Below are 57,671 nucleotides of genomic sequence, written 5' to 3' on the forward strand. Positions count from 1 at the left end.
CACCGTTGACCGTTCTCGCGGGCGCGGCGCTCATGCAGGGGCTCGCGCTGCTCGCGGTGTGCAGCTACTACTGGCTTCCGCGCGGCGTCGCCCTCACCCCCGCCCAGGTGCCGGACATCGTCTCCGCGGCCGCCCGCTGGGCTCCCCTGCCCTTCGGTGTCACCGTGGCTGTGTTCGTCCTGGCCGCGCTGGGCTGGATCGCCGCCCTCACGCTCGCCGCCCGCGCAGCCGCGGGCGGCGACCGGGCCACCACAGCCGCGGGTGGCGGCCGGGCCACCACAGCCGCGGGTGGCGACCGGGCCGCCGAAGCCGCGGGTGGCGACCGGGCCGCCGAAGCCGAGGCAGGCCCGGCTGCCGGGGATCCGGCCGCGCACCTCGCCGGGCAGGAGACGCCGACGCGTTCCTGAGCGCCTCGCCCGGAACCGCCTCACCCCGCGCGCCTCGCGCCGAACGCCTCGCTCTGCCTGGCTCGTTCTGCGGCGATCGGCCCCGCCGTGCCGGCCGCGCGCCGCAAAGACGCCGACCCCGAATCGCATGTGGCGTGACCCTGCGGGTACTTTCTGTAATCGAAGGCTGGGTGTTCACCGCCCGGAACGCGGAACCGCGACGACGCGCCGCGTGCCGGGCCCCGCCCCAGCCGGGCATCAACGGGCACGCCGAATACCCGGCATTCACCACCGAGGGGGACGCGGTGACCGGCGCTGGACCGCGCGCCTCGACCGGGCCCAGGCCTGGCCCCGAGTCGTCTCGCCTCGGCCTTGCCGCCGCGGCGGGCGGCCGGCGCCGACCGCGCTCCCGGTCGCGGGCACGTTCGCACGAACCGGCCTCGCCGGACCCGACCCGCACAGAGGACGTCAGCCAGGCCGCTGCCAGCGGAAGCCAGGCTGCCGCTTCCGCTGGCAGGGAGCAGGACCTTCGCGGTCGCCGGGCCGGCGACAGGGCGAGGGCGGCGACGGGTCGCGGCAGGCTCCGCGACGGCGCAGGGAACGCCACCGGCACGGAGGCCGCCTCCGGTGGGAGCGGAGACGGCGGCTCCGGGGGTGCCGCTCGTGCCGCGAGCACCCGTGCCGGCCGCCGGACCAGGCCCGGCCGCGACGCACCCGCGGGTACTGGGGCCGGCCTGGCGCCGCGGTGCCGTCGGCTGCCAGGCCCGCCGCGCCGCCGCCGCGGGTTCGCCGCCCGGCTCGTCGCCACGATCTGCGCCGTCATGTCCTGCCTGATCTTCGCCTTCGCCGTCGGCGGGTTCGCGCTCTACGAGCACTTCGACCGCCAGATCAACCGGCTGCGACTGACCCTGGACGGTGAGCGCCCCGCAAACCCGATCGAGGGAACGACGAACTTCCTGCTGGTCGGCTCGGACAGCCGGGCCGGCACCGGCGGCGAGTTCCAGCGCGGCGGGGAGGTCGCCGGTCAGCGGTCGGACACCACCATCCTCGCCCACCTGGACGCGAACGGGACGACGACCCTGGTCTCGTTCCCCCGCGACACCCTCGTCCACATCCCGGGCCACGGCCGGGACAAACTGACCCAGGCGATCTCCATCGGCGGGCCGTCCCTGCTCATCCGGACGATCGAGAACCTGACCGACATCCGCGTCGACCACTACGTCTCCGTCGACCTCGCCGGATTCCGCGACATGACCGATGCCATCGGCGGGGTGACCGTCTGCGTCAAGGCACTGCCGAACGGCTCGCGGACCAACCTGCGCGACGAGTGGTCGCAGTGGCGGGGCCGGGTCGGCGAGAACCATCTCAGCGGCGACCAGGCCCTCGCCTTCGTCCGCCAGCGGCACGGGCTGCCCGACAACGACTTCGACCGCATCCGCCGCCAGCAGCAGTTCATCGGGGCGGTGTTCCGCAAGGCCACCAGCGACGGGGTGCTGACGAACCCGGCCCGGCTGGAGAACCTCATCAGCGCGACGACGAAGTCGCTGACCATCGACGACGGCACGGACATCGACGACATCCGGCTGCTCGCGAAGCGGATGAGCGCGATGAGCACCGACCAGATCCGGTTCGTCACGATTCCGGTGCACGCGCCCACGCCCGCCGAGGGCGGGAACTCCCTCGGCGAGCTGCCGCGGTTCGGCTCGGTGCAGCTGTACGACCCGGCGCAGCTGGACGCCTTCCTCGCCCCGCTGCGCGGAGGCGCACCGGCCCGGCCCGCACCGGCGGACCCGGCAGCGGTGCCGCCGCGGGACGTCGCGATCGATGTCTTCAACGCCGCGCAGGTCGGCGGTCTGGCCAGCACGGCCAGCGACGATCTGGCCCGCCTGGGCTTCCGCGTCGGCGCGCCGCGCGACTGGCCGGACGGCACCAGCCCGGCCACCGAGGTCCGCTACGGCCCCGGGAGGGAGGCCGCGGCCCGCACGGTCGCCGCCGTGGTGCCGAACTCCCGCCTGGTACGCGACGGCCGTCTGACCGATCGCGTGTCGCTGGTGCTCGGGACGTCCTTCAGGCAGGTGAAGGCCGCCACGGGCGCCCAGGGCCAGGGTGGCGCGGCGGGCACCGTGCAGCCCCAGGGCGGCGGGGCGGGAGGTGACCGCCCGGGCTCCGCGCCGAGTGTCACCCCCCGGTCGACAGCGCCCGTCACCGCGACACAGCTGACCACCGGCTGCACGTACTGAACCGGCCGCCACGCCGGCCCTGGTCCGGGCGGGCCAGGAAGACCGGCCCGGACCAGGGCAACGCCCGTTGGTGCCAGCGGTGGGGTCGGATCGGACTGGTCCGGACAACCACAGGGTGGTCCTCGGCGTCGAACTGTCCTGATGGCGTGGAACGCTCTGGATCAGTCGCACCTGCCAGAACCGGCCGCGCCGGTGCGCCGGCACGCTTCGTGCACACCCGGTACGGGACGGGTGCTGCCGCCGAATCTGGACCCGCGGATCACCCACCGGCGGCGATCGGCACTGCGCCGGCTGTCCGTCACCCTCGTGGCGCTGGTCTCGCTGGCGGTCCTGGCCGTCACGTCCGTCGGCTGGGCCGCCTACCGGCATTTCGACGGAGCGATCGACCGCAACGACTGGGAGCCCACGGCCGGCGCCCGGCCGGCGGAGGTCCCCGGCGACCTGAACATCCTGCTGCTCGGCAATGACAGCCGGGAGGGGACGCACGGCGAGTTCGGCGACCCCGGCGGCATGCGGGCGGACACGACGATCATCGCCCACTTCGACGCGGACGGCAGCGCCACCCTGGTCTCCTTCCCGCGGGACACCCTGGTGCCGATCGTGCCGACGTCCGCCGCCCTCGCCCGCGACGGACTGTCGAAGATCGCGGACGTCGTCCCGCTCGTCGGCGTGCCCGGGCTGATCTCGACCCTGGAGGGGTTCACCGGCCTCAAGATCGACCACACCGTGTCGATCAACCTGGCCGGCTTCCGCGCGATGACGGACGCGGTCGGCGGTGTCACCGTGTGCGTCCAACCGCTGCCCGACGGCAGCACCCGCAACCTGCGGGACGCCGAGTCCGGATGGCGGGGTCAGCTTGGCGAGAACCGGTTGGACGGCGGGCAGGCGCTCGCGTTCGTCCGCACCCGCAAGGCTCTCGGTGAGGAACGCCTGCGCATCCTGCGCCAGCAGCAGTTCCTGTCCCGTCTCCTGGACGCGGCGACCAGCACCGGTGTGCTCACCAGCCCGTCGCGGATCGCCGGTCTGCTGGGCGCGGTCGGCGGCGCGCTGGAGATCAGCCGGAGCCTCTCTCAGCCCGAGATGCTGCGCCTGGCGAGACGGGTCTCCGAGCTCGGACCGGGCGGCCTGCGGTTCGTGACGATCCCGACCCACGTCCCGCTGCCAGGCGAGGGGGCGGTCGACGGCATGGGCACGATCCCCCCGCACGGGATGGTGCTGCTGCACGAACCGGCCGGGACGGAGGCCCTCCTCAGCCCGATGCGAGCCCCCGGCGCCGGAGCCTCCATCCCCGCCCCACCCCCCGACCGGCTCATGCTGGCCCGCCCGCTGCCCGGTGGCGCCGCGCCCACCACCGCACGGGCCGGCACGGCCGGCACGGCCGGCACAGGCGGCACGGCCGGCACAGCGCAACCAGCCACGGGCACAGCAGGCACAGGCACCGGGGGGACGGAGACGCCAGTCGTGCCCCCGCCGGCCGCCGACACGTCCTGCACGCCCTGAGCACTGCCGATCCGGCAGACCCGAACGGAGCGCGCGATCGTGTCGCCGCCCCGGACGGGGCGGGCCGGGCACCCGAGTCGGTAGCGTTACCCCCGCGGTGGGTCACCGGCGCCCGGAACACCCGGCAACCCGGTCGCCGCCGGGTCCGCCCGCTGCCGAACAACGGATTGGAGACCGGAACCGTTGGACGTCCGGTTCGTCCCCGCATCCTCGCTCCTGCGCCCCGCGGCGCCCGCCGGCACCGCGCCCGCTGACGCCGCGCCCACCACTCCCGCCGCCCCGTTTCCCGGCGTCGCGGCGGCACTGGCCGTTCGCCTCACCCGCGACCCGGGCCGCCCGATGATCACCTTCTACGACGACGCGACCGGCGAACGGGTGGAGTTCTCCACGACGACGCTGGACAACTGGGTCGCCAAGACGGCGAACCTGCTGGTCGACACGCTCGGGCTCGCCCCCGGGGATGTCGTCGGGGTCGACCTTCCGGCGCACTGGACCAGCTGCGTCATCCTGCTGGCGGCCTGGTCTGCCGGCCTGGATGTCGAGGTCGTCATCGGTCCTGAGGACGGCGCCGACGACCCGGCCGGAACTCGGCCGGGCCCGGGGGCCGCCCCAGGTAGTCCCGGTGTGGTCTTCGCCAGCGAGGACCGGATCGACATCGCGACCGCGCTCGGCATCGACGAGATCGTCGGGCTCTCCCTGCGCCCACTCGGCGGCAGGATGCGCGATGCCGTGCCCGGCGTCCTCGACTACGCCGTCGAGGTTCCACCGCACGGTGACCGTTTCCTGCCCCCACCACCGCCTGCGGGGCAGGCCGAACTGCTCCGCCTCGCCGCCACCGTCGCCCGCCGCGACGCGCTGGGCCCCGACGACCGGATCCTCACCGCGGGCGGCCCCGCCACCGTGGCCGGGCTGCTGATCGCGACGCTGGTACCGCTGGTGAGCGGAGCGTCGGTGGTGCTGTGCCGCAACCTGCACGGCACCGACGCCGCGACGCTGGCGCGCCGGGTCGAGACGGAGCGGGTCACCGCCGTCGACTGGTCCGTCCCGCGGCCGCTTGCCGAGGTGCTGCCCGCCCGGGTCCGCCGGCTCGACGTCCTGGACGCGGGCGCGCCCCCCGGTTGACACCTGCGTCGCTCACGCCGCCCGGCGACATGGCCGGGCGGCGGCGCGTGGCCCGGGAGCCCAGGCTCCCGAGAGCCGCCCAGGTTCTGGGCGGCTCTCGGGAAAGGAACAGGCACGACGGTTCAGGAGGAGCTGGTGACCTGCTTGTGGGCCACCAGCGACTCCTCGGTGACCTCGGTGAGCTCGCCGGAGTCGACGTCGTAGACGAAGCCGCGGACGGAGGTCGACGCCCGCAGGAACGGCGACGAGCGCAGCGTCCGCATGCAGGCCCAGACGTCCTCGGCGACGTTGGTGAACGAGCGCAGACGCCAGGACGGTCGCACCCCGGTCTGCTCTGCCAGCGAGGCGCTGAACCCCTCGTCGGTGAGCTGCTCCATGCCGCATCTCGTGTGGTGGATCAGAATGATCTCGGTGGTGCCGAGCGCGTGCTGGCTCACGGCCAGCGAGCGCTCGATGTCCTCCGTGACGACCCCGCCGGCGTTGCGCATGATGTGCGCGTCGCCCTCCGCGAGGCCGAAGAGGGCCTCGATGTTGATGCGGGCATCCATGCAGGCCACCACTGCCACACCGGTCGCGGGCCGGGTCGGTACCGCCTGGCCCGGGCCGGTGGCGCGCCGCAGCGCGGCGAAGTCCGCTGCCCGGGCCAGTAGGGCGCCGGTCGCATCCTGGGCGGGTCCGACATTGTCGGGCGCGCTCGTCACCGCAGGTCACCTCCGTCGGGTACGCGTTCACGCGGCGGACGGGCCGCAGGAAAGCCAGTGGCACAAGCATGCAGCGCGCGAACCGTCGCCGCCACCCACATTGCCGAGTTCAGCCAGCGTCACAGGTCAACACGGGGACCACGTCCCACCACGGACACGAGTCGGATCACGGACAGGGGGGCGGGGTGCATCGATCGGCGGCACGCCGGGAACACTGAGGCGGTGAGCCACCACCCAGCGCGATCCCGCCGGCGCCCGGCACGCCCGGCCCGCGCGGCACGCGGCGCTTTCCACAAGCAACGGACGCCGGTACGTAAACAGACGATTCGGGACGGCGACGCGACCAGCACTCATTGGCCACGTGCGCGGGGGTGGCGGCCAGGCGCGGATCAGCCGTCGGTAGTCTCTCCTGGTGGTCAAAATCGATGCTCGCAAAGTCGATCGGCGCCGCCTGTGGTGAGCCACCGGATGGCGCGTTCACCACTTCAGGTACTCATCCATGAGGTGGGCAAGTTCGGCATCGTCGGCGCGATCTGCTACGTGATCGACTTCGCCGTCTCGAACCTGTGTCACACCCTTCTGGGGATGGGGCCGCTCAGCGCCAAGACCGTATCGACGGTGATCGCGGCGACCTGCGCCTACGTCGGCAACCGGCAATGGTCGTTCAACCATCGGGCACGTACCGGCATTCGCCGCGAGTACACCCTCTTCGTGATCCTCAACGCGATCGGCCTGATGATCGCCCTTGCCTGCCTGGGCTTCGCGAAGTACGTGCTCCATCTCGAAGGGGTCCTCGCGTTCAACCTCTTCGGCAACGTTCTCGGCACGGGCCTCGGCACGATCTTCCGGTTCTGGACCTATAAGAAGTACGTGTTCCTGCACCCGGACCATCCGAAGGTGGCGGTCCTGCCGGTCAAGGACCAACGGATTCCCGAGCCGGCCGCTCAGGCCTGATCCGCCGCGGTGGATCGATCGGCTCACCAGGTGCGTCTGCTCACCAGGCGCTCTGGTTCGAGCGGAAGGTCTGCGTCGGCCTGTCAGGTGCCGGCGGGGCCGGGCGGCATTCCGCTCGGCCCTGGTCCCAGCGGGACACAGGGGTCACCCCGAGAGACATGACGGTTCCGGTACCGATCAGTTCTCCCGGAGACCGGCTGCGCTAGGCTCTCGTGACCAGCCCATGCACAGCGTGCCGAGTTCTCCACCTGAGGTGACGCCGTCACCTGGGTCCGCGGCGCGACCGGCTCGAGGTCCAGGAGGGTGCGCCGTGGCACGGCCGACACTCGCATCGCCCAGACCAGGCGGTCGCCCCCGAGACGAGAGCCGCGACCACACGATTCGCCAGGCGGCCCTCGAACTCCTCGCCGAGCACGGCTACGACGGCGTGACAATGGATCGGGTGGCAACCCGGGCCAAGGCCGGGAAGGCCACCATCTACCGGCGATGGCCATCCAAGATCGCCCTGGTGATGGACGCGCTGACCCAGTTCACCGAACAGACCATGCAGGTTCCGGATGCCGGGTCCCTGCGCAACGAAATGGTCACCTTCCTGCTGTCGTTCGTGGAGCTGGCCGGGAGCGAACAGGGCCGGATCATGGCCGAGATGGTCTCCGAGATGCCGCGCAATCCGGAGCTGCGGTCCGCGGTACGCGAACGCATGTGGAGTCAGCGCAGGTCCTCGTCCGAGTCCATCGTCAACCGCGGGATCGCGCGCGGCGAGGTCAGCCCGGAGGCGGATCCCACCATCCTGATCGAGCTCGGCACCGCGCTGATCCTGCAGCGCCTGCTCATCACCGGGGACCCGGTCGACCGACCCTTTGTCGAGCACATCGTCGACGACCTGATCATGCCCTACGCGGCGCGCAACTGATCCGCACCCGCACAGTCCGTTCCGGCCGGCACCGCGCCGGGACGTAGCGGGACGCCCACCCTTCCACGGAGAGCGGTTACTGCCGCGACTCCGCGCGGTGACGATTCCGGAGTCGGATCCGGACAGCCATGTCCGGAATGCGACCCGCGCCCGCCCGGACCGGGGCGAACTCCTACTCTTGGGCGGGCACCTGTCATCGAACCCCCAGCGAATCCTCCGTAGGCACACCTGTCAGCTCGCGGATCCGGGGTCGACCGGGCGCTCACGCACGCCCAGCAGCTCGACGCCCGGCACCTGGACATCCCGTCACGCGGCGCCGTCACGCGGGGCTGACCAGGGTCAACCGCTCCACCGCCGACACGGTCACTCCGATCGTGGACGCGGGCGGCACAGGAACACCAGGAGGGACGTCATGCAGCCACCGAACCCGGGTCCGCACGACCCGGACGCCGAGACTCGGCGGGTCGACAGCGGTGGTCATGGATTCGGCGACGATGCCGAGACCCAGCTCGTGAACGACGGTGGCGGCTACCAGCCGCCAGCCGGTGGTGGGTACGGCCAGCCCGGCCAGGGCGCGGGCGCCGGCCAGGGCCAGCCCACGGGCCAGCCGGGCTACCAGCAGACCGCGCCCTACGCGCAGCCCGGCGGCTACCAGCAGACCGGCTACGACCAGGGCGGCTACCAGCAGACCGGCTACAACCAGCAGGGCGGCTACCAGCAGACCGGCGGCTACCCGCAGGGCGGCGGCTACCCGCAGACCGGCGGCTACCAGCAGGGCTACCCCACCGAGGGCTACCAGCAGCCCGGCTACGACCAGCAGGGCTACGACCAGGGCGGCTACCCGCAGACCGGCTACAACCAGCAGGGCGGCTACCAGCAGACCGGCGGCTACCCGCAGGGCGGTGGCTACCAGCAGGGCGGTGGCTACCAGGGCGAGGGTTACCAGCAGCCCGGGTATGGCGGCGGTTACCCGCCCCAGGGCTATCCCGGTGGCCCGGGCGGTCCGGGCGGGACGAACCCGAACCGGCGCCGCAACATCATCATCGTGGCGGTGGCCGCGGCGGCCGCGCTGGCCATCGCCATCCCGGTGGCCCTGGTCGCGACCAGCGGCTCCGACGACGATCCGGACGGGCCGGTGGTCGCCACGACGCTGGCCCCGTCCGCCCCGGCGACCAGCACCAGCGCCACCGCCAGCGCCACGCCGAGCGCACCCCCGACCAGCGCGACGCCGAGCCCGAGCGCGTCCCCGACTTCCGGCGCCTTCACGCCCACGCAGTCGGCGCTGCTCGCAAAGCTGGACGCGACGACGATGACCGACTGCGAGGCCAACCCCGAGGGTGAGGACGAGGACATCGACGCGTCGTTGTTCTGCACCGCGGACAACGGCCAGCTCGTCGCCGCCTACCACTACCGGGACTCGGCCTCGCTCACCAACGACGTGGACGCCCGGGAAGGGCTCGTCACCGACCAGGGTGACTGCAAGAACGGTGACCCGGACGTCTTCACCTGGAACTTCGACGAGGGCCAGACCGAGGGAACGGCCCTTTGCTACTACTACCAGAACGACTTCTTCATCTTCTGGACGTACGACGACGAGCTGGTCTCCTTCATGGCGCTGGATGACGACGCCGGCGCGCTCTACGAATGGTGGACCCGGTTCGACCCGGTGCCGCGGAGCTGACCGCGGGCTCGACTTCGGACGTGACACCCGGGGGGCGGCCGGGCAGTTGTCCGGCACGCCCGCCGGACGCCCTCCGCACACCCGCGCCCACGCCGCGAACCGCCCGCCGCCGCATCAACAGGTGACGTTGCGGGGTGGTACCGGCAGATCCGGCGTGACATGTGCGCCTACCCTGTGACGCACGCCATCGTCACCCAGGCGTCTCCATTCATCCCGGTTTCCGTAAGTCCGGCCGGATCCCCTCCCAGGAGGAATCGTGCCCAGCCAGAGTCCCGGCGACGGCGCGTCGCCCGTCCCCGAGCCGCCTGGCCCTTTCCCGCCGGTCAGCCACACCCCTGACCCGGAGGACGCCGAGGGCTCGGCGGACAGCACGCAGGTTCTGCGGCCGAACGCCTTCCCGCCGGCGGCCACAGCGGGCGGCTTCCCCGGTCTCCACGCCGCCCCACCACCAGAACCGGCCCACCCCCACCTGCCGCCGGTGCCCCCGGGCCCGCCCGGCCCCGCCGGGCGCCCAGGCCTCTACCTCCCGGCGCCGCATCCGCACATCCCGGCGCCGCATCCGCCCGCCGCCAACCAGGGCTGGCCGCCGCCGGCTCCGGGCCAGGGCTTTCCCCCCGGTCCGCCCGGTCACTTCGGTCCGCCCGGTCCGCCCGGTCACTTCGGACCGCCGCCTGACGGTTTCGGGCCAAGCGGTCCCCCGCCCGGAGGTTTCGGCCCTCCCGGTGTACCCGGCCCGTCCGGGCCGCCGCACCTGCCGCACCCGGCGGGAGCGGCAGGCGGTCCGGCCTGGCCCGGCGTGTCCCCACCACCCGGGCAGCCGTCCTTCGGCGGCCCGGAGTCGCCCGCCGAGGAGCTGACCTACCGCCTGGCACCCCCGGGGCCGGCGTCCGCCGCCCGCGGGCCCGCCGGCCCGCCCCCGCCCGGCTCACTGCCCGGTGTCGGCGAACACGGAATCGGCACCCCGGAAACCGGCCCGCGCGCGGCCGGCGGGCACGACGGCGGCAGCGGTCCCGGCGGGCAGCGTGCCGGCGAGGCACCCGAGCTGCTGCCGCTGACCGGACCGCATCCGCTGCCCCCTCCTCCGCAGGAGTCGTTCACCGTGCGGCGGACACCCCTCCCGCCTCCCGGCCGCATCGCGGACGGACCGTCCTGGCCCTCTCCGCCGCCGAGCTACCTGGACTCACCCTCCGGCGGTGGCCTTCTCCCCGCCATCCCACCGCGGATCACCTCGCCAGGCGGCCCGCTGGGCGGAGAGCCTCCTGCCCGCGCCGGGCAGGCTGGTCCCGGCCACGCCCCTGGCGCCCCTGGCGCCTCGGGCGCCTCGGGCGCCTCGGGGCCACCCGGCAGGCCCGGTGGGTTCGGAGGCCCCGGCGCACCGGACGGATCCGGGTCGTCGCCGCGCAGGCCGCAGGCGCTGACCGTGGTCGCCGCCGCGGCAGCGGTCGTCGTCGTGGTCGCGGTGGTCGGCATCATTCTGGGTACCCGGACCGACAGCGGTGGGGACACGACATCCGCCGCGCCCGCCCCCACCGGTGCGGCGGCCGGCCCCGCGGACCCGGCCGGCGCCGCGCCCGCCCCGGGTGCCCCGGCACCGCGGCTCAGCCCCGAGGACACCCTGCGCGGGCTGCTCAACCCGGCCACGATGACTGGTTGCTCCACACCAGCACAGAGCGACAGCCTCTACGCGGACGCCACCCTGAGCTGCATCGGCGCCGGCGGCGTCGAGGTGCTGGCATTCCACTTCCCCGACCGTTCCGCCCTGGAGCGCCAGATCGGCGCCCGCGCGACCTACTACGCCGACACCGGCAACTGTGACGACGGCCGGGAGAGCGCCGAGGAGTGGACGTCCCCGCAGGAGCCGAACGGCGGGGCACGTCTGTGTTACAAGTACGCCGACCGGTTCGTGACCCTCTGGAGCATCAGCGACTCTCTGGTCGCCTTCACCGCCTCTGACCAGAACCCGGCCCGTCTGATCGCCTGGTGGCACGGGTTCGACCCGATCCGCCGGTGAGACTGCGCCCGCCGCGCCTGCTGGTCACCGCCACGCTGGCCACGGCCGCGCTGATCGTCGCGGTGCTGCTGATCGTCCTCGCGGCGGCCCGGGGCTCGTCCCCGGAGCGGCCGGCGGCGATCGGGTCCCCGCCGGCCGCGGGCACCACTCCCGCGGTGCCCGGCCCGGCGGTCACCGCGTCGTCCGCCGCGCCCGCGGCACTGGACGACGCCGAGCAGGAGCTGCGGGACCGGCTGTCGTCCTTCGAGCTGACCGACTGCCGGTCCGCCACGGGAGAGGCGGGGGGGACGGGCGTGGCCGGCGGCGCGACCGACGTCCGCGCACGCGGTGTCACAGCCGCGCTGCGCTGTGCTCCCGGTGTCGCCGGGGCGGGCCGGCCACCGGCCGAGGTGGTCGTCCTCGGCTACGCCGACAGTGCGGCGATGGCCGCCGACGCGGCACGGCGGTCGTCCGCCGTGGTCGACGTCGGTTCCTGCGAGAACGGCCAGACCAGCAGTGAGGCGTATCTCCTGCCGTCCCGCCGTACCGGGACGTTCGTCTGCGACGCGCGCCCCGGCGATTTCACCGCCTACTGGACCATTGACCGCGAGCAGGCGGGGTTCATCGCCGGCTCCGACGATCCGACCGGCCTGCTCACCTGGTGGCGCGCCTTCGACCCGCTCTGACCCGCTCTGACCCGCGCGGACTCGCTTGTCCGGGCCCGGTCAGCCGGGGCGCCCTCCCCCGGAGCGCCGGCGGATGTCGGCCTCCTCGGCCAGCTCGTACAGGGTCGCGTGCACGGCCTCGACCCGCGGCATGCGGGTGAGCGCCGTCCGCCCGCGCTCACCGGCGCTCTCGATGGAGAGAGTGCCGGAGCCGACCACCCGGTCGAACAGCGACTGGGCGAAGGACACGTCGCTGAGCCAGACCAGCGGGATGTCCCGCCCGGACCGGTTCACGACACCCTCGCGGATCATGATCCGCTCTGTGGTGACCACGTAGTGGGTGGTGATCCAGCGCAGCCACGGGGCCACGCCGTAGTACCCGATGGCGGCCAGGCCGAGCGCCAGGACGAGGTACTGGACCGCCTCCCGCAGGAAGCCGTCAGGCACGAAGAACACGCCGAGGGTCATGAGTGCGAGCGCGGCGACGACGGAGAGTGCGGGCACCACCAGGCTGCCCCAGTGCGGATGCAGGTGGAGGGCAACCTCTTCGCCGTCGGTCAGCTCGTCGTCCGGGAACGCCACCGCCCGATCGTCGCATCCCGGACGAGCGGGCCACGACGGGCCCGGTCCGGCAGGCGGCGGACGAGCGGGCGAGCTGGACGGGCGAGCTGGACGGGCGAGCTGGGCGGACGGGCTGGACGGGCGGGCTGGACGGGCTGGGCGTGGGCGGGCTGGGCGTGGGCGGGCTGCCGGACCAGCCGGTCAGCGCAGGTGGATCACGTCGGCGGCGCTGAACGCGCGGCCGTCGACCAGCAGCCGGCCGAACTCGTCGATGTCGGTGGCGGTGCCCACGACCGACGTCCCGTCGGGAAGCTCGACCCGGACCGGCCGCCCGAGCGTCGCGCACACGCCGCGGTAGTCGTCCCGGGCCTGCCCGGGTGCGGACACCCACCGGGAGACCGCGTCCGCGAGGTCGGTGAGGACGGCGCCGAGCAGCTCCGTGCGGTCCAGCCGGGACGGGTCGGCGTCCAGCAGCAGCAGGCTGGTCGAGTTCGGCGGGAGCTCCCCGGCCCGGGCGGTGACGTTCAGGCCGAAGCCGATGACGGCGGCCGGCGGCGCGGTCGGGCTGGGCGCGAGCTCCACCAGAATGCCGGCGATCTTCGCCCCGCCCACCTGGACGTCGTTGGGCCACTTGAGCACTGCCGGCACCTGGGCGTGAGCGCGCAGGGTGCGCACCAGCGACGTGCCGACGACGAGCGGCAGCCAGCCGAGCTGCCGGGCCTCGACCGCAGGGCGGACGAGCACGGACACCATCAGCCCGGCGCCGGCCGCGGACTGCCACGACCGGTCGAGACGTCCGCGGCCGGCCGTCTGCCGCTCGGCGACGAGGACGGCCTGACCCGTCCGCGCCGTCACGGACAGTGCCGGCACTCGGCCGGGCAGGCCCCGCGCGAGCCGCCCGAGTTCGGCGTTGGTCGAGTCGATCTCGCCCACGACCGCGAGGGCCAGTCCGAGCCCGCCGACGAGAGGGCTCAGCGCCGCGGCGTCAAGGGGGCGGCGCGACCTTTCGACGGCAGTCTCCACGCGGGCCGTGAGCACGTCGGCCAAGGGCCCGACGAGCACCGCGTCGGACCCCCCAGCCGACCCCCTAGCAGGCCTTTCACCTGCAGAGGAAGCCTGCTGGACGGCTACGGAAGGAGGCGTTGGTCGTCCGTCGGACGCGGTCGGCTCTACAGGCACGGGACCACCCTCCCAGAGCACTGGTCTGGCCGAGGTGAGACGGTCTCCACATCAATCGAGCATGTGGACCGCCGACCGCCGTACGCTTCGCACTATGGCTCTCCCGGCTTCCGTTCCCGAACCGACGCCCGAACCGCACAGCACGGCTGGTCGCCTCGCCCGACTGCAGGCCGTGACCGAGGAAGCTGTGCACGCCGGTTCCCAGCGCGCGGTGGACGCGCGGCACGCCAAGGGCATCATGACCGCGCGCGAGCGGATCGAGGCCTTCCTCGACCCCGGCTCGTTCGTCGAGACGGACGCGTTCGCCCGGCACCGCTCGCACGACTTCGGGCTGGAGCGGAACCGCCCCTACGGCGACGGCGTGATCACCGGGTACGGAACGGTCGACGGCCGCCAGATCTGCGTCTTCAGTCAGGACTTCACCGTGATCGGCGGGAGCCTCGGTGAGGTCTTCGGTGAGAAGATCATCAAGATCATGGACCTGGCGCTGAAAACCGGGGTTCCGGTCGTCGGCATCAACGACTCCGGCGGTGCCCGCATCCAGGAGGGCGTCGTCGCACTCGGGCTGTACGGCGAGATCTTCTACCGCAACGTGATGGCGTCCGGCGTGGTGCCGCAGCTGTCGCTCATCATGGGCCCGTGTGCGGGCGGCGCGGTGTACTCCCCCGCGATCACCGACTTCACGCTCATGGTCGACCAGACCAGCCACATGTTCATCACCGGTCCCGACGTGATCAAAGAGGTCACCGGCGAGGACGTCGGCATGGAGGAGCTCGGCGGGGCGCACACGCACAACTCACGCAGCGGGGTCGCGCACTTCCAGGCCGCGGACGAGAACGACTGCCTGGAGCTCGCCCGGGCCCTGCTCTCCTACCTGCCCTCGAACAACATGGACGAGGTGCCGGCGTACGCCGAGGTGGCCGACGTCGAGGCCGAGGTGGACCCCGAGCTCGACACCTTCATCCCGGACTCCGCGAACACCCCGTACGACATGCACCACGTGATCGAGCGGGTGCTGGACGAGGAGGACTTCCTCGAGGTCCACGCCCAGTTCGCCCAGAACATGATCGTCGGATTCGGCCGCATCGACGGGCGTTCGGTCGGTGTCGTCGCCAACCAGCCGATGCAGTTCGCCGGCACGCTGGACATCGATGCCAGCGAGAAGGCCGCGCGCTTCGTGCGGACCTGTGACGCCTTCAACATTCCGGTGCTGACCTTCGTCGACGTCCCCGGTTTCCTTCCAGGGACGTCGCAGGAATGGAACGGGATCATCCGGCGCGGCGCGAAGCTCATCTACGCGTACGCCGAGGCGACCGTTCCGAAGGTGACCGTCATCACCCGGAAGGCGTACGGCGGCGCCTACGACGTCATGGGCTCCAAGCACCTGCGCGCCGACATCAACCTGGCGTGGCCGACCGCCGAGATCGCCGTCATGGGTGCCCGCGGCGCCGTCAACATCATCTACCGCCGTGAGCTGGCCGGCTCGGACGCGCCCGACGAGCGCCGCGCGGAGCTGATCCAGGACTACACCGACCACTTCGCGACCCCCTACATCGCGGCGGAGCGCGGCTACCTGGACGCCGTGATCCAGCCATCGGTCACCAGGCGTGAGGTGATCCGCGCACTGCGTCTGCTGCGGACCAAGCGCGAGACGCTGCCCCCGAAGAAGCACGGCAACATCCCGCTGTAGCGGGCGCGCGGCCGGCCACCAGGCCGGCGCCGCGCCGTCAGGCGATCAGAGACGACGGACGGATGACGGACGGAGGAGGGCGGCCGGTGGCCGACAGACCCGAAGGGCCCCCGGCCCGACCGCACCTGCGGCTGGTCCGGGGTGACGCGACACCGGAGGAGATCGCCGCGCTCGTGGCCGTCCTCACCGCGCGGGCGGCGCCGGCGGCGCCGGCGCCCCGGACCCGGTCGACGTGGGCCGACCCGGCGCACTCGGCGCGTGGCAGGCTGCCCTCCGGCCCGGGTGCGTGGGCCCGCTCGGCCCGCACCGGCGGCATACGCTTCCCAGCAGGCGGATGACGCCGGCCGGCGGAAGACGCCAGCCGGCGAAAGACGGCAGGTAACGACGGGCCCGGCTGCCGGTGGCTGGCCAGTCGTTGTTTCACCTTCTCCGGCAATGAAGGAACATGGTGCGGCCCGACTCGCCTAGACTCAGGCCGGACGAGACGGGAGGAACGTGCGTAAGATCCTCATCGCCAACCGGGGTGAAATTGCAGTCCGGGTGGCGCGGGCCTGCCGCGACGCGGGGTATTCAAGTGTCGCCGTGTACGCAGAGCCCGACATCGACGCAATGCATGTCCGGGTCGCCGACGAGGCGTATGCCCTGGGCGGCACAACCCCCGGCGACTCTTATCTGCGAATCGACAAGATTCTGCAGGCGTGTGAACTCTCCGGCGCCGACGCGGTGCATCCGGGCTACGGGTTCCTCTCCGAGAACGCGGATTTCGCCGAAGCCGTGATCTCGGCGGGGCTGACCTGGATCGGCCCGCCGCCGGAGGCCATCCGCCGCCTCGGTGACAAGACCGCCGCCCGGCATATCGCCCTTGCCGTCGGCGCCCCGCTCGCGCCGGGCACCGCCGATCCGGTGGGTGGCGTGGACGAGGTCGTCACCTTCGCGAACGAGTACGGCCTGCCGGTCGCGATCAAGGCCGCCTTCGGCGGCGGTGGCCGCGGTCTCAAGGTCGCCTGGACCGCCGAGGAGCTGCCCGAGCTGTTCGACAGCGCCGTCCGCGAGGCCGTCGCCGCCTTCGGCCGCGGCGAGTGCTTCGTCGAGCGGTACCTCGACCAGCCACGGCACGTGGAGACGCAGGTCCTCGCCGACACTCACGGCAACGTGGTCGTCGTCGGCACCCGCGACTGCTCCCTGCAGCGCCGCTACCAGAAGCTCGTCGAGGAGGCCCCCGCGCCGTTCCTCACCGACGAGCAGAACACCGCGCTCTACGAGGCGTCCAAGAAGATCGTGCGCGAGGCCGGCTATGTCGGCGCGGGCACGGTGGAGTTCCTCGTCGCCAAGGACGGGCTGATCAGCTTCCTGGAGGTCAACACCCGACTCCAGGTCGAGCACCCGGTCACCGAGGAGACGTCCGGCGTCGACCTCGTCCGGGCCCAGTTCCGCATCGCCGAGGGCGAGGCGCTCGACCCGGTCGACCCGGCCCCGCGCGGCCACTCGATCGAGTTCCGCATCAACGGCGAGGACCCGGGCCGCAACTTCCTGCCCGCCCCGGGCACCGTGACGACGTTCACCGCCCCGGCGGGCCCCGGCGTCCGGCTCGACACGGGCATCGAGAGCGGCAGCGTCATCGGCGGCGCCTTCGACTCGCTGCTCGCCAAGCTCATCGTCACCGGCGCCACCCGCCAGGAGGCCCTGGAGCGGGCCCGCCGCGCCCTCGACGAGATGGTCGTCGACGGCATGGCCACCGCGCTCCCGTTCCACCGCGCGGTGGTGCGCGACCCGGCGTTCGCGCCGGAGGCCGCGGACGAGCCGTTCCGCGTGCACAACCGCTGGATCGAGACCGAGTTCGACAACACGATCCCGCCGTTCGGCGCCGGCGCCGGCGTCGACACCGACACCGAGCCCCGGGAGACCGTGGTCGTCGAGGTCGGTGGGAAGCGCCTGGAGGTCGTCCTGCCGGCCGGGTTCGGCGCGGGCGGCGGTGCGGCCCCGGCCGCGGCCGGGGCACCGAAGCGCCGTTCGGCCGGCGGCAGGGCCGCGGCGAAGGTCACCGGTGACGCGCTGACCAGCCCGATGCAGGGCACCATCGTCAAGGTCGCGGTCAGCGACGGTGACACCGTCGAGGCGGGTGATCTGATCGTCGTCCTCGAGGCGATGAAGATGGAGCAGCCCCTCAACGCACACCGCGCGGGAACCGTCAGCGGGCTCACGGCAGAGGTCGGGGCTGTCGTGACCAGCGGAGCAGTGCTCTGCGAGATCAAGGACTGACCACAGCGACATCCGTCCACCGGTGGCGCCCCGATCGGGGCGCCACCGGTGGCGTTTCGGACCCCGGCGGCGCCGGTGACCACCCCGTGGCCCGTCATCTGGTCGCCGCGCTGCCGTTGTCCCGCAGCACGCCACACCGCATGGTGCGCCACCGCCGGCACGCCGTCCGTAGGCTCTAGCCCATGGACGGCCAGGGACAGCACCCCGACGCAGCCAAGGCGGAGCGTGCTGCCGCCCCCGCCTCACCGCCGCCAGCGGACGATCTGTCCGGAGCGGGCGTGCCCGTGGCGGAGCGGGCCCCGGCGGCCGCCGGGGAAGCGTCCACCGCACCGGCTGCCGACCCGGCCGGAGGCAGGGCCGGGCTGGAGGTCAGCGGGCCGGAGGCGGGCGTGCGGGAGGCGCCGCCGCTCGGGGGCCGGATCCACTACCTGCTCGGCGGCACTCTGCCACCGCGGTACAGCGCCTGGGTCTCACGCGACCTGACCGGTCCGGGCTGGCGGTACCGGCAGGCGCTGCGGCCCTTCTTCCTCATGCTGCCGTTCGCCGTGGTGTTCGCGCTGCTGCCCGGCCAGGTCAGCGTGCGGGTCACCATCGTCGTGTTCCTGCTGTTGTCCGGTGTCGGGCTGGGTTTCGCGACCAGCGGCTACTTCCGCAACCGCCGGCTGGAGCAGCACAACTTCCCGCCGGTCTTCCCGCCCTCCGACTAGCCGCCGGCCACCCGCTGCCGCCGGCCACCCGCTGCGCCGGGCGGGCGCGGTCACCGGGAGCGCGGCCGGCCCGGTTTCGCGCCGGCCGCGGGGAAGCTCAGACCGCTCCGTAGATGCGGTCCCCGGCGTCGCCGAGGCCCGGCACGATGTAGGCGACGTCGTTGAGGCGCTCGTCCACCGCCGCGGCGACGACCCTGGCGTCCAGCCCGCTGCGTTCGAGGGCGGCAAGCCCTTCGGGCACGGCCACCACGGAGACCACGACGATGCCGGTGGCGCCCCGGCTGGTGAGCAGCGACAGGGCGTGCAGCGCCGAGCCGCCGGTCGCCAGCATCGGGTCGAGCAGGAACACCGGCCGTCCCGCCAGGTCCGCGGGCACCGACTCCAGGTAGACCGTGGGCGCGAACGTGGTCTCGTCCCGGGAGAGCCCGATGAAGGCGGTACTGGCGTCCGGAATGAGGGCCAGTGCCGCCGGCAGCATGCCGAGACCGGCCCGCAGCACCGGCGCCACGACTGGTTCGGCGGCGAGCACCGTGCCGGTGGTGGTGGCCAGCGGGGTGGTGACCGAGACCGGCATCGTGGGCAGCCCGCGGGACGCCTCGTAGACCAGGATCGACGCCAGATCGTGCAGGGCGGCGCGGAACTGCGGCCGCGCCGTCCGCTCGTCGCGCAGCACGGTGAGTGCCACGGCTGCCAATGGATGATCGACGACCTGTACCTGCACGGTGGGGCTCCTAGCCGAAAGGCGGACGGGTCCCGCCGGCTGTCCGGGCCGGCGACGGCGATAGGCGATGATGCAACCATGACAACGGACCCCGCCCTTCCCGGCCGTCCCGCGCCGGACACGGGCGTGGTGCCGGGCCCGGGCGCGGCGGCGCGTCCGGGCCCGCCGCGCCGCGCCGAGCTCGCGCGGATCATCGATCACACGCTGCTGCAACCCGCGGCAACCGGCGAGGAGATCGTCAACCTGTGCGCGGACGCCGCGAAGCTCGGTGTCGGCACGGTGTGCGTCGCGCCCACCCATGTGTACCTGGCCGCGGCGAGCGCCCGGCAGGACGGCAGGGACGTCGACCCGTCCTTCGCGGTGGCCTCCGTCATCGGCTTCCCACACGGGACGCACCTGACGGTGATCAAGGCGGAGGAGGCGCGCCGGGCGGTCGCCGACGGCGCCACCGAAATCGACATGGTCATCGACATCGCCAACGCCATGGACGAGAACTGGCGCGCCATCGAGACCGAGATCACCGAGGTCCGGCTGTCGGTGCCGCCGCACGTGCTCCTCAAGGTGATCCTGGAGACCGCGCTCCTGCCCGACGAGAGCATCGTCGCCGCGTGCCGGGCCGCGGAGAGCGGCGGGGCGGAGTTCGTGAAGACCTCGACCGGGTTCCACCCGGCAGGTGGCGCGTCGCTGCGGGCGGTGCGGGCCATGGTCGCCGCGGTCGGCGGCCGGCTCGGGGTGAAGGCCTCCGGGGGCATCCGCACGGCGCAGCAGGCCCTGGCGTTCGTCGAGGCCGGCGCCACCCGGCTCGGGCTCTCCGCGACCAAGGACATCCTGGCCGAGCTTCCCGCCTGACCGGTTCCGCCGACCCGGGGCCGCCGGGCCGGGGCCGCCGCTGTTCCGACACCGCATCTGGCCCGCGTCAGGCGGGCGGCAGGTCCAGGAGGTCGACGACGGCGGTGCGCAGGGCGGCCAGATCCTCCTGGGCCCGGTCGCGCGCCGCCGCCGGGCCGGTCGCCGCCACGTCGGCGGGGCCGACCACCGCCTGCAGGTAGACCTTGAGCTTCGGCTCCGTCCCGCTCGGGCGGGCGACGACGCGGGCGTCCCCGTCCAGGTGCAGGATCAGGACGTCGGCGGGCGGCAGACCGTCCACCCCGCCGAGCAGGTCGCGGACGGCGGTGACGGTCCGGCCGCCCAGCCGTCGCGGTGGGGCGGCACGCAGGCCGCGCATCGCCGTGCCGATCGCCGCCAGGTCGGCACACCGGGCCGAGACCTGGCCGGTGGCGTGGACACCGACGCGGCGACACAGGTCGTCGAGGACGTCCAGCAGGGTCCGGCCGGAGCGTTTCGCGTGCTGGGCCGCGCGGGCGAGGGCCAGCGCGGCGGTGATGCCGTCCTTGTCCCGCACCAGGTCCGGCGCGACGGCGTAGCCGAGAGCCTCCTCGTAGCCGAAGACGAGGCGCGGATGCGCCCGCATGATCCACTTGAAGCCGGTCAGGGTCTGGGCGCAGGGGACCCCGTGCAGCCGGGCGAGTGCCGCGAGCGCGGAGGAGCTGACCACCGTCGTGGCGACCGGCCCGGGCCGCCTGCGCAGCACGTGGTCGGCGAGCAGCAGGCCGACCTCGTCGCCGGTCAGCACCCGCCCGTCGACCGCCACGGCACAGCGGTCGGCATCCGGGTCGTTCGCCAGGACCAGGTCGGCGCCGATGCGCTGGCCGAGGCGGAGGACGGCGTCGAGCGCCCCCGGCTCCTCCGGGTTCGGGAAGGGGACGGTGGGAAAGGCCGGGTCCGGTTCCCGCTGCTCCGGCACGGTCACAGGCGCGGCCAGCCCGGCTCGGGCGAACACCGCGTCGAGGACCACCGCTCCCACCCCGTGCAGGGGCGTGTAGGCGACAAGCAGCGACGCGGCAGGCTGCGCGGCGGCAGGCTGCGCGGCAGGCGGGCCGTCGACCGCCCGCACGGCGGCGTCGACGTAGGCGTCGAGGAGGCTGCGGTCCAGGCGTTCCCATCCGTCGGCGAGCGGGATGTCCGCCGCCGGCCCGACGGCGGCGATCGCACGCTCGATCTCCGCGTCGGCCGGCGCCACCAGCTGGGCTCCGCGGCCGGCGTCCTTCCCCGGTTCGCCGCCGGCGCCGCCAGCGCCGTCGGGACCGTCGGGACCGTCGGGAAGCAGGCCGTCCGAGGGGCCGCCCAGGTACACCTTGTAGCCGTTGTCGGACGCCGGGTTGTGACTGGCAGTGATCACGATGCCGGCATCCGCGCCGAGGTGACGGACGGCGAAGGCCACCACGGGCGTGGGCATCGGGGCGGGCACCAGGAGGGCCCGCGCTCCCGCGCCCGCGAGGACCCGCGCGGCGTCGAGAGCGAACCGGTCGCTGCGCCGGCGGGCGTCGTGGCCGACCACGACCAGGGGGCACGGGGTGGACCGGCGCAGCCAGTCCGCGAGGCCGGCGGTGGTCCGCCGCACGACGGCGGTGTTCATGCCGGCGGGCCCGGCCCGTAACGGCCCGCGCAGGCCGGCGGTGCCGAAGGCCAGCGGGCCGGCGAACCGTTCCGCGACGGCCTGGACGTCCCCGGCGGCGACGAGGCGGGCCAGCTCCGTCCGGTCATCCGGGTCGGGGTCGCCTGCCAGCCAGGCCGCGACCCGCGCCGCCAGCTCGTCCGGCAGCACGGAATCCCTCACAGCGCCGCCACGAGCTTCGCCAGGATCCCGCCGACCCGGTCGGCTGCCGCGGCGCCCGCGGCAAGCACCTCGGCGTGGTCCAGCGGCACGTCGGTCATCCCGGCGGCCAGGTTGGACACCAGCGACACGGCGAGCACCTCGACTCCGAGCGCGCGGGCGGCGATCGTCTCGTGCACGGTGGACATGCCGACGAGATCGGCGCCGAGTCCGCGCAGCATGCGGATCTCGGCCGGTGTCTCGTAGTTCGGCCCGGGCAGGGCCGCGTAGACCCCTTCGGCCAGGCCCGGTTCGATGCTGCGGGCCAGCGAACGCAGCCGGGGCGAGTAGGCGTCGGTGAGATCGACGAACTGCGGGCCGACCAGCGGCGAGCGCCCGGTGAGATTGAGGTGGTCGGCGATCAGGACGGGCTGCCCGACGTACATGTCCGACCGCAGGCCGCCGGCCGCGTTGGTGAGGATCACCGTGTGCACCCCGGCCGCGCGGGCGGTGCGGACGCCGTGCACGACCCGGGACAGGTCGTGCCCCTCGTAGGCGTGCACCCGGCTGAGGAAGAGCAGCACCCGCCGCCCGGCCAGTGGGACGGAGCGGGCCGCCGGTATGTGCCCGGGCACGTTCGTCGGCGGGAAGCCGCCCAGATCCGCGAACGGGATGTCGACCGCGCCTCCGCCGGCCCGGCTGATCACCTCCGCCGCGGGCCGCCAGCCGGACCCGAGCACGATCGCCACGTCGTGCCGGGCGACGCCGGCGATCTCGGCCAGGCGCGCCGCCGCGGCCACCGCCTCGGGCCCCGGCCCTCGCCCCGCTGCCGGGGCGCCGCCCTGTTCGCCGCCGGGGTGACCCTGCCCGCCGGCACTGCCCTGCCCGCCGGGAAGGCCGCCGGCGCGGCCGCGTTCTGCCACCAGGCGACTGTACGGGCACGGTCCGACCACGCCCGACCACGCCCGACCGCGCCACGGCACGCCTCGGGGCGGCGTTCACGGAGCACACTGGAGGTGTGTCCCTCGTGCCCTCCGTGCGCAAGCCGCCGCGGGTCCCTCTCGAAGAGGGCGAGTTCATCGAGGTCGTGCTCCGTGGCCGGATGACCGACCCTGCCGGTGCCGGGCGCACGGTGGCGAAGGCCGAGCGCTTCGTCGGCCACCGGCTGGGGCTGTCGCGCTGGATCCTGCTGACCACCCGGCGGCTGCTCGTCGTCGCACCGTTTCCCCGCGAGGGCGACTGGTTCGACGTGTCGTTCGACCGGCGGGAGGTTTCGGCATCCCGGGGTCTGCGCCACGGTGAGGTGATCGTGGTGGAGCTCACCACGCCCAGCGGCCGGCAGATCCTGCGGATTCCGAACCGTCTGCGCTCGGAGGCCGCACGTTTCATCCGCGCCCTGCGCCGCTGACCGCGGGAGGCACGGCCGTCTCCACCCCGGTACACGGCCTCTCCGCCCCGGTAACCGTCACAACCCTCGCAGCCACGCCGCGCCACCACCTCCGGCGGGCCGGGCTCGGCGACGGCGATCACCGCCTGCCTCGTCCGATAGGGTCGGCGGTGAGCGCGGCCCCGGTGACCTCCAGCTCGGTGACGTCGCCGGTGCGCGCGGCTCGGTCGCCTGCCACAGCGGCGGCTTCTGACAGCGGTGACACAGGTTCTGACAGCGGTGACACAGGACGGATGAACACGGATGGCAATGTCGGCGGCCGCCAGCACGCCCGGAACGCACAGCACCGCGATGCGTACCCACCTGTGCGGTGATCTGCGGGCCGACAACGCCGGCCAGCAGGTGACGGTCTGCGGCTGGGTCGCCCACCGCCGCCAGCACGGCCAGTCGTTGATGTTCGTCGACCTGCGCGACCACTCGGGTCTGCTGCAGTGCGTCGTCGACGGCTCGGTCGACGTCCGCTCCGAGTACGTCCTGCGGATCACCGGCACCGTCTCCGCCCGCCCGGAAGGCACCTCGAACGCGGCGTTGGCCACCGGTGGCGTCGAGCTGACGGACTGCTCGGTCGAGGTGCTCTCCACGGCCACGCCGCCACCCTTCCCGCTGGACGACCGCGCCGACTCCGTCGAGGAGAGCACCCGGCTCGCCTACCGCTATCTGGACCTTCGCCGCGAGCGGATGCAGCGCAACCTGCGCACCCGCTCGTCGGTCCTCGGTGCGCTGCGGGCCGCGTTCGCCGAGGGCGGGTTCGTCGAGGTGGAGACTCCGCTGCTCATGCCGTCGACACCGGAGGGCGCGCGGGAGTTCGTGGTGCCGTCCCGGCAGTTCCCGGGCAGCTTCTACGCTCTGCCGCAGTCGCCGCAGCTGTTCAAGCAGCTGCTGATGGTCGGCGGGGTCGACCGGTACTTCCAGCTCGCCCGCTGTCTGCGGGACGAGGACCTGCGGGCCGACCGCCAGTACGAGTTCACCCAGCTCGACCTGGAGATGAGCTTCGTGGATGTCGACGACGTCCTCGGTGTGGTCTCAGCGGCGGTGCTCGCCGCGGCGCAGGCGGCCGTCGCGGGCTCCGGCCGGGCAGTGCCCGAGATCGAGCGGCTGACCTGGCACGAGGCGATGAACCGGTTCGGCGTCGACAAGCCGGACCTGCGGTTCGGCATGGAGCTGGTCGAGCTCACCGCGATCTTCGGCAGCAGCGGTTTCAAGGCGTTCTCCGGTGCGCCGGCGGTCAAGGGCATCCGGGTGCCGGGCGGTTCCGCCAGCCACAACCGCAAGGCGCTGGACACCCTCACCGACCGTGCCAAGAAGCTCGGTGCGAAGGGCCTGGTGTGGATGCGGGTCGCCGCCGCCGGGGCGCTGGAGTCGCCGGTGGCGAAGTTCCTCTCCCCCGAGGAGCTCACCGCGATCGTCACGGCCACCGAGGCGAGCGAAGGCGACCTGCTGCTTCTCGTCGCGGACGAGTGGGAGACCGCCTGCGAGGTGCTGGGCCAGCTCCGCAACGACCTGGGGCGCCCCCCGGCGGGCGAGGGTGATCTGCGTTTCGCCTGGGTCGTCGACTTCCCCCTGTTCGTCGGGGTCGACGCGGCCACCGGCCGGCCGAAGCCGGGGCACCACCCGTTCACGCGGCCGCATCCCAGCGACGTCGAGAAGATGGAGTCCGACCCGCTGGCCGTGCGCAGCCTGGCGTACGACCTGGTGCTGAACGGGTGGGAGCTGGGTTCGGGGTCGATCCGGATCCATGAGGGCGACCTGCAGCAGCGGATCTTCGGGCTGCTGGGCATCTCGCCGGAGGAGGCGAAGGCCCGCTTCGGGTTCTTCCTGACCCCGTTCGGGTACGGCGCGCCGCCACACGGCGGTTTCGCGTTCGGTATCGACCGGCTGGTGGCGATCCTCGCCGGCGAGGACAACATCCGGGAGGTCATCGCCTTCCCGAAGACCCAGTCCGGGCTCGACCCGATGACGGGTGCGCCGACCACTGTCGACGACCGGCAGCTGCGTGAGCTGGGTATCCGGGTGGTCGCCCCGGCCCTTCCGGCCGCCGCGCCGACCGCTCCCGCCGCTCCCGCCGCTCCCGCGAAGCCGACTTCGTAGGTCGCCCCGCCAGGAAAAAAGTCCGCCGTTCCGGCGTTCCCGACTACCAGCACGAAATGTGACCTTAATATCGCTCCCAGCGGGGCAGTTCCGGGAACGGCGTCCGCCCGATGCCGTGAGCGTGGTCACGAAGTGGCCAGTTGTCGGCATCCGTCGGGGGGTACGACCGCGCGATCTGGGTAACCAGCCCGGAGAGCTCGCTGCCCGAGTTCCGGGTCCGCCCTGGGGCGTGCCCGCTCACCCGGAGGAGCCGCGGTGCACATTCCCTTCTCGTCGTCGCCGAGTTCTAGCCTGGGAATCGAGTGGGAGCTCGAACTCGTCGATCTCCGCAGTCGCGACCTGCGCTGCGGCGCGTCCGAGATCCTTGACGACCTGCGTGCGAAGGTCGGCGACGAAGGCGCGGCGAAGGCCAAGCACGAACTGTTCGAGTCGACGATCGAGGTGATCACCGGAGTCTGCTCGACGGTGCCGGAGGCGCTCGACGACCTGCGCGGCACCGTCGACCTGCTGCGCGACCTGGCTGACCGGCGCGGTCTCGGGCTGATGTGCTCCGGCACCCACCCGACCAGCGATTACGCGACGCAGCGCATCACCGCGGACGAGCGCTACGAACGCCTGGTGGGGCAGATGCAGTGGCTGGCCCGCCGTCTGCTCATCTTCGGGGTGCACGTGCATGTCGGAGTGCGCTCACCGGACAAGGCAATGCCGATCATGAACGCGCTGATGGCGTACATTCCGCATTTCCTGGCGCTCTCCGCGTCGTCGCCCTACTGGAAGGGCACGCACACCGGGCTGGCCTCCTCGCGTTCGCAGATCTTCGAATGCCTGCCGACCGCCGGCCTCCCTTACACGCTCGACGACTGGGCCGCGTTCGAGGGGTTCATGGAGACCCTGATCGCCGCCGGCACCATCGAGACCATTCGGGAAGTGTGGTGGGATATCCGCCCGCACCCGAACTTCGGCACGGTGGAACTGCGGATGTGCGACGGGCTGCCGACGCTGATGGAGATCGGCGCGGTCGCGGCGCTCGCGCAGTGTCTCGTCGACCGGATGAACACCCAGCTCGACCGGGGGTACACCCTGCCCGCGCAGCCCCGGTGGGTGGTGCAGGAGAACAAGTGGCGCGCCGCCCGCCACGGGCTGGACGCCGAGATCGTGGTGGACGGCCACGGCGGGCTGCGCCCGGTCCGCGCCGACATCGAGGATCTGGTCGAGGACCTGCTTCCGGTGGCCCGCCGGCTCGGTTGTGCCAGGGAGCTGGGTGACGTCCACCGCATACTGCACGCAGGCGCCAGCCACACACGTCAGGAGCAGGCCGCGCGGCGGGCCGGCGGTGATCTCACCGCCGTGGTCGATACGCTGCTGAGTGAGATGAACGTGGGCCGGCCGGTTACCCCCGGGTAGCCGGCCGGAGCATTTCGGCGGAGGGCCCGGCCCGGTAGATGACAGCGGACACAGCGGACATGGCACACAGGACCGCCGCGGCGATGGCGCCGACCGCGACGGCCTGGCTGGCGGAGCACGAGGGCGAGCTGATCGCGCTACGGCGTGACCTGCACGCCCATCCCGAGCTCGGCCGCCAGGAGCACCGCACCACAGCTGCCGTCGAGGCGCGGCTGCTCGCCGCCGGGCTGAGCCCGCAGCGGTTCCCCGACGTGCCGGGCCTGTGGTGTGACATCGGGGCGGGCGTCGACGCCGGGCCGGGCATCGACGCCGAGGCCCCGGTGGTGATGCTCCGTGCCGACCTGGACGCGCTGCCGCTCACCGACCTCAAGGGCGTCCCGTACCGCTCGACGGTGCCCGGGGTGACGCACGCCTGCGGGCATGACGTGCACACCACGGTGGCGCTCGGCGCCGGCCTCGCCCTCGCCGCGCACGCCCGGGTGCATCCGCTGCCCGGCACCGTCCGGCTGCTCTTCCAGCCGGCGGAGGAGACCATGCCCGGCGGCGCCCTGGACGTGATCGACGCCGGGGTGCTCAAGCCGGTGACGGCCGCGATCACCGTGCACTGCGACCCGGCACTCGACGTCGGCACCATCGGTCTGCGCTCCGGCCCGATCACCTCCGCCGCCGACGCGGTGGAGATCACACTGGCCGGGCCCGGCGGGCACACCTCCCGCCCGCAGAACACGGTGGACCTGGTCTACGCGCTGGCCCGGCTCGCCGTCGACCTGCCGGCGGCGCTGTCCCGCCGGGTCGACCCCCGATCGGCGCTGTCGCTGGTCTGGGGCCAGGTCCAGGCGGGCACGGTCACGAACGCCATCCCGCGGACGGGGAAGCTGCGCGGGACGATCCGCACCCTCTCCCGGGAGACCTGGGAGACGGCGCCGGAGCTGGTCGAGCGGCTGGCGGAGCAGATCGTCGCGCCCTACGGCGCGGAGATCGCCGTCGACTACGTGCGCGGGGTGCCCCCGGTGGTCAACACCGCCGAGGTCGTCGACGCCTTCGGCGCAGCCGTCGACACCGTGCTCGGGCACGGGGCGTCGACGACCGTCGCCCAGTCGCTGGGCGGCGAGGACTTCGGCTGGTACCTGACGCACGTGCCGGGCGGCCTGGCCCGGCTGGGCACCCGCACCCCCGGTGGCACCACTTTCGACCTGCACCAGGGCACCTTCGACGTCGACGAGCGGGCCATCGGAGTCGGTGTGCGTTTTCTCTCCGCCGCGGCCTGCGAGCTGCTCGACCGCTACGCGGACCCCGCCGGGCCCGACCCGGACACCGCCTGAGACAGACGCCACCTCTGAGACAGACGCCACCTCCGAGACGGGCGCCACCACCTGGGGACGGGACGCCGGCCCGGGACAGGCTGGGCGCTCAGGCGTTCGGGCGGCCCCGCAGCTCCTGGACGTACTCGGACGGCGCCCCGGCCTTCTCCGCCGCGTCCGCGATCATCTCCACGTGGTTGCGCGACGGCAGACCGCCCTCGTAGGCGTTGAGGATGTAGGTCCAGGCCAGGCTCTCGCCGTCGAGCGTGGACACGCGCACCCGGATGCGGGTGTACAGGCCGGTGTCGGCGCCCTCCCAGACGTCGAGACGCTCCAGGTCGTAGCGGTCGAGGTCGTAGAGCAGCACGTACACGTGCGAGCCGGGGGATTCGACGATGGTCGAGAGCGCCCCGTCCCAGCCCACGTTCTCACCGCCGAAGGTCAGGCGCCAGCCTCGGATCCAGCCGGTGCCGATCACCGGGGAGTGCGGCGCGCGTTCCTTCATGTGCGCCGGATCGAGGTTGCTCGCGTAGGCGGCGTACTTCATCATCGTCGGGATCTTCCGATCTCCCCGCTCGGTGCTGCTGCGCGGGGTGGCTGCCACGCCGGGAGCGGCCGCCGGCGCGCGGGGACTGGGTCGCGAGGATGGGTCATGGGATGAACGACGTCACTCCAGGTCGTCCGACGTCGGTGCAGATACTACGGAGCAGCCCGGACCGGAACGAGAGGGACGTCGGAAGAGGGGCAGACTAGAGGGGTACCGCGAGCTTTGGGAGGACCACACGTGACGCGCATCGTCATCCTCGGCGGCGGGCCGGGCGGCTACGAGGCGGCGCTGGTCGCAGCTTCCCTCGGCGCGACCGTGACCGTGATCGACTCGGACGGGATCGGCGGCGCCTGCGTCCTGACGGACTGTGTGCCGTCCAAGGCCCTGATCGCGACGTCCGAGACGATGACGAACTTCGCGATGGCGCCGGCGCTCGGAGTGCGTCCACACGGCGATCCGGCGGTCGAGGCCGGGAGCTGGGAGTCCACCGCGCGGGGGCACCTGACCCCGCCGGACGTCGTCTCGGTCGACCCGGAGCAGGTCAACGAACGGGTCCGCGCGCTGGCCCTGGCGCAGTCCGCCGACATCCAGCGCCATCTGGAGCGCGAGCAGGTCAAGGTGGTGCACGGGGCGGGGCGGCTGGTCGGCCCGCACGCCGTGGAGACCGCGGACGGCGAGACCTTCGTGGGCGACATCGTCCTCGTCGCGACCGGAGCATCCCCCCGCGAGGTGCCGGGGTGCGAGCCGGACGGCGAGCGGATCCTCACCTGGCGCCACCTTTACGACCTGAAGGAGATCCCCGAGCACCTGGTGGTCGTCGGGTCCGGCGTGACCGGTGCCGAGTTCGCCAGCGCCTACCGGGCGCTGGGGGCGGAGGTGACACTCGTCTCGTCCCGCGAGCGGGTCCTGCCCGGCGAGGACTCCGACGCCGCCCGGGTGATCGAGGACGTCTTCGTCCGCCGTGGCATCCAGGTGCTCAACCGGTCCCGGGCGGCGTCCGTCCGCCGGATCGGCGACGGTGTCCTCATCGAGCTCACCGACGGCCGGACGGTGACCGGCAGCCACGCTCTGATGGCGGTGGGTTCGGTACCGCGGACGAAGGGCCTCGGCCTCACCGACGTCGGCGTCCGGCTCGGGTCGGGCGGCCACATCGTCGTCGATCGCATGTCCCGGACGTCGGTGCCGGGCGTGTACGCGGCCGGTGACTGCACCGGGGTGCTGCCGCTGGCGTCGGTCGCGGCGATGCAGGGGCGCATCGCCATGTGGCACGCGCTCGGCGAGGCCGTCACCCCGCTGCGCCTCGGCACCGTCTCGTCGAACATCTTCACCGAACCCGAGATCGCCACCGTCGGTGTGACCCAGCGGATGAAGGACTCCGGCGCGATCGCCGCCGAGGTCACGACGGTGCCACTGGCGCGCAATCCCCGCGCGAAGATGATGGGGATTGCGGATGGTTTCGTGAAGTTGTTCTGTAGGCCCGGAAGTGGCAGCGTCCTCGGTGGCGTCATCGTTGCTCCGCGTGCAAGTGAACTGATCCTCTCAATTTCACTCGCAGTAGAGAACGGTCTGACAGTGGACCAGGTCGCACACACCTTCTCGATCTATCCCTCCTTGTCCGGATCCATCACGGAAGCGGCCCGTGTCCTGCGGCCCCGCGACCTGTTCGCCGGATTCGACACCCCCGCCTGAACAGGCCGCCCACTCCGGCCCAGGCCGGATAATGGGCCCATGAAAGGCGTGTTCGTCGGCCTGACGACGCTGGATTCCATCTACCTGGTGGACCAGCTTCCGGGTGCCGACGAGAAGTGTGTGGCCCGGGATTTCGTGATGAACGCCGGTGGGCCGGCGACGAACGCGGCGGTCACGTTCGCCTACCTCGGCGGACGGGCCTGTCTGGTGAGCGCGGTCGGCACCTCGCCGGCCGCGGCACTCGTACACGACGATCTCGCCCGGGCCGGGGTCCGGCACATCGAACTGGTGCCGGAGCCCGGAGCCGCCGGGGCCGGAGCCGACCCGGCAGCAGGCGGCTACGGGGCACTCGCCGCGCCGGGGGCGGCCGGCGGTGCCGGGTCGCACGTCGGTCGACCCGGCCGGCTGTACAAGCCCACAGCGGCCAGGACCAGTGGCGTCCGCTCCGGCCGAGGCCTGCCCGGGCCCGGCGTGCCCGGAGGCGTACCCCTCGGCCCGGTCGGCCACGGCGCCGCTCTCGGGCCCGCCGACACGGGTGGACCCAACGGTGCGGGCCACCCCGGCACGGGGCACAACGGCACGGGCCGCCTCGGCCCGGGGCCCCCGGGCACCGGCCGCCTCGGCACCGGGCACAACGGCACCGGCAGCCATCCGGGGCACGGCGGCGCCGGGGCGCACGGCGCCGCGGCGGGCCTGCCCGCCGGGAGTGGACCCGCCGGCCCGAAGCCGGCCGCGGCGCATCCGGCCGGCTCCTCCCCCATGTCCTACGCGCTGCCCATGTCGGCGGTCATGGTGACGTCCGTGAGCGGCGAGCGGGCTGTGACCTCCACCCACGGCATGGTGCCGCGGTGCACCGCCAACACCGCCGCCGCGGCGGCCGTCGCCAACGCCGACGTGGTCCTCGTGGACGGCCACCAGGTCGACGCCGCGGTCGGGCTGCTGCGCACCCTGCGCGGCGGCGGGCCCCCGGTCCTGCTCGACGGCGGGAGCTGGAAGCCGGGCACCGAGCAGATCCTCCCGTTCGTCGACGTCGTGATCTGCTCGGCCGCGTTCCGGCCGCCGGGCTTCGATCCGGCCGCGGACATCCTCGACCTGCTGCTGCGGTACGGGCCGTTCTTCGTCGCCGTGACCGACGGACCGGGGCCGATCCGCTGGGCGACCACGGACCGGCGTGGGTACGTGCTGCCCCCGGTGGTCACTGCCCGCGACACCCTCGGAGCCGGCGACGTCTTCCACGGCGCGTTCGCCTGGCTGATGGCCCACGGCGCGCTCGCGACGGACGAGCTGGTCGGATCCCTTGGTGAGGCCTCCCGGGTCGCCGCCCGCTCCGTGCAGACCTTCGGCCCGCGCAGCTGGATGACCTGACCCGTCGACGGCGGAATCCACGACCGGCGAAACCGGCGAAACCGGCGAAACCGGCGAAACACCGCTGTCGCCGCCGGAGCCCGTTGGGGCGAATGAAAGAAACGTGCCGTCTCCTCCCGGGCCATTACTCATCCGGGAAGTGCCTACGCGGGGAGCTCCGGCTGTGCCCCGGCCTGCTCGTGGTCGCCTCGCGGCGACGGCCCGCGGGCGACGCAGCCGGCGAGGTGGTCGTCCACCAGCCCACACGCCTGCATGAGGGCGTACGCGGTGGTCGGGCCGATGAAGACGAAGCCCCGGCCGCGGAGCGCTCTGGCCAGCGCCTTTGACTCGTCGGTCATCGCCGGCACGTCCGCGAGGGTGCGCGGGGCGGGCCGTGCGGCCGGCGGCGCGAAGGACCACACGAGGTCCTCCAGCGGCTCGTCCAGCGCGAGGACGGCGTGCGCGTTGGCGATCGTCGCCTCGATCTTGCGCCGGTTGCGGACTATGCCGGCGTCCCGCAGAAGCGCCTCCACCGTGTCCTCACCGAACGCCGCCACCGCCGCCGGGTCGAAGCCGGCGAACGCGGCCCGGAACGCGGGCCGCTTGCGCAGGATGGTCAGCCACGACAGGCCGGACTGGAAACCCTCCAGAACCAGACGCTCGAACAGGCCCGCGGTGTCCCGGACGGGCTGTCCCCACTCGGTGTCGTGGTACTCGACGTACAGCGGTGTGGACAGGGCCCACGGGCAGCGCGGCACACCGTCCGGACCGGCCACGGCGCCGCCGGCGGTGTCCATCGCCATGGCTGTCAGTCTCTCACCCGCCCGGCCGCTCTCCGCGGCCGGGCGGCGGTGGTCTGCGGATCAGAGGGATCAGGGAATCAGGGAATCAGGCTGGCGAAACCGGGCTTGATGACGTCGTTGATCAGTCTGAGTCGCTCGTCGAACGGCAGGAAGGCCGACTTCATCGCGTTGATGGTCAGCCAGCGGATGTCGGACCAGCCGTACCCGAACGTCTCGACCAGGGCCGCGAACTCGCTGGCGAGCGTGACCCCGCTCATCAGCCGGTTGTCGGTGTTCACCGTGACCCGGAAACGCAGGTCGCGCAGCAGGCCGATGGGATGGCGGTCGAGGCTGGGCGCGGCACCGGTGTGCACATTCGACGACGGGCACATCTCCAGCGGCACCCGGACGTCCCTGACGAAGCCGGCGAGGTTGCCGAGCGTGGCCTTTCCGTCCGGGTCGACGGTGATGTCGTCGACGACCCGCAGGCCGTGCCCGAGCCGGTCGGCGTTGCACCACTGCAGCGCCTCCCAGATGGACGGCAGCCCGAACGCCTCACCCGCGTGGATGGTGAAGTGCCCGTTGGCACGCTGCATGTACTGGAAGGCGTCCAGGTGCCGGGTCGGCGGGTTGCCCGCCTCGGCGCCGGCGATGTCGAAGCCGGCGACGCCGGCCTCCCGCCAACGCACGGCGAGCTCCGCGATCTCCAGCGAGCGCGCCTGGTGGCGCATCGCGGTCAGCAGCGCGCGCATGTGCAGGCCGGTGCCGGCGGAGCCGGCCCGGAAACCGTCCAGGACCGCCTCGACCACCTCGTCGAGGGACAGGCCCTGTTCGACGTGCAGCTCCGGGGCGAAACGGACCTCGGCGTAGACGATCCCGTCGGCGGCGAGGTCCTCGGCGCACTCCCGGGAGACCCGGGCGAGCGCGTCCGCGGTCTGCATGACGCCCACCGTGTGGCTGAACGTCTCCAGGTAGCGCACCAGCGAGCCGGTGTGCGCCCCGCCGCGGAACCAGGTGGCCAGCTTGTCCGGATCGGTGGTCGGCAGGCTGGTGTAGCCGGTGGCGTCCGCCAGTTCGACGACGGTCTCGGGCCGCAGCCCACCGTCCAGATGGTCATGCAGCAGGACCTTCGGTACCTGCCGGATCTCGGCCTCGGTGATCACTTCAACCACCCCGCTTCACGCGTGCTCCAAGCCGCCCCGCGCCGCCCCGCAAGGTCGGCTGACCTGGCCTGACCAGGTCGTTCCCGCACGGTAGTCCACCACCGGGGCCTGCGCCGTCGCCTTTGCGGCCGCGGTGGCGCCGCACCCCGACCATGTGCCGCCCGGGTGTCGGACGAGTGCCGGACGCGTGCGGCCAGAGGGTGCGGCGAGTGCCGGTGTGTGGTCAGCGGACGTGCGCGAGGACCAGCGGGGCGGCCGCGGGCGGGGTGGTGCCGATCGTGACCGCGCCGTCCAGCGCGGCCAGCGCCCGCGGGAAGGTCGCCTCGTCGTCGCTGTGGAGCTCGAACAGTGGGGCGCCGGCACGAACCTCCTCCCCCACCGCCGCGAACCAGCGCAGGCCGGCTGAGGCCGACACCGGATCCTCCTTGCGCGCGCGGCCCGCGCCGAGGCGCCAGGCGGCGACGCCGACCGCGCGGGCGTCCAGCCGGGTGAGGTGGCCGCTGGCGGGCGCGGGCACGATCCGGGTGAACGCGGGTGCGGGCAGCGCGGCGTCCGGATCACCGCCCTGGGCCGTGACCATCGCGCGCCACACCGGGTAGGCCGCCCCCGAGGCGAGTACCTGCGCCGGGTCCGGCGCCGGGTCCGGCCCCGCCGCGCCGAGACCGACCAGGTCCAGCATGGCGCGGGCGAGCGCCACGGTGATCTCGACCAGGTCGGCGGGGCCGCCCCCGCGCAGCGTCGCGACGGCTTCGGCCACCTCCGGCCCGTTGCCCGCGGTCCGGCCGAGGGGGGCGTCCATCGCGGTGAGCAGGGCCTCGGTGCGCACGCCGGCCCGGGTGCCCAGGCGGACCATGGCCCGCGCCAGCTCGTGGGCGTCGTCCAGCGAGGTCATGAACGCGCCGGTACCGACCTTGACGTCCAGTACCAGGGCGGACGTCCCCTCGGCGATCTTCTTGCTCATGATCGAGGAGGCGATCAGCGGGATCGACTCCACCGTGCCGGTGACGTCACGCAGCGCGTAGAGCCGGCGGTCGGCCGGGACGAGGCCCGGGCCGGCCGCGCAGATCACCCCGCCGACGTCGGCGAGCACGGCGCGGATCCGCGCGGCGTCGAGATCCGCGCGCCAGCCGGGAATCGCCTCCATCTTGTCCAGCGTGCCGCCGGTGTGGCCGAGCCCGCGGCCGGAGAGCTGCGGGACCGCCGCGCCGCAGGCCGCCACCAGCGGGGTGAGGATCAGCGAGACCTTGTCGCCCACGCCGCCGGTGGAGTGCTTGTCCACCGTCGGCCGGGTGAGCCCGGTCAGGTCGAGCCGGTCGCCACTGGCGATCATGGCGGCGGTCCAGCGGTCCAGCTCCTCGTCGGTCATGCCACGCCAGACCACGGCCATCAGATAGGCGGCCATCTGCTCGTCGGCGACCCGGCCGTGGGTGTAGGAGTCGATCAGCCAGGCGACCGAGTCCCCGGGCAGGGCGGCTCCGTCCCGCTTGGCCCGGATCAGGTCGACCACGTCGTACGCGGCCCCGCCCGCCCGGCCCGGCCCGCCCCGCCCGGCCGGCCCACCCGGCCCACCCGGCCCGCCCGGCCCGCCGCTCATGGCGTGGGCTCCGCCGCGGGCGGCAGGTCGGCGGGGCCGAAGGCGTCCGGGAGCAGCTCACCGAGAGTCCGGACCCCGGCGGTCGTCGCGAGCCGCAGCCCGGGGCCGCCGTGTTCCTGGAGCAGCTGCCGGCAGCGGCCGCACGGTGCGAGGGGAGCACCGGCCCCGTCCACGCAGACGAACGCGACCAGGCGCCCGCCGCCGCTCGCCCGCAGCGCGGACACCAGCCCGCACTCGGCGCACAACGTCAGCCCGTACGAGGCGTTCTCGACGTTGCAGCCCACGACCACCCGGCCATCGTCGACCAGTGCCGCCGCCCCGACGCGCAGGCCCGAGTAGGGCGCGTAGGCGTGCCGCGCCACCCGCACCGCCTCGGCGCGCAGCAGCTCCCAGGCGCTGTCGTCCACACACCCTCCCGGAGTCGTCCCAGATGGTCCCGGGACCGGCCGGCGCCGGCGCCGGGCTGGCCCCGCGCCGGGCCGGGCCAGCCTCGACCAGCATGCCCCACTGCCCGCGGCCGTCCCGGATGTGATCCCATGGGTCGGGGAAGTGCCGGGTCAGTGCCGAGGGGAGACGACCACCGATGGCAGGCGCGCGCCACGACGCTCCCGAGCCCGCCGGCCAGCGCGCGCTCGTCGGGGGCCGGTACCGGCTCGACGGGGTGATCGGCCGCGGCGGTTTCGGTGTCGTGCACCGCGCGACGGACGAGCTGCTCCGCCGCCAGGTCGCCGTCAAGGAGGTGCTGCTGCTCACCGACGGCAGCGAGGAGGAGCTCGAGCTGGCGCGGGAGCGGGTCCTGCGGGAGGCCCGGGCCGCCGGCCGGCTGCACCACCCGGGCGCGGTGGCGGTGCTCGACGTCATCGCCGACGGCGACATGCCGTGGATCGTCATGGAGCTCGTGGACGGCCAGTCCCTGTCCACGCTCATCGACGAGCGTGGCGCGCTCAGCGTGGCCGAGGTCTGCCGGATCGGCATCAGCCTCGCCTACGCCCTCGAGGCCGCCCACCGGCTGGGCATCGTTCACCGCGACGTCAAGCCGAGCAACGTGCTCATCACCGCCGACCAGCGGGCCCGGCTCACCGACTTCGGCATCGCCGTCAGCTACGGCGACTCCCGTCTCACCAGCACCGGGATGGTCCTGGGCTCGCCGGCCTACCTGGCCCCCGAGCGGGCCCGCGGCGACTCCGGAACCGCCGCGAGCGACCGGTGGGGGCTGGGTGCGACGCTGTTCACCAGTGTCGAGGGCACCTCGCCGTTCCCCGGGACGGACCCGATGTCCGTCCTCGCCGCGGTGGTGCAGGGCCGCCGCGAGCCCTTCCGGGCCGCGGGGCGGCTGGCGCCCGTCATCGACGGGCTGATGGCCTCCAGCGAGGCACGCCGGCCGAGCCTGTCGACAGCCCGCGCCCGGATGCGCGAGATCCTCGAGCATGACGGCCGCGGGCGCCCGCTGCGGGCACGCAGCCGGCCGTCCCGCCCCTCCGTCACCGGAGTCACGCCGACCGCGGGCACCCCGCAGCTCCCCCCGCCACCCGAGGCCCGAGCCGAGACGGGCCCGGTCCTCGACGAGACCCGGCTCCTCACCGGGCAGACTGCCCCCACGGGCCCGACCGGTGCCGTCCCCGACGCGGGCGAGGCTCCGGCCACCCCCGGGGGCGACGCGACGGTCCGGGTCACCGCCGCCCCCGCACCCCCCGCCCCCGCACCCGCCGCGCCCGAATCCCCCGCGGCGGCGTCTGCCGCGGACGTGCCTGCCACGGGCACGCCCACGGTGGGCACCTCTCCCGTGAACGCGACCGGCGCGGACGCCACCGTCCTGAAACCCGCGACCGCCCATCCCGTACCCACCGTCGCGCCGACGGGCCCTGACGCCCCCGGGCCCGCACGGGAGCAGGATGGCGAGGCGCGGGAACAGGACGGCGATGCAGTGGACACGCCGGTTACGGGCACGGACGGGACAGACACCGCCGTGGTCCGTTCCCGGCGGACCGGGCAGTCGGGAACGGCGCCCCGTTTCACCGCAACCCGGCTCACCAGCAGGCTGGAGCGCATCCGCACCATGGACCGGCTGCGCGCCGCCGGCACTCAGGCTCAGGACACGAACAGACCACGTCCTGCCGACGGCGCTCGCGGACTCGACCGCATGCGCGGACTGGACCGGATGCGCGCGCTCGGCGGGATACCGGCGCGGGCCCGGCCGGCCCAGGCCGAGCCCCCGGCAGCCGACGAAACGGGCCCGCAGGCCGCCGACACGGCGGACAGGACGGGCGGGCCAGTCCCGTCAGCCGGGGCGCTCTCAGCCGGGGCAGACGCAGCCGGGGCAGACGCAGCCGGAGCGGACGCAGCCGGGGCGGAGGGCCAGCGTGTCCCGGCTGCCGACCAGCTCCCGGCCGCGGTCCCGCCGGCCGCTCCCCGGCCGACCCTGCGTTTTCCCGCCGCGAAGGCAGCCACTGACGCGGCCACCGGCACGGTCGCTTCTGCCGCGCAGGCGGCGGGAACCACCACTGCCTCCGAGCCTGGCGAAGCGTTCTCCTGGACCGCTCCCGGGGCGGACGCCGGCGCCGGAGGCGGTACGGGCGCCGGAGGCATCACGGATACCCGTGTGCACGCCGGAGCCGGAGCCGGAGCCGGCGCCAGCGCCGGCGCCGGTTCTGGTGCGACTGCCGGTATCGGGGTCGCCGGCAGCGCCGATGACCGCGACGGCACGGGCGCCGACGCCGTGCGCGGGGCCGACGCGCGCTCCGGAGCTCGGCGCCGGGCTGTGATTCTCATCGCGCTGGCCGTGGTGGCCGCGCTCCTCGCAGTGATCGTTCTCGCTCTGCGCAGCGGCGGCGAGGAGGCCCCCGGGCCAGGCCCGGCTCCGGCCGGGGAGGTGGACTCCGGCAGCGCGGCAGACGGGAACAGCGACGTCGTCGCCACCGATTCCACCCCGGTCGTTCCGGCATCAGGATGGGTGTCCTACGTGGATCCAAGCGGCTGGTCGGTCGCCTACCCGGCGACGTGGGAACGCCGGCCGGGCCCCCGCGGGGTGGGGAATGCGGACTTCGTGGATACTGCTACTGGTACCTTCATGCGCATCGGAAGTATCGCGAGGGCGAACACCTCCGCGATCGAGGCCTGGCGCAGGAACGAGACAAGCTTCCGAGATCAGGTGCGGGACTACCGGCGGGTACGGATCGAACCAGGCGACGGGGCTGACGGCGCACGGCAGGCCGACTGGGAGTTCACCTACGCCTCCGGTGGGGGGACGGTGGTGCATGTGCTCAACCGTGGCGCTGTGCGAAACGGGCATGGATACGCTCTGTACTGGCATACGGCCGAGGAGCTGTGGGAAGCGAACGAGCCGCTGATGCGTCAGCTCCTCTCGACGTTCCGGCCGGCAGCATGAGTTGCCAGTTGTCCGACTGCCGTCCCGCCGGCGAGCGGGGTTACCCCCGCCGCGGCCAATTCGTCTGTCAGACTTGATTCGATGGCCAGATCGGCGAGCGTGCCCCCCGACACTTCTCGGCATGGCACTCCGCGCTACGTAGCGCAGCGCTACCGGCTCGACGCGCCTATCGGTCGCGGCGGTGCCGGCGTCGTGTGGTGCGGCGAGGACGAGCTGCTCCAGCGGCCTGTCGCTATCAAGGAAATCCTGGTTCCCATGGCCGGCGCGCAGGCCGAGCGGGACGCGATCCGCGCCCGGGTGCTGCGTGAGGCACGGGCACTGGCCCGGCTGCACAGCCCGGCCATCGTCTCGGTCTTCGACGTCGTCGAGGAGCACGAGCGGCACTGGATCGTCATGGAGCTCATCGACGCGGACAGCCTCGGTGACACCATCAAGAACCACGGCCCGCTGCCCTTCGACCAGGTGGCCGCGATCGGTCTGGCACTGGCCGACGCGCTCGCCGCGGCGCACTCGGCCGGGGTCCTGCACCGCGACGTCAAGCCGGGCAACGTGCTGCTCGGCCGGGACAACCGCGTCCGCCTCACCGACTTCGGCATCGCGGCGACCGAGGGCGACGTCACCCTGACGGGCACCGGCGCCCTGGTCGGCTCCCCGGCCTACATCGCCCCGGAGCGGGTGCGTGGGTCGTCCGGCACGCCCGCCAGCGACCTGTGGGGGCTCGGCGCCACCCTGTACTCCGCGGTCGAGGGCTGCCCGCCCTTCGAGGGCCCGGAGACCTACGCCGTGCTGAGCGCGGTCGTCGAGGGCCGCCGCCGGCCGTTCCGGCTTGCCGGGCCGCTGCGCGGGCTGCTCACCGACCTGCTCGACCGCCCCGCCGAGCTCCGGCCGGACGTCGACGAGATCCGCCGGCGGCTCACCCCGATCGCGCGGAACGCCACCCCCGTCCCGACGGTGGTGACGAACCCGCGGGGCCGGCAGGCGGAGCCCGACGACGACGACGTCTCGGACGACGGCCTGGAGAACCTGGCCGCGGGACCCGCAACGCACGGGAGTCTGCCGGGGCTCTCGAAGCCCGCGACTCCCGCGCCGCTGTCGCGGACCGACCTCCAGCCGCCGGCGGCTGTCGACGTCGGCGCGACCGACCGGCTGCTGCCCGGGCAGGAGATCACTCCGGTCCCCCCGGTGACCGGGCTGCCCGAAGCGAGCGAGACCCAGACAGCGGTCAGCTACACCCCGGTCACCGGGCCGCGGGCGACGGTGTCCACCGGCCCGCACGACGACCTCACCCAGATCGGCGCGCTGACTCCCGCGGCCGACCCGTTCGACCAGGACGACGCGAACATGGCGGCCGGCCTGCTCTCGCTGGACAGGGACGGCGAGCGGGCGGCCCGCGGGTCGGCGTCGCACCGGGCTCCGACACCCGGCCGCGGTGAGCACCGCGGCGATCCCTCCCGCGGCGCGGGGCAGGGCGGGAGGTCACCGAAGCTGGCGATCATCGCCGGGGCTGCGGTGGCCGCCGTCGCCGGTGTCGCCGTGCTGCTGACGCTGCTGTTGTCCTCCGGAGGCGGGGAACCCACCCGGGGTACCAGCGCGGAGGGAACGTCGTCTCCGCCCTCGACCGCTCCGGAGTCACCAACCGCGCCGCCGGCTCCGGCAGTCGTGGTGACCACGACCCCGACACCGGACCGGCCAGCCTACACCCGCGCGCCCCGCTGGACCACCGCACCGCCGCCGCAGTCGGTGCCCGCGACCACCGTTCCACCTGTCGAGACGACTCCCCCACCCGGGGCGACCACACCGCCGGTGTCGACCACGGGCGTGACGACCCCGCCGGTCGTCACGCAGACGCCGGACCAGTCGTCGTCACCGGGCCCTGGGCCGTCGGGACCGGCGTCCACCACCCCGTCAGTGGGATCCGACTGACCGGGCCGGCACCGAGCACGGCCGGATGCTCTCCGGACCCGCCCCTTCCCTCTGGGCGACAAGGCTGAGCGGACGCAGATCCGTCCAGTGGGTCTCGACATGGTCGAGGTAGGACTGGCGGGTCTCCTCACCGTGGACGACAGTCCAGCCCACCGGGACCGCCGCGAAGCTCGGCCACAGCGAGTGCTGACCCTCCGTCGGCGTGGGTGCAACGCCGCGGCAAGGCCCGGCGAGGAGACCGACGGGTCCGCGAGCCAGCCGCCGATCCGCAGCGGCATCCCCTCCGCACGCAGCCGCCCCGGACTCGAACCACCCGAGTGGACGGAGCTCGCCGGCGGCCCCCCTCGTCCCACAGATGCTTAAGTTAGGTTAACCTATAACCTATCCCGCCAGGCTGGTCAAGGGCGAACGCATCGCAGAAGGGACGCGTCCGAGCCACTTGACCATCAAACGCGACACACCTAAGTTAGGCTCACTTAAATTCTGTAGTCACCCACTTGACCCAACACCACCACCTTGGTCAACATCCACCACCTTCTGCCAGGGCCAGGACCGGAAACGGCGAGGCGACCCTCCGGAGATCACCGGGCTCCGCACCGCCCCATCACCGCGGGAGCGGCTCGACTGATCCAGAGCCGCACTCCGACCTCGGCGACCCCTTGGCGACGCAAGTCCTCGACCACAGATTTTGACCTGGGCCAGCACAGTTCGACCAAGGGCCGACAAGAGGCCGGTGGGATCCACCAACCAGAGGGGCAGCCGTGGTAGACCGTCCGCCGACCGGAGAACTCGGTGTGCACGACATCATCGGAGTCGGGTTCGGTCCGTCGAACATCGCCCTGGCGATCGCCATCGAGGAACACAACAGCAGTGTCTCGGCCGGCGCAGCGTTGCGTGCGGTGTTCCTGGAACGCCAGGCCCGGTTCGGCTGGCACCGAGGAATGCTCATCGACGGCGCGACCATGCAGGTTTCCTTCCTCAAGGACCTCGTGACGCTCCGGAATCCGTCGAGCAGTTTCAGCTTCCTTTCCTATCTCCATTCACGGAACCGTCTCGTGGATTTCATCAATCACAAGACGATGTTTCCGCTGCGCGCCGAGTTCCACGCCTATCTGGAGTGGGCCGCAGGCCGTCTGAGCGACGTCGTCGAATACGGCGCCGAGGTGGTGGACCTGCGCCCGGTCGTCCACAACGGTGAGATTGCCTACATCGATGTGATCAGCCGCCACGGAGGCAGTTCCGAGGAGATCGTCCGGCGGGCCCGCAACGTGGTCGTCGCGGCCGGCCTCGAGCCCAGGCTCCCCGACGGGATCCAGATCGACGAACGGACATGGCACAACCACGAGCTTCTGCACCGTCTCGGGCAGCTGCCCGCCATGCCTCGTGGGCGCTTCGTCGTGCTGGGTGCCGGCCAGAGCGCCGCGGAGGTCACCGAGCACCTGCACACCCGCTTCCCGCAGGCCGAGGTGTACTCGATCTTCGCGCGCTACGGGTTCAGCCCGGCGGACAACAGTGGCTTCGTCAACCAGATCTTCGACCCGGTGGCGGTCGACGAGTTCTACCATGCACCCGACAGTGTGCGCGCCATGCTGATCGGGTACCACCGGGGCACCAACTACTCCGCCGTCGACATGGATCTCATCGACGAGCTCTACCGGCGGACGTACCAGGAGAAGGTCCAGGGCATTCGGCGGCTGCACTTCCTGCGGGCATCCCGGGTGGAATCCTTCGAGCGTCTCCCGGACGGTGTGCGGCTGAACATCCGCGCCCTGTCGACCGGGGAGATCCACGTCCTGGACACGGATACCGTCGTTCTCGCCACCGGTTACCATGCCCGCGACCCGCGGCGGGTCCTCGGAGGCCTGGCGGACAGCTGCCTCACCCAGGACGACGGCCGGCTGCAGGTCCGACGTGACTACAGCGTCGAGACCATTCCGGGCACCACGGCCAACGTCTACGTCCCGGGAGCCAGCGAGTATGCGCACGGGATCTCCTCCTCGCTGCTGTCGAACATCTCGGTGCGCGCGGGCGAGATCCTCGCCTCCATCCGGGGCCGCCAGGAGATGGAGGCTCCCCTCGCCGGTGCTCCGGCAGGCCCGGAGGCCGCGGACGCCCTCACCCCGCAGGCTCCACCACGGAGCTGACCCGGACCACCGCCGAGGGACCGGAGGGAACAGGGCTACTCCGGCCCCTCGCTCGCTCGGGACTCCCCACGGGGGCGGCCGAGCGGGCATCACCGGCACCGTGGCCCTTGAATCAGACAGCGGCGAAGGCCGGCTCGACGCCCGCCGCTGGCGATATCAGCGGTCAGCCGTTCTCGACCGCGAGAACCAGCGGCAGGACGCCGGGCGCGCCCGCCGCACGCAGCGCCCTTGCTGCCACTGTCATCGTCCAGCCTGTGACGATCAGGTCGTCCACGAGCAGCACCGGGCCGGGCAGACCGCCGAGTGCGTCGGCGAGCTCGGGCGGCGCGTCGAACGCCGACCACAGGCCGGCGAGGCGGTGCGCGCTGTTGTGCACCTGGCCGGCGAACGGCCCGCCGGCGACGCGGGGCAGTTCACCGAGCAGCGGCAGCCGCCCCACCTGGGCGATGCGCTCGCCGAGGCTGGCGACGAGCCGAGGACGGGTCCTCGACGCGACTGTCACGACCGCGGCCGGGCGCCGCTCCCACTCCCACGCCGCGAGCATCTGCACCAGGGCGTCGAACACGTCGTCCGGCACCGGCCGGTCAGCCCCGGCGCCGCCGGAACCGCCGGAACCGCCAGAACCGCCGGCCACGCCGGACGGGCTGGCGCCGCCGTCGGCGGCTGGCGGGGTGAGCAGGGCCCGGAGCCGGTTGCCCCAGCCCAGGTCGTTGAGCCGGGCCAGCGCCCGGCCGGGGAGGGCGCCGGCCGCGGCGGGAATCCGCCCGGAGGCCTCGACGCCCAGCGTGCGCATACCCGTCGGCCACATCCGGCGCGCTTCGACGACGACGCCGGGGCGCCGCAGCTCGGTGCGGGCGCCGGCCCGTGCCCCGGCCGAGACCTCTGATGTCCACTCCCGGCCCGTGCACCGGTCGCAGCGGCCACAGCGGCTCGCGTGCGGGTCGTCGAGGGCCCGGCGAAGGAACTCCATCCGGCAGTTCGGGGTCGCGATGTAGTCGAGCATCGCCTGCTGCTCCACGCCGCGTGCCGCGGCGACCCGGGCGTAGCGGGGCGCGTCGTAGGCCCATGGCACACCGGTCGACTCCCAGCCGCCCTTGACCCGCCGCACGGCACCGTCGGTGTCGAGCACCTTCAGCATCTGCTCCAGCCGGCTCGGCCCCAGGTCGACCACCGCGAGCAGCGCCTGTGTCGACATCACCCGGGTGGCCTGCTCCAACGCCCCGAGCACCACCCGCACCAGGTGCTCGGGCGGGAAGGACGTGTCCGCGAAGTACTTCCAGATCGCCTGATCCTCGGCGGCCGGCAGCAGGATCGCCTCCGCCGACTCCAGCGCCCGGCCGGCCCGGCCGACCTGCTGGTAGTAGGCGATCGGCGAGTTCGGCGCCCCGACGTGCACCACGAACCCGAGATCGGGCTTGTCGAAACCCATCCCGAGCGCGCTGGTGGCGACCAGGCACTTGACCCGGTTCGCCAGCAGGTCCTCCTCGGCGGCGATCCGCTCGGCCGGGTCCGTCCCGCCGTGGTACGTCGCCACCGGGTGACCGCGGGTCCGCAGGAACGCGGTGAGCTCCTCCGCGGCGGGCTTGGTCAGCGTGTAGACGATGCCGGAGCCCGGAAGCTCGGCAAGCCGGTCGGAGATCCAGCCGAAGCGCTCCTCGGCCGATGGCAGAGAGACCACGGCGAGACGCAGGCTCTCCCTTTCCAGCGACCCCCGCAGGACCAGGGTGTATGCACCCGCCGCATCGGCAGCACCCGCGCCGAGCTGCTCGCTCACGTCCTCGACCACCCGTGCGTTCGCCGTGGCGGTCGTCGCGAGGACGGGCACATCGGGCGCGAGCCCCCCGATCAGCGACCGCAGGCGGCGGTAGTCCGGACGGAAGTCGTGGCCCCAGTCCGAGATGCAGTGCGCCTCGTCGATGACCAGCAGCCCGGTCGTGCGCGCCAGCTCGGGCAGGTAGTCGTCCCGGAACGTGGGGTTGTTCAGCCGCTCCGGACCGACCAGCAGCAGGTCGAGCTCACCGGCCCGCAGGGCCGCGTACACCTCGTCCCACTCGGTGACGTTGCCCGAGTGGATCTCCCCGACGCGCACGCCGAGGCGCGCGGCCGCGGCCGCCTGGTTGCGGATCAGCGCCAGCAGCGGCGAGACGATCACAGTCGGCCCGACCCGACCCTCGCTCCGGCCCGGGCCACCGCCCGCGCCACCGCGCAGCAGCGCCGTCGCGAGGAAGTACACCGCGGACTTCCCCCAGCCCGTGCGCTGGACGAGCAGCACCCGGCGCCGGCCGGTGACCAGGGCGTCGATCGCCCGCCACTGGTCATCTCGCAGCGCAGCGCCGGGACCGGCGAGGGCACGCAGCATCTCCTCAGCCCGCTCCCGCGACGCCCCGGCCCCGCCTGCCTGGTCGCTTCCGGGTGCCACGCCACGGGATGCCTCCGGGAGGGGGCCCGCACCGTCCGCCGCCAGTTCCGTCATGCCCCCTGTCTACCGAACACCACCGACAGTCCGGCACTGCGGCATGCGGCACGCGCGCCCCACCCTCACCACGCGGTGCACATCGGCTGCGGGCGGCGTCGGCCGCTCAGTGCGCCCCGTTCTGCTTCTGGTAGCTGGCCACCTGCTCGGCGGCGGCCCAGTGCAGATGGCGGACGGCGAGCTCCTGGTCGTTGAGCGGGAACTCCGAGACGGCCCGAGTCTCCAGCATCTTCTGGGTCGCCTCCAGGGTGTTGCAGTCCTGCAGCGCGAACTCCTTGAACGTCACGGCGGCCAGTTCCTGGCGCAACCGATCGCTCGGGGTCCTCGGCGGGACGAAATACAGGGTGCCTTCGAAGATGTGCTTGTCGTAGGCGGTCGGCCAGTAGTGGTAGGTGAGGTACCAGCCCGGCGCCCACACCACGATCATGAAGTTCGGGAAGAAGACGTACGAATCGAGACCCCAGGCCTTGTGGCCGGCGGGGTTGACACCCGGCGGAAGAGGGTCCAGCCCGGGAATGTCCGGCCGGTCCCACGGCCCGAAGTTCCCGCTGCGCAGCTTCTGCTCGATCGGCTTCACCATGTTGAGGTCGCGCGGCGGGGCCATACCGCCCCACGCGGACTGCATCGAGTGCAGACCGTCCAGCTCGTAGTGCAGCGACTCGTAGCCGTAGCCCAGGAGCTTGCGTGACTCCTCGCCCACGTACTGCTTCGCGTGCAGGACCGGGGCGTGGTAGAACTCCGCGAACGCGTCGATGTAGAGCTTCCAGTTGCTGCCCACGTCCGCCCGGTACCGGTAGACCTCCGTCATCTCGCCGAACGGATAGCCCTCAAGGCCGGCCGCGAAACGACCGAGATATTCGCGCAGCGGCGCGGCCTCGTCGTCGAAGTTGACGAAGATAAAACCTTCCCACACCTCGCAGCGCACCGGGACGAGACCGAACTTCGACTTGTCGAGATCGAAGAACTCGGACTCCTGCTGGACGAAGGCGCACGCACCGTCCAGCCCGTAACGCCAGGCGTGGTACTTGCAGATGAACTGCCGCGCCGAACCGCTTGTCTCCGCCTGCGGGAAGTCGTTCCAGACCAGCTTGTTGCCGCGGTGCCGGCAGATGTTGTGGAACGCGCGGACCTCGCCGTCGGTGTCCCGCACGATGATCACCGAGGCGTTCGCGGCGTGGATCTCCCTGGTGAAGTAGGCACCCCCGCGGGCGATCTGCTCCACCCGGCCCACGTTCAGCCAGGTGCGCCGGAAGATCGCCCTGCGTTCGAGCTCGTAGTGCGCCGGGGAGATCGAGTCCTCGAAGGAGACCGGACCCGTCCCGAGATCGGGGTAGTGCTCCGTCCAGCTGCCCTCGGCGGGCTTGGAGAAGTGGGCCATGGTCTGCCTCCGTGACTGCAACCAGGTGGACTTGAGGAAAACGTACGATGCCGTCCGGTTTTGGTCAACCGTCCTTGACGCTGGTTCACCACCCCCGATCAGGCCTGACGGTGGCTGGGAGCAGGGGCTGCTCCGTCCCCGCGAGCGACGCGACGGGATGCCTTGACCCAGAAGCCGACGGTCTCGTACGTTTTTCCGGTGGAGCCCAGACAGAGCGACGGCGGACGTTCCCGGGCCGGCCGGCCGACGTCCGCCCAGGCCGCCCGGCTCACCGAGAGACTCCGCCGCGCGGCCGTCGACACGTTCCTCGAACACGGGTACGACGGGGCCACGATGGAGGCTGTCGCACGCGCCGCAGGGGTCACCAAGAGCACCCTGTACAGCCGCTACCCCGACAAGCGGACGTTGTTCATCGCCGTCAGCTCCTGGGCACTGACCCGCCAGGAACGCGACACCCGTGTCCTCGAACCGCTGCCGGACGACCTGGCCGCCGCCCTCACCCTGATCGCCCGGGCGATCCTCGCCCGGTCCGTCGACCCGGACATCGTCCGTCTCAGCCGGATGGCCATCGCCGAGTCCCCCCGGTTCCCGGAGTTCGCCGTCAGCTCCCAGGCCACCACCTGGTCACCGCGCATCCAGGTCATCATCGATCTCCTGCACGCCCGCGAGCGTGTCGGCGACGTGACCGTTCCGGACGTCGCCCTGGCCGCCGAGCAGTTCTTCGCCATGGTCGGCGCCATGCCTGCCTGGCTCGCCGCCTACGGCATCTACCGCACTCCCGAGGCCGAGGACGAGCGCCTCCAGCACGCCGTGCGGCTCTTCCTGAACGGGATCCTCACCCGCGGCCCGGCGCGGCCGCCAGCAACAGCAGCAGCAGCAGCAGCAGCAAACCATCCGACCGTGGCCGAACCGGGCACGGCGCGCACCGCAGCCACCGCCGGGCCGCACGTGACGTCCAGCACTGCCGCCACCCGGCCGATGCGCTACCAGCCGCTCGGCCGCGGGGGCCTGTACGTCTCCCCGCTCGCCCTCGGCACCGGTGTCCTCGGCGACCCCCACCAGGGCTGCGACCAGCGAACCGCGACCGAGCTCGTCACCCGTTACCTCGACGCCGGCGGGAACCTCGTCGACCCCACCGAGCTGCGCGACGCCGACATCCACGCGCGGGCGGAGGAGATCACCGGTGCGGCTCTGCGTGGTCGGCGCGCACAGGTCGTGCTGGCCACCAGCGCCGTCGCGGCGCCCGACCCGGCCCGCCACGGCAGCCGGAACAGCCGCCGCCACCTGCGCGCCGCCTGCGACGCCAGCCTGCGCCGGCTGGGCACCGACCACATCGACCTCTACCAGATCGCCGTCGACGATCCGGCGACGCCGCTGGACGAGACGGTCGAGGCACTCGACGATCTCGTGCGCGCCGGCAAGGTCCTCTACACGGGCGCCGCGGGCATCCCCGCCTACCGGCTCATGAAAGCGCTCGCCGCCAGTGACCGCACCGGCCGCGCTCGCTTCGTCTCCCTGCAGGCCGCCTACGGCCCGACGGCACGCTCCGTCGAGCGCGAGCACCTCCCCCTCCTCGCCGAGGAGGGGCTCGGCTTCATCGGCGTGACCGGCGCCGGGCCCGCACCCGGATCCGACCCGTCCGGGCCCGGCCCCGGGTACCCGGCCATCGTGCGGGCAGTGGCGGCCCGGGTCGGCTGCACACCCACCCAGCTGGCGCTGGCCTGGCAGTGGGCGAGGCCCGTCACCGCGGTGCGCGTCGACGCCCGGAACACGGTCTTCCTGGACGAGGTCCTCGCCGCCACGGGCCTGGAGCTCCCTGTCGAGGCCCTGGCCGAGATCGACCAGCACACCGAGCCCATCGGGATCAGCGGGTCCGGCAGGCCCGGCAGGCCCACCGACGGACACCCGAACAGACATCCGATCTGACCGGCCTTCGATCCGACGGGCTTCCGGGCCGGCCCAAATCCAGCGTCCGGGCGGGCTCCCGCCGCCCGTGACGGACATCCAACGCAGCCAGCATTTTCTTCCGCCGCACGCTCACCTCGCGGGCGGTCGACGTCGAAAGGACACGAAATCATGGCCGGACCACAGATCGGCAGAGTCGCCGTCGTCACGGGCGGTGCCTCGGGCATCGGACGTTCCTGCGCGCTGCGGCTGGCCCGCGACGGCGCCAGGGTGGCCGTGCTCGACCTCAACGCCGCGGACGCCAAGGAGGTCGCGGCCGAGATCCAGGCCGAGGGCGGCTCCGCACTCGCCGTCGGTGTCGACGTCGCCGACCGCGCGAGCGTCGACGCGGCCCTCGCCGAGACCCGTGAACACCTCGGCCCGGTCGCCATCCTGGTCAACTCGGCCGGGAAGACCGCCTCGAACCGCTTCCTCAACATCTCCCTCGAGCTGTGGACGTCGATCCTGACCGTGAACCTCACCGGCACGTTCCACTGCTGCCAGGCCGCCGTCCCCGACATGATCGAGGCCGGCTGGGGACGGATCGTCAACATCTCCTCCTCCAGCGCCCACAGCGGCCAGGCGTACATGACCCACTACGTGGCCTCGAAAGCCGGCGTCATCGGCCTCACCAAGTCCCTCGCACTCGAACTCGGCCCGAACGGCATCACCGTCAACACCATCCCGCCCGGCTTCGTCGACACCCCGATGCTGCGCGACAGTGAGAGGAAGGGCCGTTTCGGGATGAGCGTGGACGAGCACGCCGCCCGTACCCCGGTCCGCCGCGTCGGCCGCCCGGAGGACATCGCCGCCGCCTGCTCGTTCCTCGCCTCCGAGGAGGCCGGCTACATCACCGGCCAGATCATCGGCGTCAACGGCGGCCGCAACACCTGAGCCGGCCGCGACGCCTGAGCCGGCCGCGACGCCCGACCCGGCCGCGACGCCCGACCCGGCCGGGGCGGCTCAGCCCCGGCCGAGCATGGCCTCCAGGGCGATGTTGTCCGGGTCACGGAAGGCCAGCAGCCAGCCGAACGGCAGCTCCTGGGTCGGGGTGAAGACCGCACCGGCCGCAGCGAGACGCTTCTCCAGCCCGTCCAGCCCGTCCCGCCCCGACACCGAGAACGAAAGATGATCCAGCCCCGGGCGCCGCTCGTCGAACAGCTCCGCGCTGCTCTCGTCGTGCTGCCGCAGGACGATACCGAGACCTCCGGGAAGCACCCCGTGGGCGAACGACGTCGTCTCCCCGCGGCCGCGGACCAGCTCCCTCCATTCCAGGACCGCCGTGTACCAGGCACAGCTACGCTCCAGGTCCCGAACTGTCAGACCCACATGTGACACCCCGTCGAACGGCATTGACGTCCTCCCCTGCTGACCCGATGACCGACATCGCGTCCCGCAGCACCTCACCCTCCCGGCCGGCCCCGTCCCCGAAGGCCCGCCCGCCGGAGCCGCCCGCGGCGCGACGTGCCTCACTGTAGGAACGATCAGTCAGTCGTGCGCGACCCGAACGGCCTTCCTCCATCCCACACCGGCCGGGACGTCGAGACACCGTGAGTCAGCCGCCTCCCGCTCCCCAGCTTCCCCGCCCGGCCATCCCATCCATCGGCGGCCTTGCTGGGAAACAATAAGAATCCCGGCCATACGGTCGGCGGAGCGGGCAACAGGAAGCTGACACTGGAGGGGCGCCACATGGGCCAGACACTCGCGGGCAGGGTCGCCGTCGTGACCGGCGGCGCCTCCGGCATCGGACGTTCCTGCGCACTGCGGCTCGCCCAGGACGGCGCCAGAGTCGCGGTCCTCGATCTCAACGCGGCCCACGCCGGGGACGTCGCCGCCGAGATCCAGGCCGAGGGCGGCACCGCCCACGCCGTCGGCGTCGACGTGGCCGACCGCGCAAGCGTCGACCGGGCACTGGCCGAGGTCCGGAAGCACCTCGGCCCGATCGCCATCCTCGTCAACTCCGCCGGGAAGACCGCCCACGACAGCTTCCTCGACATCTCCCTCGAGCTGTGGACGTCGGTCCTGACCGTGAACCTCACCGGCACGTTCCACTGCTGCCAGGCCGCCGTCCCCGACATGATCGAGGCCGGCTGGGGACGGATCGTCAACATCTCCTCCTCCAGCGCCCACAGCGGCGTGCCCTACATGACCCATTACGTCGCCTCGAAAGCCGGAGTCATCGGCCTCACCAAGTCCCTCGCACTCGAACTCGGCCCAAGCGGCATCACCGTCAACACCATCCCCCCGGGATTCATCGACACCCCGATGCTGCGCACCGCCCAGGCCGGTTTCCTCGACACACCGACGGAAAAAGTGATCGGCCAGACACCTGTCCGGCGCGCCGGGCGCCCGGAGGACATCTCCGCCGCCTGCGCCTTTCTCGTCTCCGAAGACGCCGGCTACATCACCGGCCAGGTCATCGGCGTCAACGGCGGCCGCAACACCTGACAGAGCCGCCCGCGGGTCAGTGCAGCAGCACCCGCAGCAGGATCAGCGCGATCCCGAACACGCCCGCGACCATTCCGTAGGCGAGAGAGACCACGGCACCACGCCCGGCGCGGCGGCCGGCGAGCTGTCCCCACAGCACCAGCGCGGCCACCCCTGTCCACATCCCCGCAAGGGCCGCCGTGTGGACGGACGCCCCGGCCGCCGCCGCCAGCAACACCGCGGTCAGCGGAAAGAAGGACGCTGTCACCAGAGACCACTCGTGGCCAAGCGTCCCCACGAAACGGTGCAGACCAGCCCGCCGGCTCCCACTCGGCGGTGAGCCGAGGAAGTCGGCGTACACGTGGGCGAGCCAGTACACGATCACCGTGATCAGCTCGGCGTAGATCAGGTCGCTCAGCTTCGTCTGGCGCTCGGACTCCACCGCCAGCACCGAGTCGGCCACCACCGTCCCGTAGATGGAACCAGTGGGATTGCGCGCGAACGCGAACAGGGGAACACGCCACCCGCGAACGGACGCAGCCGGGCGGTCGGCGATCTCCAGTTCAGACGCATCCACGCTCCCGGTGCTACCCGGAACACCCCGCATGGCACGCCGGGCCGTCACAGATCCCGCAGCCGAAGCCGGCTCCCCCTGGCGACTCCGACGTCAACGACCAGAACCCATCAACTGGTCAGACGAAGCAACATCGCCAGCGGCATCGGCACGACCGGCACGCACTCCTCGGATACCGAGCCAACCGACAACGGAACCGACGGCGAGGGAGGTGACGGTCAGGACCAGGTGCACCGTGAAGAAGCTGGTCGGGCCGTTCTCCCAGGATCGGTCGTCCTTCCAGATGTTCCTGAGGAAATTCGGCCAGATCGCCCACGTCCACACACCCACCGCGATCAGGAACCAGGACGCACGCTTCGACAGAGTCACCCCACCAGCCTCGCACCCGTACGCACGGACGGGAGGATCGAGAGCTGCCGCGGGCCGTGAAGCTGGACACGCACGCGACGCCAGCGCCATGGCTGCCGTACAACCCACGAGCACCACGCCGCCGCGACCTCGCGGCCTGTCTCACGGCGACCACCTCAGGACCACCATGATCACCGTATGCTGAAGTACGAGAGGAGGTGGCCAGTGCACTTCACCCGCATCACGGTGAACCCGGCGCAGATGGGCGGGGTTCCCTGCATCCGTGGGTTGCGCATCCCGGTGGCAACGGTCGTCGGGATGATCGCGGACGGTATGTCTGCCACCGAGGTCATTACTGAGCTGCCGGACCTCGATGGGGACGACATCCGCGAGGCGCTCCGCTTCGCAGCCGAAGCCGTCCGCGAGCAGCAGCTTCCGCTGATCATCCCAGCCTGACCAACGTGCGCTTCCTGCTCGACAACAACCTGTCGAACACTCTCGCGACCGGTCTGCGCGAGGCTGGGCACGACGTTCTCCATGTTCGAGACGTCGAACTCGGCGCGGCCGACGACACCACCGTCCTCGGCTTCGCGCGAGACGAGCGAAGGGTTCTGATCTCGGCCGATACCGACTTCGGCGGCATCCTCGCCCGGAGCGGACTCGACAGCCCTTCCGTGATCCTCTTCCGCCGTGAAGGTGGTCGTCGCCCCGTCGAACAGATTCGGCTTCTCCTCGCGAACCTCGACCAGCTGGCAGAAGCGCTGAAGGACGGCAGCATGATCGTCCTCACCGATCGTCTTGTCCGGATCCGGAAACTGCCGCTGATCCCCTGATCTCTGCCAACCACCTTCGGTGTAGCGGCGCAGTACCTAGGTCATAAGTGAATGTTCTACAAATTCGGCCAGATCGCCCACGTCCACACACCCACCGCGACCAGGAACCAGGACGCACGCTTCGACAGAGTCACCCGTCCAGCTTGCACCCGGAACCACGCGCAGCTCAGGTGAGCAACGTCCTAAGCCCCTCCGCCTCGATGCCCGCCTGACGCAGAACAGAGGCGAGAGTTCCCGTCGCCAGCTCCCGGTGAAGCGGGACGATCACGACCCGGGCGTTCTCCTTGTGTCGCAGCTTGCAGTGCGAGCCACGCGTGGCGACCTCCTCGAAGCCGGCACGCCCCAAAGCCTTCACCACCTTCGCCCCGGAGACCCGAGGCAGCGCGGGTGTCACGCCGACAGGCGGATGTCCAGCGGAGCGACGATGGGGCCGTCCGCGGCAGTCACAGGGAACGGCTGGTCCTCGAAGTACAGCTCCAACGCCTCACGAAGATTCGCCAGCGACTCCTCGACGCTGCCGCCCTGGCTGGTCACCTCGACCTCCAGGGCCCGCGCNCNNNAAANNNGGCCAGATCGCCCACGTCCACACACCCACCGCGACCAGGAACCAGGACGCACGCTTCGACAGAGTCACCCCACCAGCCTGCACCGGCCGCGAGCCGTGGTCTCCGTGTGGGGGCGCGAGTTCGGACACGTCGATCGCCATAAAGTGGGCGGACAGACAAAACCCCGGGGGCTTGCCACCTGAGCCGTCAAGGGCATCCAGTGGTAGAGGCCATCCGGGGTCTACACCGCGACTGTAGAAGATCCGGTGCAGCAATGTCCAACCCTCAGTGGATCTTGCGAGCCGACTTCTTCGCCGGCCGCCGCGGCGCACCGGCCGGCGGGGTGCCTGCCGGACGTCCGATCGGGGGGCGCGGGCGCGCGGGGCCGTCGTCCAGGGGAGAGGTCGAGGTCATGAGGGCGGCCAGGATGCGCCCGAATCGTCCTCGCGGCTGGCGAAAGAGCATGCGATTCCTCCGTGGAGTCCGGACGCTGGCCACCGGCTCCGTAAGTCGAGAACCACAAAATGTTTCTCGCGGCTGCCGTACGTTCACTGTACGTCCTTGCCAAAGCGCCGACTCCCCTTCAGCAGAGTCGGCCGCTATCCACGATCAGAATTCGGTGTAAGAACCCTGACATCCTGCCGGGCGGAATGTCAGGTCCGCCAATGTCCGTCCCCGAGCTGGGCACGGACCCCGGCGGCCTGCCGGGTGAGGTGGTCGCGTTCCAGCACGCTGGTCGCTTCGCACCCGCGCGAGAGGTCCCAACCGATCACGAGCGGTCGCACCACGTGAGGTCGAGCACGGCGGACACAGCCACATTTTGTGTCCGGATCTCTGCGGTCTCTACGCGCTGAGCTTCAGCCCGGGCCCGGTGAACGTCGTCATGATCTCGCCGAAGGTCGTGTCCGGCAGGTAGCCAACGTCGACCGGCCCGGCACCAACTCGGCTCCCATTACCGAACTGCAGGGTCCACAACATCGATTCTGCCGCGGGCAGCGCAACGACAACCGGATCGGCGACGTCGTCAACCTGAGCCGTCAGCCAGGAGATCGGGTCAGTCTGCAGCGCGCACACATAAACGATCTCCCCCGCGGAGTTCGGTGGCGCCGCACGCAGCCGCTCCGCCTGATCCTCGACGCCGAGCGCAGCACCCAGCCGCTCCGCGACCAGTTGCCGCTCCCACCCGAAGACATCCTGAGCGATCCGAACGACGACCCCGCGCAGCTCCTGCTCAAGATGCACAAGGATCTCGAAGTCGGAGTCTCCGTCGAAATACCAGGTAAGCGCCTCGGGCAGGGCCCCACGCAGCTCCGCCGCGGTCGGCTCCGCAACCGCCAGACCAGGGCACTGCGGCGACCATGCCGACCAGGACTCGCCGTCCCGCCGCACGATCACCGTGATCACCCTAGTCACCGTGGATCACCTCCAGTGCCTCCTCCACGGTCAGGCCCACCTGCTTCACCAGTATCTGACGAACCAGGCCTGGACCAACAGTCACACGATCGTGGAACGCCAACCGGAGCCGCGGGCGCCCTTCCGCCTCCAGCCATCGGTGGGACGAGCCGTTCTGCCTGGTCACCTGGTACCCCAGCCGCCCGAGCACGCGCAGGAGCTGCCGAGCCTTCAGCGACGGGAACTCTCCCGTCACGACAACATGGAGATCAAGGCTCGCCGACGGTGGCACCCGTCACCATCAGTTCGAGAGAACGCCTCCACCCACACCTCCACACCTCCACACCATGATCACGCATGCGATCCAGCGTAGACATCCACTCGCGGAAGAAGGCGGCCTGGACACGAGGAGACACGACACAAGCTCTGGAAGCGCCACATCTAGGTCATAAGTGAATGTTCTACAAATTCGGCCAGATCGCCCGCGTCCACATACCCACCGCGACCAGGAACCAGGACGCACGCTTCGACTTCAGTCACCCCACCAGCCTCACACTCGCACACGCGAACGAGATGATCAACAAACATCCCGACCGGTGAGACCGAACATGTCGACAGCGAAGACAGCCGACCAGCGGGCCCTCAGCGGCCCGGCCGACCCCGCAGCACAGACGTGACCTCCACCGCCTCAAAGACACGGCCGTAGCTTCGCCCGGTTCGCTCCCGCAAAATTTTAAGATCCACAAGCTTGGCGACAGCGTTGCTGGCCGCCTGCAGAGTCCTGCCGGTGTCTTCACTGACTGAACGCACTGTGATAAAAGGGCTGCCGATCAGTCGATCTATGACATCGCGGACCAGTCCACCGGTCAGACCTGCCGCCTTGAGACGTCGCACGTATTCGACCTGCAGGCCGAGAAGATCGTCCACCGTCCGAATAGTTTGTTCGCAGGACTCAGCCAGGCCCTCAGCAAAGAAAGAAATCCAGCCGTCCCAGTCGCCCGCCGCACTGACTTCTCCCAGACGGTCCTGATATTCTTCACGACGCGCTTCCAACCAGGGAGAGACAGCCAGCAACGGCTCCGAAAGAATCCCCTTCCAGCAAAGATCGAGAACCACCAGAAGACGCCCTATCCTGCCATTTCCGTCATTGAACGGATGGAGCGTCTCGAACTGGTAGTGGGCCATCGCGGCAGCCACGACCGGATCGATTCCCTTCGAAGCCACATTGATCCAGTCCAGCAGATCACGGACAGCGGCATCCAGTTCCAGCCCGGGTGGCGGCGGGACAAACCGAGCGGTTTCGATCGCTCCGCCGCGACTGCCGATCGCAACCTGGATCGAGCGAATCCTCCCCGCATCACGCGTATCCGCTGGAGTTCCTCGCACGAGATCTCGATGCATCCGACAGAGCGCGGTGACCGTGAGCGGACGGCCGTCACCTATCCATGCGAATGCCGCCTCGGCCGCTCGAACGTAGTTGAGGACCTCACGAACCTCCTCACTCTGCGAGGCCAGCTCTGTGACCTCCGCCGCGAGCACGTCCTCCAACGGAGCGAAGGTCCCTTCCAACGCCGACGTGCTCTGCGCCTCCGTCCGAAGCGTGGGTTGCAGGAGCAACGCAGGTTCAGGAATCTGTCGGCCGGCTTGATCGAGACGACCGAGCGCGCGCCCCGCGCGGGCTACGTCTCGCCACGTCCCTCCCGCCAGTGACGGCTCGGCGTCCGCCAGCGGGTCCGGCTGGAAGGCCACGTGTTCGTATGCGGCACCCGTCCGCCCGTCCGTTCCAACGATCTTGACTAGGTGTCCAGTGGGGCTTCGCTCGAACCGATCCCGATCCACAATCCAAGTCTACGAGCGAAAACTTGAGATCTTCCCGCGCAAGTCCAAGTCTTCTTGCAGAGCCCGCCTCAACACCATCCCGCCGACCTGGCGGTCGACACGGCCTGGGCGCGCCTCGCTCCAACCGTGGGACACGGTCGCTACGGCAGCATCCCCTCCGTCGCCGAACGTGACGGGGCGAGAGGGAGTACCTAGGTCATAAGTGAATGTTCTACAAATTCGGCCAGATGGCCCACGTCCACACACCCACCGCGATCAGGAACCAGGACGCACGCTTCGACAGAGTCACCCCACCAGCCTGCAGCGGCCGCGAGCCGTGGTCTCCGTGTGGGGGCGCGAGTTCGGACACGTTGATCGCCATAAGGTGGGCGGACAGACAAAACCCCGGGGCTTGCCGTCTGAGCAGGAGAGGCCATCCGGGGTGTCTACCGCCACTGTAGAAGATCCGGTGCACCTATGCCCAGCCCCTGCCACCGTCCCACGCTGCCGGGCTCCACCGAGCGCCGGCCGAGAATCATCAGCGACCGCATTGGACTTCTGAACTAGTTCAGATATCCTCCTGTCATGGTCGCCTCCGCCGCCCGTGTCTCCTTCCCCTACAGCGACCTCCTGCGAGAGCCGAAGCGCGTCCTCGCCTTCATCGACCAAGGCGAAGCCGTCGAGCTCGCCAGACGAGACGGCCCAAACCTGCGCATCGAGCTGGCCGACCGAGCCAGCGACGTCGAGGAAGCGTTGGCGATCACCGCCCGCATCCTGCGCGCGACCCTCCACGAGCCCGCCGCCAAGCAGACCCTTGAGCACGTCCTGGCCGAGGTCTTCCCCTGGATCGAGCTGCTCCCGGAGGACGAGCAGACCGAGTGCGTCACCACGTTGCTACGCAGGCTCCAGGCAGGCGCGGAGGCCGGTGTGCTCGCCCCCTTCACGCAACTCGTCCACGAGTGGCGCCAGACCGCTGCCATCCACGCCGATCCGCATCTCGCGACAGAACTCACCAGACCGCTGCCCGGAGACGGCCCAGAGTTGAGCCCACCCCTGTGACCCGCCGCGGAGACCGTGTTCCCCGTCCCGCCGACCCCGACAAGTGGGACCTGTTCGCCGCCGACAACCCGGCAGGCGAAGGCTGGGACAGTCTGTGCCGAAGCCATCCCTCGGCGGCACGCGCCGCCTTCGATGCCATCCAGCGGG

Annotated in this window: 54 protein-coding genes (2 of these 54 running past the window's edge); 31 read left to right on the plus strand and 23 right to left on the minus strand. The window is 72.1% G+C overall.

Translation table 11 applies throughout. From position 1 onward, the window contains the following. The 4 genes from B207_RS32590 to B207_RS0104915 form a co-directional block, all read left to right on the plus strand. Nucleotides 1-407: the end of a glycosyltransferase family 39 protein gene (locus B207_RS32590; protein ID WP_230204838.1), read on the plus strand. It extends 1,648 nt beyond the left edge of the window; the window shows 407 of its 2,055 coding nt (coding positions 1,649-2,055); its start codon lies beyond the left edge, outside the window; its stop codon occupies nucleotides 405-407. Nucleotides 408-1,207: 800 nt separating this feature from the next. Then, the gene (locus B207_RS32595) at nucleotides 1,208-2,626 is read left to right on the plus strand and encodes an LCP family protein (RefSeq protein WP_018635408.1); all 1,419 of its coding nucleotides are present in this window, start codon (nucleotides 1,208-1,210) and stop codon (nucleotides 2,624-2,626) included. Nucleotides 2,627-2,857: 231 nt separating this feature from the next. Next, complete coding sequence (locus tag B207_RS32600) at nucleotides 2,858-4,126, plus strand: LCP family protein (protein WP_018635409.1); 1,269 nt, start codon at nucleotides 2,858-2,860, stop codon at nucleotides 4,124-4,126. A gap of 183 nt (nucleotides 4,127-4,309) precedes the next feature. Then, nucleotides 4,310-5,248 (plus strand): TIGR03089 family protein, encoded by a 939-nt coding sequence (locus B207_RS0104915; protein WP_018635410.1) that lies wholly within the window; start codon nucleotides 4,310-4,312, stop codon nucleotides 5,246-5,248. 122 nt (nucleotides 5,249-5,370) lie between these two features. On the opposite strand, the gene B207_RS0104920 is transcribed toward B207_RS0104915, so the two are convergent. Continuing rightward, the gene (locus tag B207_RS0104920; protein ID WP_018635411.1) at nucleotides 5,371-5,949 is read right to left on the minus strand and encodes a beta-class carbonic anhydrase; all 579 of its coding nucleotides are present in this window, start codon (nucleotides 5,947-5,949) and stop codon (nucleotides 5,371-5,373) included. Between the two features lie 468 nt (nucleotides 5,950-6,417). Between B207_RS0104920 and B207_RS0104925 the strand changes: the two genes are divergently transcribed. The 5 genes from B207_RS0104925 (at nucleotide 6,418) to B207_RS0104950 (ending at nucleotide 12,173) form a co-directional block, all read left to right on the plus strand. Further along, on the plus strand, nucleotides 6,418-6,903 hold the full coding sequence (locus tag B207_RS0104925) for a GtrA family protein (RefSeq protein ID WP_035739950.1): 486 nt from the start codon (nucleotides 6,418-6,420) through the stop codon (nucleotides 6,901-6,903). Nucleotides 6,904-7,213: 310 nt separating this feature from the next. Continuing rightward, on the plus strand, nucleotides 7,214-7,816 hold the full coding sequence (locus tag B207_RS0104930) for a TetR/AcrR family transcriptional regulator (protein ID WP_018635413.1): 603 nt from the start codon (nucleotides 7,214-7,216) through the stop codon (nucleotides 7,814-7,816). 412 nt (nucleotides 7,817-8,228) lie between these two features. After that, entirely contained in the window at nucleotides 8,229-9,497 is a 1,269-nt protein-coding gene (locus B207_RS0104935; RefSeq protein WP_026310682.1) for a hypothetical protein, read from the plus strand. Nucleotides 9,498-10,293: 796 nt separating this feature from the next. Then, a complete protein-coding gene (locus tag B207_RS39500) occupies nucleotides 10,294-11,508 on the plus strand; it encodes a hypothetical protein (RefSeq protein ID WP_195905242.1) in 1,215 nt (404 codons plus the stop codon). Further along, nucleotides 11,505-12,173: a hypothetical protein gene (locus B207_RS0104950; RefSeq protein WP_018635414.1), complete on the plus strand. Its 669-nt coding sequence runs from the start codon at nucleotides 11,505-11,507 to the stop codon at nucleotides 12,171-12,173. The genes B207_RS39500 and B207_RS0104950 overlap by 4 nt, the downstream gene beginning before the upstream one ends. 39 nt (nucleotides 12,174-12,212) lie before the next feature. On the opposite strand, the gene B207_RS0104955 is transcribed toward B207_RS0104950, so the two are convergent. Beyond that, a complete protein-coding gene (locus B207_RS0104955; RefSeq protein WP_018635415.1) occupies nucleotides 12,213-12,734 on the minus strand; it encodes a PH domain-containing protein in 522 nt (173 codons plus the stop codon). Nucleotides 12,735-12,914: 180 nt separating this feature from the next. Continuing rightward, the gene (locus B207_RS0104960; protein ID WP_018635416.1) at nucleotides 12,915-13,775 is read right to left on the minus strand and encodes a biotin--[acetyl-CoA-carboxylase] ligase; all 861 of its coding nucleotides are present in this window, start codon (nucleotides 13,773-13,775) and stop codon (nucleotides 12,915-12,917) included. Nucleotides 13,776-13,986: 211 nt separating this feature from the next. On the opposite strand from B207_RS0104960, the gene B207_RS0104965 reads away from it, so the two are divergent. The 4 genes from B207_RS0104965 to B207_RS39505 all read left to right on the plus strand — a co-directional run bounded on the left by B207_RS0104965 (nucleotide 13,987) and on the right by B207_RS39505 (nucleotide 18,548). Further along, nucleotides 13,987-15,582, plus strand: a complete 1,596-nt coding sequence (locus tag B207_RS0104965) for an acyl-CoA carboxylase subunit beta (RefSeq protein ID WP_026310684.1) — start codon at nucleotides 13,987-13,989, stop codon at nucleotides 15,580-15,582. Between the two features lie 86 nt (nucleotides 15,583-15,668). Then, nucleotides 15,669-15,920 (plus strand): acyl-CoA carboxylase subunit epsilon, encoded by a 252-nt coding sequence (locus tag B207_RS0104970; RefSeq protein WP_018635418.1) that lies wholly within the window; start codon nucleotides 15,669-15,671, stop codon nucleotides 15,918-15,920. 157 nt (nucleotides 15,921-16,077) lie between these two features. After that, a complete protein-coding gene (locus B207_RS0104975; protein WP_026310685.1) occupies nucleotides 16,078-17,841 on the plus strand; it encodes an acetyl/propionyl/methylcrotonyl-CoA carboxylase subunit alpha in 1,764 nt (587 codons plus the stop codon). 182 nt (nucleotides 17,842-18,023) lie between these two features. Further along, on the plus strand, nucleotides 18,024-18,548 hold the full coding sequence (locus B207_RS39505; protein WP_018635420.1) for a DUF5313 family protein: 525 nt from the start codon (nucleotides 18,024-18,026) through the stop codon (nucleotides 18,546-18,548). A 97-nt stretch (nucleotides 18,549-18,645) separates the two neighbouring features. On the opposite strand, the gene upp is transcribed toward B207_RS39505, so the two are convergent. Further along, entirely contained in the window at nucleotides 18,646-19,269 is a 624-nt protein-coding gene (gene upp, locus B207_RS0104985) for a uracil phosphoribosyltransferase (RefSeq protein ID WP_026310686.1), read from the minus strand. A 78-nt stretch (nucleotides 19,270-19,347) separates the two neighbouring features. Between upp and deoC the strand changes: the two genes are divergently transcribed. Then, entirely contained in the window at nucleotides 19,348-20,118 is a 771-nt protein-coding gene (gene deoC, locus B207_RS0104990) for a deoxyribose-phosphate aldolase (protein ID WP_026310687.1), read from the plus strand. Nucleotides 20,119-20,185: 67 nt separating this feature from the next. Here deoC and B207_RS0104995 read toward each other — a convergent pair whose 3' ends face one another. Together B207_RS0104995 and B207_RS0105000 are read right to left on the minus strand one after the other, a co-directional pair. Then, entirely contained in the window at nucleotides 20,186-21,946 is a 1,761-nt protein-coding gene (locus tag B207_RS0104995; protein WP_230204839.1) for a phospho-sugar mutase, read from the minus strand. Next, entirely contained in the window at nucleotides 21,943-22,722 is a 780-nt protein-coding gene (locus tag B207_RS0105000) for a purine-nucleoside phosphorylase (RefSeq protein ID WP_018635424.1), read from the minus strand. Before B207_RS0105000 ends, B207_RS0104995 begins: the two co-directional genes overlap by 4 nt. Nucleotides 22,723-22,940: 218 nt before the next feature. On the opposite strand from B207_RS0105000, the gene B207_RS0105005 reads away from it, so the two are divergent. The 4 genes from B207_RS0105005 (at nucleotide 22,941) to B207_RS0105025 (ending at nucleotide 28,183) form a co-directional block, all read left to right on the plus strand. Continuing rightward, a complete protein-coding gene (locus B207_RS0105005; RefSeq protein ID WP_018635425.1) occupies nucleotides 22,941-23,330 on the plus strand; it encodes a hypothetical protein in 390 nt (129 codons plus the stop codon). A gap of 288 nt (nucleotides 23,331-23,618) precedes the next feature. After that, nucleotides 23,619-25,457 carry an aspartate--tRNA ligase gene (gene aspS / locus B207_RS0105015; RefSeq protein ID WP_018635427.1) on the plus strand — a complete coding sequence of 613 codons (1,839 nt, stop codon included), beginning with the start codon at nucleotides 23,619-23,621 and terminating at the stop codon, nucleotides 25,455-25,457. A gap of 255 nt (nucleotides 25,458-25,712) precedes the next feature. Continuing rightward, the gene (locus tag B207_RS0105020; RefSeq protein ID WP_018635428.1) at nucleotides 25,713-26,861 is read left to right on the plus strand and encodes a glutamate--cysteine ligase; all 1,149 of its coding nucleotides are present in this window, start codon (nucleotides 25,713-25,715) and stop codon (nucleotides 26,859-26,861) included. An 83-nt stretch (nucleotides 26,862-26,944) separates the two neighbouring features. Further along, on the plus strand, nucleotides 26,945-28,183 hold the full coding sequence (locus B207_RS0105025; RefSeq protein ID WP_018635429.1) for an amidohydrolase: 1,239 nt from the start codon (nucleotides 26,945-26,947) through the stop codon (nucleotides 28,181-28,183). An 88-nt stretch (nucleotides 28,184-28,271) separates the two neighbouring features. Here the strand turns inward: B207_RS0105025 and B207_RS0105030 are convergent, their stop codons facing one another. Next, nucleotides 28,272-28,712, minus strand: coding sequence for a gamma-glutamylcyclotransferase (locus tag B207_RS0105030; protein ID WP_026310689.1), 441 nt, complete (start codon nucleotides 28,710-28,712; stop codon nucleotides 28,272-28,274). Between the two features lie 234 nt (nucleotides 28,713-28,946). Between B207_RS0105030 and B207_RS0105035 the strand changes: the two genes are divergently transcribed. Next, nucleotides 28,947-30,398 carry an NAD(P)H-quinone dehydrogenase gene (locus tag B207_RS0105035; protein WP_018635431.1) on the plus strand — a complete coding sequence of 484 codons (1,452 nt, stop codon included), beginning with the start codon at nucleotides 28,947-28,949 and terminating at the stop codon, nucleotides 30,396-30,398. Nucleotides 30,399-30,437: 39 nt separating this feature from the next. After that, nucleotides 30,438-31,763: a PfkB family carbohydrate kinase gene (locus B207_RS0105040; protein WP_018635432.1), complete on the plus strand. Its 1,326-nt coding sequence runs from the start codon at nucleotides 30,438-30,440 to the stop codon at nucleotides 31,761-31,763. A 143-nt stretch (nucleotides 31,764-31,906) separates the two neighbouring features. On the opposite strand, the gene B207_RS0105045 is transcribed toward B207_RS0105040, so the two are convergent. The 4 genes from B207_RS0105045 to B207_RS0105060 form a co-directional block, all read right to left on the minus strand. Then, entirely contained in the window at nucleotides 31,907-32,545 is a 639-nt protein-coding gene (locus B207_RS0105045; RefSeq protein WP_018635433.1) for a DNA-3-methyladenine glycosylase I, read from the minus strand. Nucleotides 32,546-32,622: 77 nt separating this feature from the next. Continuing rightward, the gene (locus B207_RS0105050) at nucleotides 32,623-33,687 is read right to left on the minus strand and encodes an adenosine deaminase (RefSeq protein ID WP_018635434.1); all 1,065 of its coding nucleotides are present in this window, start codon (nucleotides 33,685-33,687) and stop codon (nucleotides 32,623-32,625) included. Nucleotides 33,688-33,910: 223 nt separating this feature from the next. Further along, nucleotides 33,911-35,281, minus strand: a complete 1,371-nt coding sequence (locus B207_RS0105055) for a thymidine phosphorylase (RefSeq protein WP_018635435.1) — start codon at nucleotides 35,279-35,281, stop codon at nucleotides 33,911-33,913. Continuing rightward, nucleotides 35,278-35,688: a cytidine deaminase gene (locus B207_RS0105060; protein WP_018635437.1), complete on the minus strand. Its 411-nt coding sequence runs from the start codon at nucleotides 35,686-35,688 to the stop codon at nucleotides 35,278-35,280. Before B207_RS0105060 ends, B207_RS0105055 begins: the two co-directional genes overlap by 4 nt. 176 nt (nucleotides 35,689-35,864) lie before the next feature. Here B207_RS0105060 and B207_RS0105065 point away from each other — a divergent pair, with 176 nt between their 5' ends. Further along, the gene (locus B207_RS0105065) at nucleotides 35,865-38,666 is read left to right on the plus strand and encodes a serine/threonine-protein kinase (RefSeq protein WP_018635438.1); all 2,802 of its coding nucleotides are present in this window, start codon (nucleotides 35,865-35,867) and stop codon (nucleotides 38,664-38,666) included. An 81-nt stretch (nucleotides 38,667-38,747) separates the two neighbouring features. Continuing rightward, entirely contained in the window at nucleotides 38,748-40,589 is a 1,842-nt protein-coding gene (locus B207_RS0105070) for a serine/threonine-protein kinase (protein WP_026310691.1), read from the plus strand. Here the strand turns inward: B207_RS0105070 and B207_RS37885 are convergent. Further along, nucleotides 40,572-40,847 (minus strand): MbtH family protein, encoded by a 276-nt coding sequence (locus B207_RS37885; protein ID WP_084691997.1) that lies wholly within the window; start codon nucleotides 40,845-40,847, stop codon nucleotides 40,572-40,574. The genes B207_RS0105070 and B207_RS37885 overlap by 18 nt on opposite strands. Nucleotides 40,848-41,350: 503 nt before the next feature. Between B207_RS37885 and B207_RS0105075 the strand changes: the two genes are divergently transcribed. Continuing rightward, the gene (locus B207_RS0105075; RefSeq protein ID WP_026310692.1) at nucleotides 41,351-42,733 is read left to right on the plus strand and encodes a lysine N(6)-hydroxylase/L-ornithine N(5)-oxygenase family protein; all 1,383 of its coding nucleotides are present in this window, start codon (nucleotides 41,351-41,353) and stop codon (nucleotides 42,731-42,733) included. A gap of 163 nt (nucleotides 42,734-42,896) precedes the next feature. Here the strand turns inward: B207_RS0105075 and B207_RS0105080 are convergent, their stop codons facing one another. After that, nucleotides 42,897-45,206: a RecQ family ATP-dependent DNA helicase gene (locus B207_RS0105080; protein ID WP_018635441.1), complete on the minus strand. Its 2,310-nt coding sequence runs from the start codon at nucleotides 45,204-45,206 to the stop codon at nucleotides 42,897-42,899. A 106-nt stretch (nucleotides 45,207-45,312) separates the two neighbouring features. Next, entirely contained in the window at nucleotides 45,313-46,584 is a 1,272-nt protein-coding gene (locus B207_RS0105085; protein ID WP_018635442.1) for an aromatic ring-hydroxylating oxygenase subunit alpha, read from the minus strand. 198 nt (nucleotides 46,585-46,782) lie between these two features. Between B207_RS0105085 and B207_RS36690 the strand changes: the two genes are divergently transcribed. Together B207_RS36690 and B207_RS0105095 are read left to right on the plus strand one after the other, a co-directional pair. Next, nucleotides 46,783-48,510 (plus strand): aldo/keto reductase, encoded by a 1,728-nt coding sequence (locus tag B207_RS36690; protein WP_154675151.1) that lies wholly within the window; start codon nucleotides 46,783-46,785, stop codon nucleotides 48,508-48,510. A 150-nt stretch (nucleotides 48,511-48,660) separates the two neighbouring features. Beyond that, the gene (locus tag B207_RS0105095) at nucleotides 48,661-49,422 is read left to right on the plus strand and encodes an SDR family NAD(P)-dependent oxidoreductase (RefSeq protein ID WP_018635446.1); all 762 of its coding nucleotides are present in this window, start codon (nucleotides 48,661-48,663) and stop codon (nucleotides 49,420-49,422) included. Nucleotides 49,423-49,491: 69 nt separating this feature from the next. Here the strand turns inward: B207_RS0105095 and B207_RS0105100 are convergent, their stop codons facing one another. Next, the gene (locus tag B207_RS0105100) at nucleotides 49,492-49,857 is read right to left on the minus strand and encodes a VOC family protein (RefSeq protein ID WP_230204841.1); all 366 of its coding nucleotides are present in this window, start codon (nucleotides 49,855-49,857) and stop codon (nucleotides 49,492-49,494) included. 360 nt (nucleotides 49,858-50,217) lie between these two features. On the opposite strand from B207_RS0105100, the gene B207_RS0105105 reads away from it, so the two are divergent. After that, nucleotides 50,218-50,976, plus strand: coding sequence for an SDR family NAD(P)-dependent oxidoreductase (locus tag B207_RS0105105; RefSeq protein ID WP_018635450.1), 759 nt, complete (start codon nucleotides 50,218-50,220; stop codon nucleotides 50,974-50,976). Nucleotides 50,977-50,992: 16 nt separating this feature from the next. On the opposite strand, the gene B207_RS0105110 is transcribed toward B207_RS0105105, so the two are convergent. Further along, nucleotides 50,993-51,532: a hypothetical protein gene (locus B207_RS0105110; RefSeq protein WP_018635451.1), complete on the minus strand. Its 540-nt coding sequence runs from the start codon at nucleotides 51,530-51,532 to the stop codon at nucleotides 50,993-50,995. A 90-nt stretch (nucleotides 51,533-51,622) separates the two neighbouring features. Beyond that, nucleotides 51,623-51,898 carry an SCO4848 family membrane protein gene (locus B207_RS0105115; protein WP_018635452.1) on the minus strand — a complete coding sequence of 92 codons (276 nt, stop codon included), beginning with the start codon at nucleotides 51,896-51,898 and terminating at the stop codon, nucleotides 51,623-51,625. Between the two features lie 177 nt (nucleotides 51,899-52,075). Between B207_RS0105115 and B207_RS0105120 the strand changes: the two genes are divergently transcribed. Continuing rightward, the gene (locus tag B207_RS0105120) at nucleotides 52,076-52,333 is read left to right on the plus strand and encodes a DUF433 domain-containing protein (RefSeq protein WP_018635453.1); all 258 of its coding nucleotides are present in this window, start codon (nucleotides 52,076-52,078) and stop codon (nucleotides 52,331-52,333) included. A gap of 5 nt (nucleotides 52,334-52,338) precedes the next feature. After that, nucleotides 52,339-52,710: a DUF5615 family PIN-like protein gene (locus tag B207_RS0105125; protein WP_018635454.1), complete on the plus strand. Its 372-nt coding sequence runs from the start codon at nucleotides 52,339-52,341 to the stop codon at nucleotides 52,708-52,710. A gap of 166 nt (nucleotides 52,711-52,876) precedes the next feature. On the opposite strand, the gene B207_RS0105130 is transcribed toward B207_RS0105125, so the two are convergent. From B207_RS0105130 to B207_RS0105145, 5 genes are all read right to left on the minus strand, one after another. Then, nucleotides 52,877-53,104 (minus strand): type II toxin-antitoxin system HicA family toxin, encoded by a 228-nt coding sequence (locus tag B207_RS0105130; protein ID WP_018635455.1) that lies wholly within the window; start codon nucleotides 53,102-53,104, stop codon nucleotides 52,877-52,879. Then, nucleotides 53,101-53,244, minus strand: coding sequence for a type II toxin-antitoxin system HicB family antitoxin (locus B207_RS40495; protein ID WP_018635456.1), 144 nt, complete (start codon nucleotides 53,242-53,244; stop codon nucleotides 53,101-53,103). The genes B207_RS0105130 and B207_RS40495 overlap by 4 nt, the downstream gene beginning before the upstream one ends. 296 nt (nucleotides 53,245-53,540) lie before the next feature. Next, nucleotides 53,541-53,720, minus strand: a complete 180-nt coding sequence (locus B207_RS39515) for a hypothetical protein (RefSeq protein ID WP_154675152.1) — start codon at nucleotides 53,718-53,720, stop codon at nucleotides 53,541-53,543. A gap of 378 nt (nucleotides 53,721-54,098) precedes the next feature. Then, nucleotides 54,099-54,668 (minus strand): hypothetical protein, encoded by a 570-nt coding sequence (locus B207_RS0105140; RefSeq protein WP_018635457.1) that lies wholly within the window; start codon nucleotides 54,666-54,668, stop codon nucleotides 54,099-54,101. Next, nucleotides 54,661-54,939 (minus strand): type II toxin-antitoxin system HicA family toxin, encoded by a 279-nt coding sequence (locus tag B207_RS0105145; protein ID WP_154675153.1) that lies wholly within the window; start codon nucleotides 54,937-54,939, stop codon nucleotides 54,661-54,663. Before B207_RS0105145 ends, B207_RS0105140 begins: the two co-directional genes overlap by 8 nt. Nucleotides 54,940-55,103: 164 nt before the next feature. On the opposite strand from B207_RS0105145, the gene B207_RS39520 reads away from it, so the two are divergent. Beyond that, nucleotides 55,104-55,247, plus strand: coding sequence for a hypothetical protein (locus B207_RS39520; RefSeq protein ID WP_018635459.1), 144 nt, complete (start codon nucleotides 55,104-55,106; stop codon nucleotides 55,245-55,247). A gap of 42 nt (nucleotides 55,248-55,289) precedes the next feature. Here the strand turns inward: B207_RS39520 and B207_RS0105155 are convergent, their stop codons facing one another. Beyond that, nucleotides 55,290-56,486, minus strand: a complete 1,197-nt coding sequence (locus B207_RS0105155) for a Fic family protein (protein WP_026310695.1) — start codon at nucleotides 56,484-56,486, stop codon at nucleotides 55,290-55,292. Between the two features lie 564 nt (nucleotides 56,487-57,050). On the opposite strand from B207_RS0105155, the gene B207_RS0105160 reads away from it, so the two are divergent. Together B207_RS0105160 and B207_RS0105165 are read left to right on the plus strand one after the other, a co-directional pair. After that, complete coding sequence (locus tag B207_RS0105160; RefSeq protein WP_018635461.1) at nucleotides 57,051-57,524, plus strand: hypothetical protein; 474 nt, start codon at nucleotides 57,051-57,053, stop codon at nucleotides 57,522-57,524. After that, nucleotides 57,521-57,671 carry the 5' end (the start) of a hypothetical protein gene (locus B207_RS0105165; RefSeq protein WP_018635462.1) on the plus strand. Its footprint extends 194 nt past the window's final position, so the window shows 151 of its 345 coding nt (coding positions 1-151); it begins with the start codon at nucleotides 57,521-57,523; the stop codon falls past the right edge of the window. Before B207_RS0105160 ends, B207_RS0105165 begins: the two co-directional genes overlap by 4 nt.

The organism is Parafrankia elaeagni (assembly GCF_000374165.1).
GTDB classification, from domain to species: domain Bacteria; phylum Actinomycetota; class Actinomycetes; order Frankiales; family Frankiaceae; genus Parafrankia; species Parafrankia elaeagni.

What these genes read in the sequence shown, in the direction of transcription:
- B207_RS39520 (WP_018635459.1), top strand. Translation starts at nt 55,104, where the DNA reads ATGTTCTACAAATTCGGCCAGATCGCCCGCGTCCACATACCCACCGCG.
- B207_RS0105025 (WP_018635429.1), top strand. Translation starts at nt 26,945, where the DNA reads ATGGCGCCGACCGCGACGGCCTGGCTGGCGGAGCACGAGGGCGAGCTG.
- B207_RS32595 (WP_018635408.1), top strand. Translation starts at nt 1,208, where the DNA reads ATGTCCTGCCTGATCTTCGCCTTCGCCGTCGGCGGGTTCGCGCTCTAC.
- B207_RS39505 (WP_018635420.1), top strand. Translation starts at nt 18,024, where the DNA reads ATGGACGGCCAGGGACAGCACCCCGACGCAGCCAAGGCGGAGCGTGCT.
- B207_RS0105030 (WP_026310689.1), bottom strand. Translation starts at nt 28,712, where the DNA reads ATGATGAAGTACGCCGCCTACGCGAGCAACCTCGATCCGGCGCACATG.
- aspS (WP_018635427.1), top strand. Translation starts at nt 23,619, where the DNA reads ATGTCGGCGGCCGCCAGCACGCCCGGAACGCACAGCACCGCGATGCGT.
- B207_RS0105040 (WP_018635432.1), top strand. Translation starts at nt 30,438, where the DNA reads ATGAAAGGCGTGTTCGTCGGCCTGACGACGCTGGATTCCATCTACCTG.
- B207_RS39515 (WP_154675152.1), bottom strand. Translation starts at nt 53,720, where the DNA reads ATGCTCTTTCGCCAGCCGCGAGGACGATTCGGGCGCATCCTGGCCGCC.
- B207_RS0104925 (WP_035739950.1), top strand. Translation starts at nt 6,418, where the DNA reads ATGGCGCGTTCACCACTTCAGGTACTCATCCATGAGGTGGGCAAGTTC.
- B207_RS0105085 (WP_018635442.1), bottom strand. Translation starts at nt 46,584, where the DNA reads ATGGCCCACTTCTCCAAGCCCGCCGAGGGCAGCTGGACGGAGCACTAC.
- B207_RS0105105 (WP_018635450.1), top strand. Translation starts at nt 50,218, where the DNA reads ATGGGCCAGACACTCGCGGGCAGGGTCGCCGTCGTGACCGGCGGCGCC.
- B207_RS0105160 (WP_018635461.1), top strand. Translation starts at nt 57,051, where the DNA reads ATGGTCGCCTCCGCCGCCCGTGTCTCCTTCCCCTACAGCGACCTCCTG.
- B207_RS0105120 (WP_018635453.1), top strand. Translation starts at nt 52,076, where the DNA reads ATGCTGAAGTACGAGAGGAGGTGGCCAGTGCACTTCACCCGCATCACG.
- B207_RS0104965 (WP_026310684.1), top strand. Translation starts at nt 13,987, where the DNA reads ATGGCTCTCCCGGCTTCCGTTCCCGAACCGACGCCCGAACCGCACAGC.
- B207_RS0105095 (WP_018635446.1), top strand. Translation starts at nt 48,661, where the DNA reads ATGGCCGGACCACAGATCGGCAGAGTCGCCGTCGTCACGGGCGGTGCC.
- B207_RS0105080 (WP_018635441.1), bottom strand. Translation starts at nt 45,206, where the DNA reads ATGACGGAACTGGCGGCGGACGGTGCGGGCCCCCTCCCGGAGGCATCC.
- B207_RS0105045 (WP_018635433.1), bottom strand. Translation starts at nt 32,545, where the DNA reads ATGGCGATGGACACCGCCGGCGGCGCCGTGGCCGGTCCGGACGGTGTG.
- B207_RS0105070 (WP_026310691.1), top strand. Translation starts at nt 38,748, where the DNA reads ATGGCCAGATCGGCGAGCGTGCCCCCCGACACTTCTCGGCATGGCACT.
- B207_RS0105055 (WP_018635435.1), bottom strand. Translation starts at nt 35,281, where the DNA reads ATGAGCGGCGGGCCGGGCGGGCCGGGTGGGCCGGGTGGGCCGGCCGGG.
- B207_RS0104935 (WP_026310682.1), top strand. Translation starts at nt 8,229, where the DNA reads ATGCAGCCACCGAACCCGGGTCCGCACGACCCGGACGCCGAGACTCGG.
- B207_RS0105065 (WP_018635438.1), top strand. Translation starts at nt 35,865, where the DNA reads ATGGCAGGCGCGCGCCACGACGCTCCCGAGCCCGCCGGCCAGCGCGCG.
- deoC (WP_026310687.1), top strand. Translation starts at nt 19,348, where the DNA reads ATGACAACGGACCCCGCCCTTCCCGGCCGTCCCGCGCCGGACACGGGC.